Here is a 57,671-nt window from a genome sequence, read left to right on the forward strand (position 1 = left end):
AGGACGGCGGTTAGTCACCGCCTCCTACTCGATTACCTTTAGATATTTCACCTGTCTACTTGACAAGGGGCATATCAGGATGCTCCTGGATTAGGTTTTAATTTATTTTGCTCTCAAAGAGAGCTGCCTATCCTGTTGGCAGACAGGGTAGGCTATTTTTTTCGCTTGTTGTCCCTATTATCCAAATAGGCAAGCAAAGCAATCAGAAACGTACCGCCTAAGAACAATAAGCTCAAGACTTCGTATGTATCCATTCGCTCCACCTCCCTTCTTCTGTATCCCTTAACGGAATCTGAAAATCCAGGAGGTTTTTACCAACCCTGTACACGGTTACTCCAGTAATATTCTAACAGGTAACTCTCCGCAAAGCAATTCCTTTTTACTTCATACGGTTTTATATTCTGTTTTTCTCTTATTCTCTGGCCAATGCAGTTTCCATTCCAGATATTCCTCTTCTGTGATTCTTCCATCGCCCAATTTCTGCTTTTTCCCCATCCATTCCTGCAGATAAGACATTGTTTTTTTATCCCTCATTGTAATTCCAACTATTTCACTTTCTGAATCATTTAGCAGGAACAGATGAAAAAGCCCTCTATTTTCTTCATCCATCCAGAATAAAGTTTCCATTAATTCGTCCATTGTCGCAATTCCAGGACTTAAAAAATTTCGGACATCAACTTCCAATATTTCTGCTATCCGGATAAGCGTTTCCTGCTTCGGTGTACGCTGTCCACTTTCATATTGGGCGATTCTCACATCCGCACTACTTTCCCCATATCCTAATCTGCGTCCCAATTCCTTTTGAGTTATGTTGCGAAACATACGGATTTTTCTTATTCTTGCTCCTAATTTCAATTTCTTCTCCTTTTCAAAATGGGGCTGTGCAGTAACCACAGCCCCAGAACACTATTTATATTATCATTTGCGTTTTCTCTTAACTGTCACTACAGTTCCCAGACATCCTGCTGATACTGCAAGTGCCAGCACAAAAATAGCAATATTTGTATTATCTCCTGTTTTTGGTGAATTGGATACAGAAGTCGCATCAGAACCATGGGAACCAGGAGTGCTGACTCCCTGGTTTTCTGATGTTTCCGGAGTGTCTTTTTCCGGAGCTTTCTTATTTGTCAGATCCAGAGTATATTCAATCACAGGAGTACGGTCATTGACATATTCAAACTGAATCTTATGCTCGGTTTCATCAAGCTGATAGCCATCCAGTGTTTTTGTTTCTTTCAGGATATATGTGATTGCTTTTTTATACTGCCCATTCTTAAAAGTCGCAATCGGATAATTCTTTGATTCTGCATGGCCAGCACTGTCTGTTACCAGAGTTTCCAGAACTTTACCTTTGCTGTCACAAAGGGCAAATTCTACACCTTTCATTGGCTTCTTGGTATCTTTATCCGTTTTATTTAAGATTACCTTGCCCATTGCCTGTTCATCTTCCATTTTGGCTCCCTGAACATCTCCGGTGTCCTTAACCTCAAATGTCACTTTATTTGCCACAATATAGCCTTTCGGTGCTGTTTCCTCCAACAACGTATAAGTGCCGACTGAAAGTTTCTCTACATAATGGGGCTGATCACCAGATGTCCAGCTTTCCATAACTTCCTGGTTTTCATTAAGAATATACAGTTTAGCACCTTTGACCTCGCTGCTTCCATCTGTCATATCAACTTTACTGATCAGAATTTTTGTTGTATCATCCTGCATTTCTACTTTCTGTATATCTGCAGTATTTTCTACTACAAACGTAATGGATTCTGCAGTTGCATAACCATCAGCAGGAATTGTCTCTGTTAATGTATATTTCTTTCCAACTTCCAGTTCCTTAATGATGTGTGGTGTGCTTCCGGAAGTCCACTCATCCACAACGTTTCCCTCTGAATCGGATACTTTCAGTTTTGCACCTGGTAATTCTTCCCCGGTTGTAATATCTGATTTTGTGATTTCAAAAGTAGTTGGCTCATCTTCATAAGTGAACTCAAAGGATACTTCTGCAACCTCTTCTCCCGCATAAGTAAAGTCAAATTTCTTGATTTCTTCTGTTGTCACAAATCCAGCAGGAGCCTGCACTTCTTTTACATAGTAGCTGCCATTGATTGGAAGATCTGCCGTAAATACAATTCTTCCATCCTGATCCGTAGCTTTCTGCTCGATCATGGTATCTGCTTTCAGAATCACTTCGCCTTCTGCATTTAAAATATCATTCTTTGTATAAAGTGCAAATACTCCGCCTTCCAGAACACGGTCTGTATTTTTTTCTTTCTTAACTACAGTTACTTTTGCTTTCTGGCGGTTATTCTGCCAGTCCTCATCATAAGTCACAACTGGAGTATTTTGATCACGATAAGTCAGATCAACCTCTCTGATTTCCCCATCCAGAACATATCCATCTGCAGTTTCTTTTTCTTTTACATAGTATTTTCCTAAAGGAAGATCTTCTGATCTTGCATATCCAAGAGCGTCTGTCGTAATTGTTGCTACCAGTTCATCCTTTTTATAATAATCACTGCTTTCCCCATCTGCAGCCTTGATGTCTTCCGCTGCATAAATTTCAAAAGTAACATCTTTCAAAGAACCTGTAACATAACCAAATGCTGCGTCCATGCCGCCTGCCAGCATATCTTTCCAGGTAACTTCTTTGACAAATTCACCTTTTTTATTGATGATGATTCGTCCAACCGGAACAGCATCCTTCATTTCTACTTTTTGAACATCTGCAGTATCAGAAACTGTAAATTTCACTTCCTCTGCCTGCAGATAACCATATGGTGCAAACTCTTCCCGAAGTGTGTAATTTTCTCCCACATGAAGTCTCTTTATTACATGAGCTTTTCCTTTTACAGAAGTCCATTTTTCTACTTCTTTTCCGTCTGAATCCAAAATCGTCAGTGTTGCTCCGTCAAGTTCCACACCTGTTGTAATATCTGATTTCGTAAATTCAGTTGTTGTCGGCTCATTCTTAAAAACGGTTTCCAGTTTTACTGTTTTTACTTCCTGTCCCTGATATTTCGCAGTCACCTCAATCTGCTCATCAGAAGATACAAAACCATCTGGTGCTGCCAGTTCTTTTATATAATAAGTTCCAAATGGCAGATCCTGCTCAAAAACAGCTTTTCCATCTTCACCTGTTACCGCTTTTGTAAGCAGTTCGTCTGCTTTTACCAGTACCTTATCCCCTGCTTTTATATCCTCTTTTGCGTAAAGACCAAACTCTGCTCCAGAAAGCCCTTTCTCATTTTCAGCATCTTTTTTCACAACTGACACTTCTACTTTCTGGCGGTCATTTATAAACTCTGCACTCTGTGAGATCACTGGTGTATCCTGGTCTGCATAGACGAAAGAAATTTTCTGTTCTTCTTTATTTAATACAAATCCCTCTGGTGCAGTCTTTTCTACCACTTTGTATTCTCCTAAAGGCAGATTATCAAGATCTGCTTTTCCGGATTCATCCGTTGTCAGTTCTGCAACTTTTGCACCCTTTGCATATTCCAGGATTCTTTTTCCTGTATCATCTTTCTGGAAATCAGCTGTATAAATATCCTCTGCAGCATACACTTCATATACTGCACCGGAAAGATTCTGAACTTCATACTTAAAATCATTCTTATAGGTCGAAAGAACCTCTCCTTTTTTCTGTACAGTGAGTTTTCCTTTTACCGGATGATTCTCATATACAACTTCAATGATTGCATCACCTGATACCGGATCAGTCTGATACAGGGTATTGGTGTCCACCTGTATTTCGACATAATTTTTGTTAATGGTATAACCGTCCGGTGCTGTTACCTCTTCGATTCTATAATGACCGATTTTTAAATTCTGCGGCAGGATCAGATATCCATCTGTATCTGTGAAATAAGAGACATGTGTAACGGTTGTCGGGTATGTAGTTACCTGCTCTACATATTTTTGATGATCCATATCATAAATTTTAAACTCTGTTCCCGGAATTAGAACAGATTTTTTAGTCTCATCATCCTGTTTGATAATTTTCAGTTTTGCAGAAAATTCTTTATCCAAAAGAACTCTCCATGTCTGCGGCTCTGTTGGTTTATTCTCTGTAATCCGGACAATAAAATCATCTACAGGTTTGTAATTATGGGGTGTTGTAGTTTCTCTCACCAGATATGTTCCATATGGAATTGCAATGGATTTTACATAGCCTTTCTCATTTGTAAAAATTTCCGTTGCTCCATTTTCACCGATCACAACTGGCTCTGCAGAGGAAAAATCATAATTTCCATCCTCTTTTACCACCAAAGAAGATACCAGATATGCACTAAATCCAGCTCCGGATAATAATGCAGCATCTGTATCTCCATTATTGGCAGCTTTAATAAGTTCAAACGGCTGTTTTTTTACAGTTTCCATCGAAGTACATTCTTTTTCTACAACCGCTGTCAGATCACCTTCATCACTGCATACAAGGTCATATTCATTCTCATCTGTCAGATATCCTACGGAAGGGGTAATTTCCTTGATATAATACTCTCCAAGATAAAGATTCTCTATCCTTGCTTTTCCCTCTTTATCTGTGGTCAGCGTACCGATTTGGCTTCCGGCTTTATAAATAACACCGGTGTTTCCATCTGGATGGGTAATATCGTTTCTTGCATAAAGTCCATACACCGCATTTTCCAGGGAAGCATCTCCCTGCGCCTTATTTTCTTTTGTCTCGGCATCTTTTTTATTTAAATTGATTGCAGCACTGATCCTGTCATTTACAAAAGTATGACTGAAAGAAATATTTGCCTGCTCATCATTGGTATAATTGAACTGGAAAGAATAAATATCTTTCTCATTTCTGACATAGCCCGCCGGAGCCTGTACTTCTTTCACATAATAAGAAAATCCCACTGGAAGATCTGCTGTAAATGCTGCTTTTCCATCAGAACCAGTAATTGCAGTCTCAATCAGAGCATCTTTTTTTACCGCTACTTTTCCATCTACAGTTTTCATATCCTGCGCTGCAAACAGAGCAAAATGCCCTCCGGATAGTGTATTTTCAGTATCTTTGTCTTTCTTTATCACCTGCACCACTGCTTTCTGACGGTCATTTGTAAAGGTAGTCTCTGAGAAAGCCGCTTCTGCAGTCTGCCCTGCATAAGAAATGGTTACTTTTTTTGTTTCTTTTGCATTATAAAAATTTTCCGGAGCCTGTGCTTCTGTTACATTATAGCTTCCAAGCGGAAGATTCTTTACCGTTACAGAACCGTTCTCACCTGTGATCAGATTTTTCGCTACTTCTGCGCCTTTTTTGTAAACTGTTTTTCCACCTGCTGTTACAATATCCTCGGCAGCATATACGTTATAAACGGCTCCTTTCTGACGGCGTTTCTCATACTGGAATGAAGTTCCATTTTCATCAGATACAGCTCCTACAAAAACTTCTCCCTCTTTATAAACGGTCAGATTTCCTTTCTGCTCTTTGTCCGTTACAGTCTGTTTGGTTGTACTGCCAACTACTAATTTCACTCCATACGAAGAAGCCTGGACAACATAACCTTCCGGTGCTGTGATTTCTTTTAAGTAAACAGTATCCTGTGTCTTGGTAAGAGTTACACGTGAAGAACCATTGCTGTCTGTTGGCGGCATCTTAACAATCAGCTTTGTGCAGGCGTTATCACTATATACTCCATACACGGCTCCGGCCAGATTTTTTCCAGTATCGCCATCTTTCTTTGTAATTTCAATAACTGCTTCTTCCGGCCAGTCAACTGTAATCTGCAGGTCAGAGGAATCTGTATAGTAGCCAAAACCAATGTCCTGTGAACTCTCCAATTTTAAGAGCATTGCATGGAAATCCAAAGGGAAATTAGATGTGATCGCATACTTTCCTTTCAGGCTACCCATATTGGCTGTTGTAGCTACAAGATGGAATTTCTCTCCACCCTTTACAGTGACATTTCCAGATGCCGTTTTTCCTGTGGTTTCATTAACAAGGCTTACTCCGTTCTCCAGATGAATGGTAATGGTAAATGCTTCATTTGCCTTCCAGGTAAAACTTTCTGTTTCCTTTCCCGTTGCATTAACGGAAAGTCCTGGAAGAAGTTTCATTGCTGTCGGATCAGGCATTTTAGCAAGAGCTGCTTTAATCTCTTTCAGCATATTTTTCGCTGTTGTAGAAAGCGCACCTCCAAATCCGGATTCGCCATCATACAAATAATCAACCAGATAATGCTGCATGGCTCTTGTCTCAGAACTGCATCCATATTTTTCCATGATGGATTTTATATTGTATCCATTGAATGTATGTCCCCATCCAGGACCGCCATATCCATAGAATAAGGCTTTTCTCAGATATTTATCATCACCGCCCTCATCCAGTTCAACCATATTTTTATATGTTGTCCCACTTGGAGGTGACTGCATGGAGTGCTGCATACAATACGCATTTACTGTATAAGTCTTTCCGTCTGCTTTGTAACGAACATATTTGTAGCTGTCATTTCCACCCTGTCCCATAACTGTATCAAACGGATGAAGCTGGCCATCTGAATAATAGTAATATTTATTTGCTTCAATATTTGTTGCATCATCCCATGGAGTATCGGTTGCAAGTAACATGATACCGTTTTCTGCCTGATCCATGGAAACACTTAGATCAATGTCATCTGCTGGCATTTCAAAACTGAATTTATCCGATTCTTCGTGATAAGTCACCTCTGAATACAATAAATCTTCTGTATTCTCTGTCTGGTTTGCCTGTACTTTTGTTGTTCCTACTGCAATTAAGCTGCCTTGCGGCATATCTCCGGAAAATACAACGGTTTCTCCTGGCTGATACTGTCCATCTTCATGGTTCAGCTCAATATGAAATTCTTCTCCACGAACAATATTTACCTGATAATTTCCATCTGCATCTTCTGTTTTCTCTGTTCCATCTGTAAAAGAGTCGTCTGTCACCTCTGGCATTTCTTCCGGATCTGTATCTGTAATTTCTTCAAATGTGCTGTCTGTATCCGGATTATCATCTATGGCAGGTTCTTCTGTTGAAACTTCCTCAGACGGGTTTTCCGGGATTGGTGTATCTATTGGCTCTTCCTCAACCGGAATTTCTGTCGGAGTTACTTCTTCATAGATTTCATCCTCTGACGGAATTTCTACATTTACCTCATCCTGCACAGGTTCTTCACTCTCTGCAGTGCCTATGGCTGGTTCCTCGCCTTCTGCTTCATTCTCATCTTCCTGGTTGCTTACAGATTCCTGATTCTCAGATTCAGCAACCTGCACCACCGCTTCCTTTACAATCAGCTTACGATTGATCTGATAAATTGGGTGGCCACTTACTGGCTCTACATAATAAACAGCTTTGTATGTATCTTCGTAATCTGTTGTAAAGTCCTGCTTTTCCTCATTTTTTGCCTCATGGAAAGTGATCTTCACCTTTTTTTCATCTGGTATTTCCAGTCCGGTAAAATCTTTCTCCACTTCAAAAATACTGCCTGTTTCCAGTTCCAGATCTTTTGCTTTTACCACCTCATCTGCATCAAGTTCATTTTTTACCTCTTCGTATAACGGTGGCTCTTCTGGCACTGGCACTACATCTGCCGCATAGGACAGTATTGGAGATAGAATTGTAGATAACACTGTAAGCATTGCCAAGAATCCCGACAAAAATCTTCTCATATTTTTTTTATTCTTCATTCTTTTTTCCTTTCTTCCGTTCCGGGAAAATCAACTGAAACTTTGGATTTTCGGTTTCTGAAACCTCCATCTTTATAGTTGCTTCATACTTCCTTTTTGTTTTCTCTGATACCAGATCTTTGAAATGCACCTGCTTCTCACTCAGCAGCTTCCTGACAGTTGCTTCATCAAGTGTTTTTCCCTGACTCTCAAAAAATCGGTTATTTTTCCATAAAGTAAAACTGCAATCACTTCCTGAACAATAATAATTTCTCTTTCCCACATAAACCTTATTGCCGCATCTTGGGCATTTTCCAATTTCTTTCCGACCATCTGAAAATAGTTTCTGGTATTCTTCCACTGGCTGTCCATTATCACTTACCAATTTGGTAACCATTTTTTCAATTTCGAAGAGAAATTCTTCTACATTTTTCTGGCCTCTGGAAATCAGTGTCAGATCATTTTCCCATTCTGCTGTAAGTTTTGGTGATTTGATCATTTCCGGAAGAATCCTGATCAGATTTCTTCCATCTGCTGTAGGTAATATCTGCTTCTTTTTACGCTCAATAAAGCCTTTCTCAATCAGTTTTTCAATAATCGCTGCCCTGGTAGCCGGAGTTCCAAGCCCTTTTCTCTCTGCGTCTTCTATCGTATCCGAGCTTCCAGCGTGTTCCATGGCACTAAGGAGCGTATCCTCCGTATAATGTTTCGGCGGTGCTGTAAAATATTCACTAAATTTTACAACAACACATTCAAATACCTGTCCTATTTTTATATCTGGAAAATCACTTTCCTCCTCTTCTGGCTTTTCTGCATTTTTCCCATATGATTTAAAGAACCGTTCTTCCACTTCTTTCCATCCATATTGGAGAACATTCTTTCCAGATGCAGTAAACAGTTCTCCATGACAGGAAATTTCAGTCTTAATACTCTCATATATGTATTCCTGTTCCGATGCACATAATAACTTTGATGCAATCAGCATGAGAATTTCCTTTTCTCCACCCGGAAGTGCTTTTAAATCCATGTTTGTAATTTCTACCGTTGGTATAATTGCATGATGATCTGATACCTTTTTACTGTTCAAAAGTCTCTTTATATCTGGTTCTGAACCCTTTATTGACATTTCAGGAAACATACTATTTACTGCCCCGACAACCAGAAGAGCATTTTCTTCCATATCATCTGTAAGATATTGGCTATCCGCCCTTGGATACGTCACCAGTTTCTTCTCATAAAGGCTTTGGGTATAGTCCAAGGTTTGCTGTGCCGTAAATCCAAGAAGACGATTTGCTTCCCTCTGTAATGTGGTCAGATCATATAATTTCGGCGGCTGTACCTTTTTCTTCTCTTTCTTTACTGAAAGAATCTGTGCAGTTTCATCCTTCATATCCTCCATCATCTGAACGGCAGCACTTTTCTCTTTTATCCGGTTGCTTACAGCATCCAATCCATCCATCAGAAGATGAACCAGATAATACTTCTCTTTCTGGAAGTTCTCGATGCTCTTTTCCCGTTCCACCAGCATTGCAAGTGTAGGTGTCTGCACCCGACCTACAATCAACCGATGGTGATACAGTACCGTAAACAGTCTGGTGGCATTAATTCCTACCAGCCAGTCTGCTTCACTTCGCGCCACTGCAGAATAATAAAGATCATCATATTCATGTCCATCTTTCAGCTGCTGAAATCCTTCCAGAATTGCTTTTTCCTCCATGGAAGAAATCCACAGTCTTTTAAAGGGAAGTTTACATTCTGCCTGGTTATATACCAGACGGAAAATCAACTCCCCTTCTCTTCCTGCATCTGTTGCACATATAACTTCTGTGATATCTGCTCTGTGAAGCAGTTCCTTTAAAACCCGAAACTGCCCTTTGGTACTTTCTTTAATCTGATATTTCCAATTCTCCGGAATCATGGGAAGTGTTTCATATTTCCATGCTTTCCAGTCATCCCGGTACTGATCTGCACTGGCCAGTTCAATCAAATGCCCAATACACCAGGAAACCAGATATTCTTTTCCTTCCAGGTAGCCATCTTTTACGTTTGTGGCATGAAGCACCTTCGCAATGTTTCTGGCTACGCTGGGTTTTTCCGCAATTACAAGCTGCAATTTTCTATCTCCTTTCTGCACCTGTCGCTGTAATTAAGTGAAACAAAGTTATTCCTCTGATTCTTCGTCTTCTACTTCACCTTCCATTTCATATTCTTCTAATTCTTCATCATCCTCACGAATTGTATCTTCCTCCTCATCGTCGTCCTCGTCCTCTTCATAATCAAAAGAAGTATTTCTTCCTTTCATAAATTTCCAATAATAGTAAGCACCACAAACTCCTGCCAGAACCAGCAGCATTAATAAAATCGTGCCGGAATTATTGCTTTTCTTCTCAGGTTCTTCCTTTTCTTCCGGTATGATCGTAACTTCTGGTTCCGGTATCTCTGTGATCTTCTCTGTTTCAAGTGGCAGTGCGGATTCTGCAATAGCCTGGTTTTGTGGAAGTGTGACCATGTTGGTATCCGTAAAGTTCAAAAGATCATTTTCGCCTACCTCTGTAAGAAGATAAACATTTTCATCCGTTTTATCCTTATCTACAATCAGATAAAAAACCTTATCACTTTTTGTCTTGATCGTATAAAATTCCTTTCCCCCTTTGTCCTGAACTGTTCCTGTTGTCATGCCGGAAGCAGAACTTTCTCCCTGCACCCGTCCGGTATCTGCTTCTGTATCCGTTTCATTTCCTGTGTTTTCTGGCTCTGTTGGTGCAGTAGCAGTCTCGTTCGTTGTCTGATGTTCCGTTACGGTTGCCGTAGCACTGGTGGGCTTACTTGCAGTTCCATCGGCTGGCAAAGAAGCTGCATTCTGCTCCGTTCCGGAAACCTCTGTATTCTCTTTTACTGCATCTGGATTTTCATAATAAGGGTTTCCTACTTTATAGATCTCTGACATATTTCCTGCTTTGTCTTTTGCCTGCAGGGTAAAGTATTCATAGGAAGTATCCGCTTTTTGCAAACGGACATTTAATGTATTATTCGTCAGTTCTGTGAATTCATTTCCATTGACATACAAAGCAGCAATTCCCGATTCCGCATCAACTCCCTGCACGATCAGTATCCCATTCTTCGCAGCCGCAATAATAGTTGGTTTGGTTTTATCAAAACACTCTATGTAACGATTCTGCTCATAAGTATTTCCATTCTGATCAGTAACTCTCACATAAACACTACAATTAGAAGAGATGGATACTTCCATATTTCCGGTTATGTCTGACCATCCTCCATTTTCTGAAAGTCTTGCTTCTACTTTTGCAATAGAAAAAGCACCTGTATTCTTTGTATCTTCCACTTGAATTTTTACAGTTGCCGTATCTGTCTGCCAGCCTTCGGGTTCTGTAAAGGTAATCCCTACTTCCGGTGTTTCCGTCATATCATTTCCTGCATCTTCCTGTGCCTGTTCCACCGGATCTGCAAGAATTTCAGCTTCTGATCCATCTGAAAAATCAACATCTTCCGGGCTGCTTTCTTCTGATGATTCCACTTCTACATTATCTGCCCATACAGTCAGACTTCCGGGCGAACTATAAAAGAAAGCTCCTGCTGGAAGTCCTGCTAACGTAGCTGCGGTTAAAAATACAGCTGCTCTTTTATGAAATTTCTTCATTTTCTGTCTGCTCCTTTTCTCTGGTTTCCAATATCTTTTTTTGTTCCTCCTTGCTGATATCAATCATCAACTGAAGTTCCTCTGCGGAAACTCCATTGCTTCGGATAATTTTCAGATACTCCATATCCTCTGCCTGTTTCTTCTGTTCTTCCAGATCCCTTGCTTTTTTCTGTAGCTTTTCAATCTTAACGTAGGTTCTTGCAAGTTCTTCTTTTATTCGTTCAATGTTCAAATACGCCCCTCCTTATGGCCTGCCAAAAGCATAAAAATGAGACTGCCAGTATGCAGAATTAATGGACGTATACTGAATTGGATTTCCACAATGGATCATCTGTCCATCTCCGGCATAAATTCCTACGTGGGTAACCGGCTCTCCCGCATCATACGTCCCAGTGAAAAAGATAATATCTCCTGGCCTTGCTTCTTCTGGTGATACAGGCATACAAATGTCATAAATTCCCTGTGCAGTAAGTCTTCCCATATTGCAGACACCCGAATTGGTAAACACATAGCTTACAAAACCAGAACAGTCAAAAGAAGTCTCCGGGCTGGAACCGCCCCATACATACGGCATACCAAGATATTTGTCTGCTTCCGCAAATAATCTCCGCACAGTCTCATCATCATAACTGCCGCCTCCACCATACAGCCCGCTATCTCCGGTACTGATATAAAAAACAGGATTATAATATTCCCCATCTTTGACCAGTTCCAAATATAACTGGCTTCCGGTTGCACTTCCTGTACTTCCCGTTGTACCAATTACAGTATCTGTTGTTACTTCCTGACCATTTGCTACCGAAATGCTCTGCAGATAAGCGTATTTAATCTGCACACCTTTTTTATCCTGCGTAACTACATAATTTCCAAAAGTTCCGCTATATCCTACATCTACAACAAAACCATTCATCGCTGACTTCACTTCTGTTCCCTGTCGTACATTAATCGTCACACCTCTGTGAAGTTGTGTCTGCCCGGTTCCATTGTTTACAGAATACCCATAATAGATACTGATATAGGCATACCAGTTTAACTCAACCGGAGTTTTATATGTCTGTAAATTTCCTCTGTTGGAATAGACCTCTTCATAAATTTCCTGCTCATCCTCTTCCATTCTGGACAGAATAACACTTCTAAGCGGTTTTGCCTGAACAGAAACATTCAGTACATCTGCAGTTACTGTACGGGTAACTTCCACAGAGTTCTGATTGCCCTCTGCCAGAAAACATTCCCAGGTCTGATGACCATGTGCCTCAGCTACTGCGTGATTATCATAATAAACATCAAACTGGACACCATACTGGGCAAAGTTTCCAGTATCTTCTACGGTGTACTCAATCCCATTCATCACTACTTTCGTCCCCATTGGAAGAAATGGGTTTGCAGCATCAACCGCAAGCGTATGATTAGCCTGTGGCATTGCCCCTGAAGCAGTAGGTCCTCCACTCCACACGCCACAGCAGATGGGACAATTACAGTATCCACTGGTCACAACATTTCCCAATGACTGCCCTACCTGTATTGTAGATGTTTCCTGCCGGGTTTCACTTTTTTCCTCTACGGTGATTCCGTACTGTAAAGAAAAAATTGTTTCCAGTTCTCCTTTTATCTCATCAAACTTAAAATCCCCATAACTGGCAGTCAGATAACTGATCAATGTATGAGGATCATGGCCGATTTCACCAATGTTATATCTGTATTCATCTTTTCCTGGATACCGGGCTTCCATCTGGTTTATTTTCTGTTGAAGACTGGCTTCCAACTGCGTATAATACAACTCTGCTTTTTCAATTTCGTCCGGATCCGCAATGTAACTGGAAGCGATTACCGTAGAAATTCCATTAGAAAACATAGCCGAACAGGAAGCAAATCCTGTCATTACGGAAAGAAGCAAAATCAATAACAACCCCATTGAGATCAGAGTAGTTACATTTCTTACAAATACTTCCTGTGCCTTTCTTGCAATTTTAGTAGCAAGATTTACTGACCGGATTGAGGTGTCTTTTGTTTCTTTTGCAATCTTCCCAGCCCGGTATGCCATCTGATACTCTCGCTTAATCCTCTGCTTCTGTATTAATTTTCTGATCAGCTTTTTCTGCATCTCTGGATGTTCTTCCAGATATTTCTGATATTGATACCTGGATGCACTCTTCCAGGCTCTTTTCTCTAAACGGTTTTCTTTATGTATCTGACTGCGGTTCTTCCGGATATTTCTACTGCTATGTTCCTGTAATATCCACTCACCTGAACGCACCAGCTTATGTGCTGCATCTACAGCACTGTTTTCCTCTTCGTCTTCGCCTGCTTTCTGATATACTGCATTTTTTAATGCTTTCTTTGGAACAGAAGACAAGGTTTTCTTTTTACCATCCGTTTTCCCTGTTTTTTTGTCGAAATATAAATGGTACTTTACCTTTGCTTTCTGTTCCTCATTTGTTTTCTTGGTATAAACAGAATCTTTCGGAATTTTGTTCTGCCTCTCAGCTTCCTGTTTTCTTGCAGCCTTATCCACTTCCTGATAAGTTTTTATTGTTTTTCGGCTATATTTCTGCTTTCCTTTTTTTCGGTTTGTAGAAACATCATTCTTCTCTGCCTGAAAATGTCCTCCATCTGTTTCAGCCGAAGTTTTCTTTTCTTTCTTCAGACTTCCATCTGTCTCCAGTTTTCCAAACTGCAGTCTCTGCTGTTTCTTTTTCTGTCGCTGATACTGGCTCCTGTGTTTTTCTTTGCGCTCACGTATTTCTACCGCTGAATCCACAGATACACCTGCAGGCTTGTCCCGGTATCTGTACCGTCCCTGTGTTTTTCGTTTTCCCGGAGGACTGTTTGCAGCCTCTTCTTTTTTGGCAGGATTTCCCTCCTGAACTTTTTCGGAAAATTGTTTCTTTTCAGCTTTTTTATGAGAGTTTTTCTTCTTTTCAGAAGTAATAAATGCCTGTTCTACATCCTTCTGTTTATAAGGCAACTCCTGATCGCTGTTTGTAACTTTTCTGGTCTCCTTTGTTGCAAGATTTTCCTCAACCAGACCATTTCTGGTCATACGGCTGACTTTCTTCTCTTTCGCCGTATATTTTTGTTTTCCCAATGTACCTCACCTCTGCTTTTTTGTCCGTTAAGTCTGAATCTCATCCGGTTTAGTACTCATCAAAGCATAGGTTCTGGTATCCTGCGGATATCTGTCTGCAAAAGGTATGATTACATTTCCGTAAAAAAGCAGCCCTTCTCCTGCATTACTGTTATTTACAAAAGAAATCTGATGCTTGGAAATATTCAATTTCTCCGCAAGGATCTTCTGATCCCCGCTGTGCTGATTTAACATCAGGATAAAATCACTGTTTCCCACAATACTTTCTACTGCCAGAGAGCCAAGAAAATCTGTTACATTCTGACTGATTCCTGTAATGATTCCACCCCACTTACGAAATCTCTTCCACATTTCAATAGAATAATTAGCAGTCTGTGGCTGGTTCAGCAAAAGGTGAAATTCATCCACATAATAACGGGTTGATTTCCTACGGCTGCGGTTCTGTGATACTCTTGTCCAAACCATATGCTGGACAATCAACATCCCTGCTTTTCGTAGTGTGGTTCCAAGTTCCCGGATATCAAAGCATACCACTCTGTTCTGCGTATCGACATTACTTCGATGGTTAAATACATTCTGCGATCCTGTTACATACAACTGCAGACTGTTGGCAATGTTCTGTGCTGCTGGTTTATCTGGTGCATAAAAGTTCAGACGTTCATAGAAATCCTGCAGAGTCGGCATATTTTCCGGTTTTGGATCATTGTAAAGATATTTTTTATAAATGTCTTTTACACACAGGTCAATCATGGAAACCTCATCACCATTTAATTCTGCATTTTGAGGTTTCTTCATAATGACCTCGCAGAAAGATGTGATAAACTCTGCTTTATCAGCAATAATGGTATCAATATCCTCCACATCGCCATTAATCCTGTATTTCTCCGGATGATAAATAACCTCCAGGTTCACTTCCATAGGATTGATGTAATCATTACTTTTTGCACTGATTTTAATAACTTCACCATTTAAGGCATTTACCAGCGGAAAATATTCTCCCTCCGGGTCACAGATAATAATGTCATCGTCTGTAATCAGGAAAACATTGAGAATTTCTCTTTTCGTTGCAAAACTCTTACCGGAACCAGGAGTACCCAAAATCAGGCCGTTAGGTGTTTTCAATCGTTTCCGATCCACCATAATGAGATTGTTTGACAGTGCATTTAAGCCATAGTAAAGAGCTTCACCGCCTTGGAAAAGTTCCTGTGTGGTAAACGGAACAAAGATTGCTGTAGAAGTCGTAGTCATAATTCTCTGTATTCCAGTCTGGTTCATTCCCAGTGGTAGTGATGCCACAAGTCCCTGTTCCTGCTGATATTGAAGTCTCCGTATATTGCAATTATATTTCTGGGCGATTCCTGCAGTCTGATACACAATATTGTCCAGTTTTCTCTTATTGTCCGCTGTATTCATCAGCAAAAAAGTAAGTTCAAAAAGTTTCTCATTCCTGGACTGGATTTCATTGAGCAATCCCTCCACATCCTCTCCGTATGTAGAAATGTCCGTTGGAATAATATCCATATCATATCCGCTTCTGACCGCTTTCTTCTGTTCTTCAATTTTCATTTTCTGAATATTTGACAGCGTACTTTTCAGGCTTTTAATAGCTGCCTTGGGATCAATTGGACGCAGGTGCATATTGATGATAAGATTCTCTTCCAGATCCAGCAGATCTGCCAGCAGTTTATCCGTAAGTTCTGGTGATGTAATCTGTAAATATGACACGCATCCAAAAGTCTGTCCCATCCGAAAATAGCTGTCATTGCGAAAATCAAATCCGGTAGGTGCAATAAAGTCTTTTGTCTGCAGACCTGTTTTTGCAACCATCCCATAATGGAAATGGAAAGATTCTTTTGTGTCCATATTCATCACATCATGCAGAATTTTCAGACGTTCTACCCCATTTAAAGGCTCTGCCATGGCTCCCATCACCTTAAAATTATTCAATACACTGGCTTCAATTCTCTCCAGCCTGGATTTTGCATTTCGCAGATTATCCGCCTTAATGGAAAATGTAATATATTTTGTTTTTACAAGCCCATTATTTCCTTTGGAAAGCTGCATTTTCAACATATCCGAATATTCTTTCCGAATATCATTGAAACAGTCATCCTGCTCTGGAATATCAATATTTTTTGCATACTCATCAAAATTCACCTGTTGATTAAGAAATGTAATTTGTACCTCAACAGAGCTGTCAAATGAATTCAGGAACTCACAATAGTTCTCAAAAATAGCCGCTTTATCATCATTCTGCGCTAACTGGTAATTTATATCGTAGAACTGCACCATCTTTGAATAATAGTTATCATCTGTCCTGCAGATACCATCCTTATATATTTCCTTATATGGAATCGTATCCTGCGCTGTAAAAGGTTTCCTCTTCTTCTGATTCTCCGCTTTTATCATCCGAAGTTCTTTCAGACGCTTTTTTTCTTCTTTCGTAAGTCCGGTTTTCTGTTTCTTATTTTTTTCGGTCTGCTTTTTTAAGGAAATGGAACGGATTTCTCGCTTCCCTGGCTTCTTTTGCCTTTTTCTCAAGCCATGCACCCTCTTTCTCTAATTTATCGTACTCTATAATCCGGTCATATAAGTTTTGGGAACGATAGACCCTGATTCCAGGTCTTAAAAATTTCTGCCGGATAATGTGAAGCAATATTTTCTCTGCTGGAAATCCATCCTTTTCATACATTGCAAAAAAGAAAAATGGCAGCATCACTATGATCATAAGCGTTGCTGCCACATCTGTTCCCAGTCCTGCTTTTGTCAGCAAATAGACCGGAACACCACAAATTCCTGCCAGAGAAAAACATATAATTTGTCTTTTAGTTAAATTCAGTGCTAATTTTGTCTTTATTTTTGAAAAATCTTTCGGCACTGGAACATATGCCATATTCTTGTTTCCTCCTAATGTGCATTGAAGATTGATTTTGCCAGGGAACTGGTCTTAAACAGGCTGAAACATAAAATAACTGTATATGCTGCAACTGACCAGATAGCTGTATGAAGATTATCCGCAACTGTAATAGCATTTACCAGAACTGCATAAATCGCAACACATACCATCATAAAAAATCCCTGGAATCCCAACGCTAATAATGCCTTCACATAATTATTTCCAATACTTCCCCATTCCCTGTTCGTAAATGTTGAAAACGGAATAGGTGCCACAGAGACATAAAGATATATTTCTATCATTCGTCCATATAAAATGACGGTAATCAGGACTGATATGATTTTTAGACATAAACTGACCAGCATCGTTTCCAGACCAAGCCCCAGTAATTCTCCGATTCCCATATCTTCAATCTGCGTTTCAAGAAGCGTTTTCAATGCTTCTGTAACATCAATAGATGCGGAACCGGTTATCATACCGCCAGCATTGGATACCACATGATTCGCTACATCAAAAATTGCCATCGCAATATCAAAAGTATGAGTAACCAGATATACCGCTACCCACATCTTAAAAATGTATTTGAAAAACATAAACGTATCCGTATCGTGCATATTGTTTTTTTCCATAATCATGGAAATCAGCTCATAACACAGTACAAATGTAATAATCATCCCCGCAATGGGGACAATGACATTATCCGACAGATTTTTTATCATGGAAAAAATGCCACTGTTCCAATTTTGGGGTGTTTTCCCAACCTCTGTAGCAATCGTTTCTACTTTGGTATTTACATCGGTGAACATGGTATCCAGGTTTGATGTGATCCAGCCTGTTAGCAGATCCTTTATGAACTCTGTTATTTTTTCGGTTATTCCACCCATTTATTTATCCAAACAAAGTTGCAAGCTGTGGAATCAGGTTTATTCCAATCAGTACGATGCCACCGCCCGCCATCAACTGTTTTATTCCTTGTGACTTTGCACCCGGATTGTCCGTTCCATATCCTTCCAGCAGATTGATCACTCCCCAGGCTGCAAGTCCGGCTCCGATCGCACAAACCAATGTTTTTAAGGTCGTAATTGCCGTTGTAAAAAATGCCATAAGTGTACCTTTGGAAAACTTACATTTTCCAGTCCTTTCTTAGATTTTTTCCAGAAAGGGAAGAAAACACTATATAAACCCTGCCTTTTGTGCTACACTAAGCATAGGATTTTCTACTTGGAAAATTCTTCACACGTACAGTCGGTATATTCATTTTCGTCGATGGATACCGACTGTTCCTTTTTTCCAAATTATTCATGATTTCCTCCCATGATCCACTTCCCGACAATTTGTCGAGAAGTTACATCTGATACAGTTCCACTTCATCCTCTGGTTTCAGTATCAGATTAGTACTCAGATATTTTTCAATATCAAAGATATTCTTTTTGTCATAATCGGACAGATATTTGTAGTTTTTATGTTTGCAAATATCGTATTTATTTGAGAAAAATGGTCTGACACCTCTCACCTGCAGAATACATTTTCCTCCGTCCATGACTGCTATTTCATCCTGGCTCATCAACTCCTTTCCTATTTTCTGGTAGTTCATTCCATAAGACCGCTGACTGCCTCTCGTATCCGATGTGTTATAAAGATCTATGGTTTCTTTTCCCAGGATCTCCGCTATTTCCTTTAATGTCGTTTTTTCCTTTCCCCCCAGGAATAAGGTCGTATCACAGTTCCCTTCGATGGTATCGGCATTATCCTTATAAATTGCCTTAAGCTGAGACTTTGACTGCAAAATAATAGAAGCTGAGATTTCCCGGCTTCTAATCGTAGCAATCAATTTTTCAAATTTAGGAATTTGTCCGATGTTCGCAAACTCGTCCAGGAGACACCTCACATGAATTGGAAGTCTGCCTCCATATACATCATCAGCTCTGTCACAGAGCAGATTAAAAAGCTGTGTGTACATAATAGAAACAATAAAATTAAAGGTATCATCGGTATCTGAAATAATAACAAACAATGCAGTTTTCCTGTCACCAACCAGATCCAATTCCAGCTCGTCATAACTCATAAGCTCCCGCAGTTCCGCAATATCAAAGGGTGCGAGTCTTGCACCACAACTGATCAGAATAGATTTTGCTGTCTTACCGGCAGCCAGCTTGTATTTTTTGTACTGCCTTACTGCAAAATGGTTCGGGTCTTTCTGCTCCAGTTCATCAAACATCAGATCTACTGGATTCTTGAAATTCTCATCATCTTCCCTGGCTTCTGACACATTGATCATTTCCAACAGAGTATTAAAATTCTTTTCTTCTTCCCTGCCTTCATACCAGATATAACCAATCAAGGCACAATAATAGAGTTTTTCCGCCTTTACCCAAAAATCCTCACCTGATTGCTGCCCTTCACCTTTGGTATTAGCAATAATGGTTGTTACCAGTTTTAGAATATCTTTTTCACTGCGGATATATACAAATGGATTATAGTGCATGGATTTTTTGAAGTTAATTGTATTCAAAACTTTGATTTTATACGGTTCATATATAACTTTTCCCTCTTTGTCCCGCACGATTTTTCCATTCTCATCCGTCATCGGACTGCCTTTTGCCAGCATACTGCCAACTTCCAGAAGCACAGTTCCCTTCGGATCAGTAATCACATAAGAGCTGTGCATCTGCATAATGTTAGGCTTTACAAAAAATCTGGTTTTTCCAGAACCGGAACCGCCAATTACCAGAATGTTTTTATTCCTGGCGTATTTCGGATTCTTTGGTCTGCTTGACATAGTAAGACTCTCTGTTTCTGTGAGAATAATATTATTTTCAAATTCAGGATCAGCATATGGTCGTATATCTTTTTCTGTTCCCCATCTGGCAGAACCATACTCCACACCCAGCCGATATTTCCTGGCATTTTTCGTGCGGTAAATAATAATAAACTTTACAGCCACGCCTCCTGCGATTCCACACAACAAATCTATATGATTCAAACTTGGCCAGAGATTCTGAAACGCCAGTTCAAAATAAGTAATGGTATTCATCAATTTATCCCAAGAAGTTGCTCCGGTGTTTACCCTATACAGCCAGGCAATCTTATTGAAAAAATAAGCAAACATCAGATAGGGGAAATTAGCTAAAAACAGCTTTTTCTGATCTGCCCTCTTCAATTCACTTGCCTTGTCCGTAATCAGATTTTTCACATCCGCAAGCATTTTTCCTGGGATACTCTCTGAAGAAAAAACAGCTTTTCCAAATATTTTTCTCTTTTTCGGAGAACCTCTGATATGCTGAACTTTTCCTCTTTTCTTCTTATGCTGCTGTTTTTTCTCCGTCATAAACTCTGCCCTCTGTCTTTCTGCTGTTCTCTTGCTCGTTCTCTGTTCTTTCCTTTAGACACAGCATCCTTAAAGTGCATAAGTTTTTTCATAATAGATGGTTTATCCTTTTTGTTCATCTGTACACCCAAATATTTCTTAAATGCCAGATTCATCATTTCTGTATCCTGTCCTTTAAAGAACACATAGTAGGTCGGTGGCTTGGTCGAACTGTCTTTTTTCAAGGCAAAATCTAAACGGTATTTTTTCGCCACACGTTCAAAAGACTTGATATTTCCATCTGTGATCTCAATATTAGATAAACCAGAACCCTGGCTTTTCAATTCTTTGTATGACTGTTTTCCAACCTTATAAGAATTCTTTCCCTTTTGCTTCTGTCCTGACAGATACTTCCGCAGCATATTTTTTAACACGTCGGCAGTCACTCTTGCAGTTTTAACCGACAATGCGATTGTTTTCTGAGTAACTTCTTCCTGCAATTTGCACGCCTCCTTTCGACTCTGATCAGCAAATTACGGTGGTACTAACAGATGGGGGAGATATATTTTCATTGGAATTTGACTCCTTTCCACTTCCCGACAAATTGTCGAGAAGTCATGGGTTTTAATTTTTCACTGTCTGCTTCAATAAATAAATTGTGCTGAACTGCACATATAACTTTTCTTCTTCCCAATCCATCTGATCCATCAGCAGGCATTGGAATAATACATCTACATCCTGCAATTTATAAATCCTGTTGCACGTTTCTGACAAACCTTTTAATTCCGGAATCTCTTGCATCGCATTTCGTCTGTGCATAAGACATTGCAAGTATAATGCTTCAAGATGTTTCTGGCTGAAAATAAGTGCTGTCGTATCCTGTTCATTGACTGTACATTTACGTTTTTCTAACTCTTCTTGGGAAATGTCCAGAAAACACCGGATATTTTCGACATATACATCACCATCAAATGTTGGATGCTTTTTCTTAATCCATCGTTTTGCCGCTACCTCCATATTCTTTCTGTCTCGATCAGATCTGGCACTACGGAAATTCAGCCTTTTGCCCATTTCTGCATAGATATTACTTTTCACCTGCCGCTCTGCCAAAGCTGCGTATTCTTCATTGCGAAAAAAATAATCTAAAAGTTGGTTCATCTTAGCCTGACTATCTACCAAATGATAACATTCCTCGGAAAACCCCAAACCTGCAAATGCAACTGGCGCACTTCCTTTTTTGATTTCTTTTTCAATTACTCTTAAAATGTCTCTCTGTGATTCCATTTCTCGGTTTCCTCTCTCTTCTTCATTTTTCTGATTCTTTTCACAAATCATCAATAAATTTTCATCTGCTCTTTTCGCTGTCAGTGTCAGTGAATAACAAACAAAGATCAGCAACAGTGATACCAATGCACTTCCAACACCAATCATAAAAACTTTTCCCCCACCAATACATGAAGCAATCCGTCCCATTTAAAAAACGGACTGATTTTTTTCAGCATAGCAATCAAGTCCGCTTCATTTTCTATTTCAATATCCAAAAATTCTATTACACTAATTTCAAGTCCATCCGCAATTTTCTTTAATTGTTCTACTTTCGGCTTTCGTATGCCTATTTCATACTTCCGAATTGTATTCACATTAATTCCTGTTCGTTCTGCAAGCAGCTCCTGCGATAGCCCTCTCTGTTTCCGAAAATAACGAATCTTTTCATTTATCTCCATGTCTTTCATCTGTTGAACTTCTCGACAATTTGTCGGGAAGTTGTTCCCTTTCCCAGTTTTCTTTTCCTTCATATCCATACATAGATATTTCCTCATCCAATAGCCTTGCAACCATAAAGCAACAAGACAGCAAAAACAAAAGCACTATTCCTGCCATAATAATAATTATCAAATCAATCACATCTCATCCTCCTATGTAAGCGGTACAGAAAAAGCAGCCTTGACAGACTGCTTTTTCAATCACCATATTCTATTTTTGTTCTCATGTAAAAAGGCTTCCGAAATTGTGCGAATCCCAAACGCTAATCCATCTATGTAAGCGTCTCTCTGTTCTGTTTGTTTAAGATTTAAAGTATATTCCTTGTAATCCTCAAACATTGCCTGCAGATCCGGACTCATTAGACTTATCATTTCCTTTTCTAATGTTTCACACAGTTCCTTTGTCTCTTCATAACTTTTACTTTGTGTCTCACATTGATTCATTGGATAAATGCTATAATACAATTTTTCCAGTTGCTTTTCGCTCATTTTTGATCACCATTTCTTTCAGTCTTTTTATGATCCATATAATTCCAGAAATGCCGTTTTTTAGCAAAATGCCTGCTACAGCTAATAATCTCCAGGCAAGAACCCCTATTCCAATCAAACTTCCTACCATCAGTTTAAGTACCACCAAACCAAGCATTTCCCCTGTCCCCACATTTCTTGGAACGACCAACAAAAACATTTTCTGGATTCCGAAAGGTATTCCCACAAAAAGCAATAATTTTCTCCAGTCTAATATTTCACCATTCATGCACATAGGGTGAACAATTAAGCAGATAATCATAGCTATTGCACCAGGAATTATCAATTTTGTTATAATTTCTTTTCCTCTCATATGCCACCTCCGTACATATCATGATTTACTTTTGCCTGGTAATAATTGCCTATTGTCGTTATTGAATTCATAAGACAGGTAAGCAAATACGCTTTTATGTTCTTTACTTCCCTGGTATTCTCATGCAGACAGTCAAGTACATACTCTATGTGGCTTTCTTCCAGCAACAATAATCTGCTTTTTACGAACTGATATGGGTATTTCACTCCACTGATCGTAATATTCTCCCGTTCTATGCTGATTGTTTCCACAATTAGTGCCACAATTTCATCCAACTGTTGCTGTTCCCCTAGTCTGCATCGTTGTACAAGACAGTCATATTCAATATTTCTTTTTACAAGTGCAGTATTCATCTGGAATAACCCCATCTCTTCCATCAAATCCATTGACTGCTGTTCGGAAGAATCTGAAAGATTGATAAGATCAGTATTACTTCTGTCAGTATTACTAATATCAGTATAATTATAATTAGTATTATTAGGGTCGGTTTTTCCGACTTCTGTACTTCGGTTTTTCCGAACTCTTGACTTCGATTTTTCCGACTTCCAGACTTCGGTTTTTCCGAACTCTTGACTTCGACTTTCCAGAACTCCAGACTTCGGTTTTTCCGAACTCTTGACTTCGGCTTTTCCGACTTCTTGACTTCTGTTATCATTCTCTGCCGAATCTAATACTTTTTCTTTTCTATATACAAAGCTCTTTACATAAATAATTGTTGGTTTTCCCAATCCTCTCTTTACTCTTTCAATCAAACCAATTCCTTTATCAGTATCTAATTCTGCAAGAATTTTCACACCTTTGTCTTTTCCGCAGTTCATATATTCCATCACTTGTTCCAATGTAAATATGATATAAACTTTCCCCTCATTGTCCACCCAATTATTTCTGATAGACAAAGCCATTCTGTCCAGCATCAGCCCATAAAGAACCTTTGCATCGCTGGACAGATTACGGAAATATTCATCTGTGAATAATACTTTGGGAATACGGTAAAAAGCAAACTGTTCCGATTCATAATCGTGAAAATAACCAAACTCTATTTTTGTGCTTTCGGATTTTGCCATTTTGCTTTCCCTCCTTCCCTCGTTATTGGCTTTTCTTCCAGTTATCAAGCAGTTCATAGATAACCTGTTCAATCTGTTCTCTGTTATATTCCTTTGGGAAATACTTTCGTATTTTCTTTTCAGTTAAAGTAACTTTTCCTGTCTCTGTTTTCTTTTCATTCAGAATAAGCTGTACCGCTAATTCTGTCAGTTTACCTTCACCGCTGTATTGCTTCAGTTTTGTTGCCATTGAACCTGTAACAGAGCTTGCCCCAGACACTATGCAGTCTTTCACCCAAATCTGCTCCGTTTCTGATAAATAGGTTAATGAAACACCTACTGTAAAATTAATCTTTCCTTCATCCAACAATTTCAGCAATTCCGGAATAAGACAGGTCAAGCGTATGTAACGCTGAACGGTTCTTCCACTGTCACCTGCAGCCTGTCCAACCAGATCTGCACTGTCAACAGAAACTGCGTTTTCGTCTTTTATGCCTTGATGTTTTACTGCATCCATCTTCATCTTATAAGCATATGCCTTTTCGCTTGGAAGCAAATTTTCTCTCTGTATATTAGAATCCACCATAACGATTACGGCTTCATCATCGGTATAGTTTCGTATGAGTACTGGCATTTTACTTTTTCCAGCCAGTTCGCAACCACGTTTTCTCCTGTGACCAGCAATCAGTTCATATCCTCCCTCTGCGCGAGGACGTACCAATGCAGGATTTAAGATGCCATAATTCTTGATACTTTCTACTGTTTCAGCCATTTTTTCATCATCATTTACATGAAATGGATGATTTTTAAACGGATATAACTCGTTTAGCGGCACTTCAAAAACCTGATTGAAGCTATTTTGTTCTGCTTCATTGATTCCAAGCAATTCATCATAAGAAGTAAGCTGAATTTCTTTCTTAGGTTTACGCATGATTCAGCACCTCCTGGACAAGTGCCTGATAACTGTACGCACCTTTTCCTTTTGCATCGTAAGAAAAAATACTGACACCTTCTGATGCAGTTTCGGCAAGAGCTTCTGTTCTTGGAATCGTTTGATTGAAAATTTTAATCTCTGCTCCATAAGCATCTCGCACTGCCTGCTTGTTTCTCTTTGAGTTGTTATAATGACAACTGTCCATAGTAAACAAAATTCCCTCAATCTGTAAAGCTGGATTGAATCTCTGATGAATTCCTTTCACAACTTTCAGCAATTCCATAAGTCCATCTGCCGCATAATATTGTGGCTGTACCGGAATCAATACACTGTCAGCTGCAGTAAGGGCATTGATTGTCAACATTCCCAATGAGGGCATACAGTCAATTAAAATATAGTCATACTCCTGTTCCAGAAGTTCCAAATACTCCTTTAAAACTTTTTCTCTGTCCTCTACTGTGAACAATGACATATCCATTCCCGAAAGTAGTTTGTTAGATGGAATCACATCTATTCCTTCCGCATGATGTAAAACGGCCTCCTTGGGATCAAACTCTAATCCCATGATAATATTTTCCATCATTGTTTTCAGTGTCACTCTCAAATTCTTTGGAAATCCAAGCCCCATTGTCAAATGCCCCTGTGGATCTGCGTCAACCAGTACAACTTTCTTTCCTTCCTTGGCCAGTCCTACTCCAAGATTGATAGTGGTAGTGGTCTTTGCCACTCCACCTTTCTGATTTGCGATTGCGATTACTCTGCACATAACTTTTCCTCCTAATGTCTGATTCTTTCGACGTCTACATACACACGAAAATATTTGTTTGTTCCCTTATTTGCATAAGGCTCTGATATACTTAAAATTTCAAAGTTACTATTCTTTTCCAATATTTTTCGAAACCATTTCAGTTCATTTGTTGTTCCCTGTAATCTGATTTTCAGCATTTTTGACCTCCAATCATTTTTAGGAGCAATACTCCGGATAACGTATCTTTATTGCCTCCCAAAAGAATTTTGCATACCCACAGCAAAACAGATCTTCTACTGTATAACAGCTGCACTCCGATAACTGCTTTTCCGCATCTTCATAGTCATAGACACTGGGTGTACCGTTGCAGTAGAGATTAAATGCCATGCGTACAACTCTGACACTACCACTTGTCTGCCATCCTTCCTGCAGACATTCTGGCTTCACACTGCCATTTTTAAAATCATAAATTCTGTTAACGTGTTTTCGTGTATCTCTGTCGATTCCAAGACAATATACCAATGCTTTGTGATATACATCTTTCCATCTGCATTTTGGCAGATATTCCAAATAGAACTCCTTATGTTCTTTGTTCATAAAAGTTATTGTGCGAGCATCCTCGCCAGCTGCGCCTATCGCTGTACTTGCCATACTGATCTCCTCCTTATAAAATTGGTTTTTAAGTTTATAATTTGTTTTTTGAAAATTATGGTGATCTGATGAAACCGCTGATAATTTGAGTAACTTCGCTGAAGATTGCAAGCCTTTGCTTTTACTCAGTTTTTCCTTACTCAATACTCAATTTTAGAAGATTCTTGGTGATTTCCAGCGATGCTTGGCGGTATTTAGGACTTTTTTAGAAAAATATAGAAAAAAGCCCCGAAAACCTTATAATCACTGTGAAACGTAGTGTTTATAAGGCTTTCAGGGCCTTTAAATACTTAAATTTAGACTTATTAAAATAATATAATGAAAACTTAAGCTAATGGATTACTTACCCATCTGTTTTGCAACTTCCTCAGCAAAGTTTTCTTCTTTCTTCTCAATTCCGTCTCCGGTCTCGTAACGAACGAAGCCTTTGATTGTGATCTTAGCGCCGTTTTCTTTAGCAACCTGTGCTACGTAGTTTCCAACGGACTGTTTTCCGTCTTCTGCTTTTACGTAAATCTGGTCAAGAAGGCAGATCTCTTTAAGCTCTTTCTTGATACGTCCTGTGATCATTCCCTGAATAACCTTTTCCGGTTTCTGGGATTCCTTAGGATCGTTCTGGATCTGAGCCATAAGGATTTCTTTCTCATGCTCGATATACTCAGCGCTTACTTCGCTGTCGCTTGTGTAAAGAGGTTTCAGAGCTGCAACCTGCATTGCAACGTTCTTAGCCATCTCTTTAACAGCGTCGTTTACAACATCTGTCTCAACGTCAACAAGAACACCGATCTTTCCCCCCATATGTGTGTAGGAAGCAACAAAACCGTTCTCCTCTTTCATCTGAGCGAATCTACGGATATTCATGTTCTCACCGATAACTGCAATCTGAGCTGCAAGAGCTTCTTTTACAGTCTTAGTGGTATCAAGTGCCCATGCCTCTGCAAGGAAAGCATCAATATCAGCTGCTGTAGTTGTCAGAGCCTGAGCTGCAACATCTGCAACATACTGCTGGAATTTCTCGTTCTTAGCAACGAAGTCTGTCTCGGAGTTAACCTCAACAACAACTGCGTTCTTAGCATCGTCAGCAACAAGTGTCTTGCAAAGACCCTCTGCCGCAACACGGTTTGCTTTCTTCTGAGCGGTAGCAAGACCTTTCTCGCGAAGGAACTCTACTGCTTTATCCATATCGCCTTCTGTAGCTGTAAGAGCTTTCTTACAGTCCATCATACCAGCGCCGGTCATCTCTCTTAACTCTTTTACCTGTGCTGCTGTAATAGCCATTTTCATTTCCTCCTGATTGATAGTGTGTTGTAAGGACCTGTCCGTCAGCTGTGGATATGCCTATGCAGGCATAGCTCATTCACAACTGACGTCCAGAATTTTTACAAATTATTCCTCTGTAGCGAACTCTTCAGACTCAGCCTGGATTTCTCCCTCAGCGTCTGTCTGTCCCTGGTTTGCTTCGATAACTGCGTCAGCCATCTTGGAAACGATCAGTTTTACAGCACGGATAGCGTCATCGTTACCCGGGATTACGTAATCCAGTTCTTCTGGGTCACAGTTAGTATCGCAGATTCCGATAAGCGGAATTCCCAGTGTATGAGCTTCCTGAATGCAGATCTTTTCCTTCTTAGGATCTACTACGAAGATAGCATCTGGAAGTCTCTTCATTTCTTTGATACCGCCAAGGTTCTTCTGAAGTTTATCTAATTCTTTTCTTAAAGCGATAACTTCTTTCTTAGGCAGAACATCGAATGTTCCATCAGACTCCATGGTCTCGATTTCTTTCAGTTTCGCAATACGGCTCTGGATAGTCTTGAAGTTGGTAAGCATACCGCCTAACCATCTCTCATTTACATAGAACTGTCCGCAACGCTCAGCCTCTGTCTTGATAGCGTCCTGAGCCTGTTTCTTAGTACCAACGAAAAGGATATTTCCGCCGTTAGCTACGATATCAGCGATTGCATTATAAGCATCGTCAACCATTCCTACAGACTGCTGTAAGTCGATAATGTAGATACCATTTCTCTCTGTGTAGATGTATGGAGCCATTTTAGGGTTCCATCTTCTTGTCTGATGTCCGAAATGAACACCTGCCTCTAAAAGCTGTTTCATTGAAATAACGCTCATGTCTTTTTCTCCTTTTGGTTAAATTCTTCCGCATGGATCCTTTTCCTCTCGGACCCAGCCTCACACCGCAGGGCACCATCCTGGGAATCTCCATGCGTGTTTGATGGTTTACAACTTTTGCATTATAACATGACAAAACCCTCCGTGTAAAGAGGGTTTTTGCAAATTTTTCCGCTATTTTTAGGCTTTTCAACGTTTTAACAAATTCATTCCCCCGTTCTCCCAACAGGGTTCTTTCATTTCTGCAAAAGCATTTCAGATAAGCTATTTCCCCAGTCTGAGCGCCGCCAGTTCACCAGGTGTCAGCTCTCGTGCCTGGCCTTTTGGCAGATCATCTGGCAAAGTCAGCGAGCCCATAGAAATCCGTTTCAAGTAGATTACTTTCTTTCCAACCGCTTCCATCATTCTCTTCACCTGATGAAAACGTCCTTCCTGAATAGTCAGAAGGATTTCCGAGCGCCAGGAACTCTTTTCCACGTCTGCTTTATATTCCTCATTATTTGCTTTGGCCGTCATTGTTTCAGAGTCACCTTTAACATTTTTTCCTTCGCAATCTTTACCACTGGCAACTCCCTGCTCTGGGTTTTCTTCCCAACTCTTAAGAATCTCCAGCTTTCCCGGCAATGTCAGCTCCTGATCTCCAATATCCACACCTACCCGGATCTTCTCTATATCCTCCGGCACTACTTTGCCTTCCGTCACAGCGAAATAAGTTTTATCCACATGTTTCTTCGGAGAAAGCAGCTGGTGGGCCAGCTGGCCGTCATCTGTAATAAGAAGCAAGCCTTCTGTATCCTTATCCAGACGTCCTACAGGAAAAAGATTCCGCCTGCCATCCTTTGGCACCAGTTCCAGAACCGTCTTTTCCCTGATGTCCTCCGTGGCGCTTACATACCCGGCAGGCTTGTGCAAAAGATAATACACAAATTCTGCCCGAGCGCCCAGGCGCTCTCCGCCAAATTCCACCACGTCCCTCTCCGGGTCTACCTTCAGCTCTGGCTTTTTCGCCGTCTCACCATTTACCTGAACCATTCCCTTCTGGATCAGCTTCTTCACTTCTGTCCTCGTGCCAGCTCCGGAATCTGCCAGAAATTTATCCAGTCTCACTGCTTTTCCCATTTATACTACCTTACCTTCTACTTTATTCCTCGTCCAAAACCTCAAAGGACAATGCCCGCTGAGAATCTTCCTTCATAAATTCCGGAACATCCTTCGCCATGATAGACCAGGCCACCTCTGTTTCCATGCCGTCGATCACAACCTTCAGGCTGGCCCAGCCGTCCAGTTCCTGTTTTTCCCAGAACGGTACCATCTGATAACATCTCAAGGCTTTTTTCAGCTCACTCAGCTGCTCCGGCTTATTGTAAATAATCGGGGAAGAAACTTCATTCTGATTCTCATTCATATAATATTGAACTTCCACAGAACTTAAGTTCACATCATCCATAGAAATAGGATACCCTGTTTCCTTCAAAATTTCAACTGTCCTTTTGAACTGTGGGAATACATAGAAGCATGGAGAAAAAGAATAATCTCCTGTTTTGCCCACTACCATGTCGTCCGTACCTTCCACAGATGGTACATCAGAATAGCCAATGGTCAGGCTTGCGCAAGGTTCCCCTGTCAGCACCTCTGGATCAGCCTCCTCCACATCCTGCCGGAAAGCATCCACCAGCAGCTGTTTCTTCGCCTTATTATCCTGGAAAAGGAAAATTGACTGTCCGGTTATAAAATCACATCTTACCTCATCCACATATTTGTCATCCAGATTCAGAATGGAATAACGCTCAGCCTTCAGGGGTCCCTCAGCCATGCCCTCTTTCCACAAATTCTTTATGTCATCCAGGCTTACCATATAGTAACGATAGATGGCACTTCCTGATTTCAGGTCATACCGTACCTTAAGTCCTAATGTATTTCTAGAAGGATCCCACAGATTGCTGAACCACAATGCTGTGCTGTTTCCTATAATTTCTTTACATGTCTCCTTGCTCTCTTTTGCAATTTCTTTTATACTGTCAAAAAGATTCTGGTCAATTCCCAGATCATTTCCCGTCGAATCCCCATTCAAATAATATCCGGAATCCAGCATGGCAACAGTACCATCTTCATTTACTTTCACATTATAAGTAGTTTCCTTTTCGGTATCCACAGATCCGATTGCGATATTTTCAATCTTGTCATAGGAAGGAACATATTCGTCATATCCTGTCAGGTCAAAAAAGAACACACACGCCACAAGTGCTACACATGCCCCATTTATCACAAGCTGGATCTTATGGGAAAAGAATCTCCGGAAATCCCTGTAATAAATAATTTCCATAATACCGCCAGCAAGAAGGGTTCCAAGAATCAATCCAAAAATCCACCAGATCGTTCTGGAACTGTCACTTGACAGCATATAGAAAATAAATCCAATTCCAAGGCCTCCAGGTACCACGATCAGAAATTTTACTACAGTACCGATCCATGGAAAAACAAAAGCCATCCCTGTTCTCTCTGATCTTCTATGTACAAAGGCGTAATATCCAAGACCTCCCAATGCCGCAGTTACCAGAATCACTGCAATCAGTATTCCGCCGTAATTTCCCTCTGCATATTTTTTCACGAAGGTATAAGAAATGGTAAATGGTGAAGCCATCTCTTTCAGCCATTTTACGAAACCATAAGAACTCTCACTGCGTGTATAATAAAATGCCATTTCATATAAATCCAACAGCACAGAAAGCACTGGTCCATAAGCTACAGCAGCCACCAGAAGCAGCGCTCCCATAAGCAGATGCCCTGTAATGCAGATCACCAGCACAACAGAAAAATACATCAGTAAATACAACATCAGATGAAATACCATCATAAGGAACGCCAGTTTCATAAGATGAAGACTGAAAAATCCTCTCATCGCCCCGATACAGATGGCAAAAAATTCCATCACCAGATACGGCACCAAAAAATATAAAAGTGACTGCAAAGTCTTGTACCAGAACATCCTGTTTCGTTTCACAGGAAGACTGTGGTAGAAGTCAATTTTCCGCAGTGAATACAGGTACCAGAACTGGCTGATCCCATTAAACAGTGCCGCAAGCGCTGCAACCGCAAGTCCGGTAATCATGAATCCATTCTGCCACAGATTTACATAAAGGGCATTTATTTCTCTGGCCGTGTATTCCATTCCGAACCAGTTTCCCAGCATGATCAGCTCTGCCACCGGAAAGGCCAGAAGAAATCCAATGGTCACAAAAGCCGGTATCCACACCAGCCCTTTTGATGTTACCTTCATATATCTGCTAGAATAAATTTTTGATTTCATAGCCTGCCACCTCCGTCTCGCTGATAAAAATTTCCTCCAGGGTCAGAGGAAGCACCTCCATGAAAAGAGGATTTTTCGCCTGGATTTTCTCCATGATCTCACTTCTGGTTCCCCGGGCCGTTATCATAAGAAGAGAACCCTGATGCTGCACCTTCAAAACCTGAAGTTCCTTTTCCAGTTCTTTTTCCTGCTGTCTTCCACTAAGCACACACTGGATCTTGTGAATGTGAAATTTCATGTCTTCCAGATCTTTGGAAAGAAGAATCCCCCCTTTATGCAAAAGTCCGACATGATCGCAAATATCTTCCAGTTCGCGCAGATTGTGAGACGCGATCACAGGCGTAAATTCCCGGTTCATGATCTCCGCTGCAAACAGGCTCTTTACTGCCTGACGCATTACCGGATCAAGTCCATCAAAGGTCTCATCGCAAAACAGATATTTCGTTGCCGCGCACACACCGATGATTACCAGAACCTGTTTTTTCATACCTTTGGAAAAAGTTGCAATTCTGCGATTTTCTTCCAGATGAAATTGTTCCATCAGTTCATGAAAAAGCCTGGTTCGAAACTGAGGATAAAAATTTCGGTAAAAGCGCACCAGATCCATTGCTGTATAATTTGTCGGAAAATAACTATCATCTGAGATATAAAAAAACAGTTTCTTTGCTTCTTCATTTTCATACACTGGCATACCGTCAATCTGGATTTCCCCTTCATCTGGCTTTATAATTCCAGCCATCATCCGAAGCAGGGTGCTTTTCCCGGCGCCGTTACTGCCCACAAGACCAAACACTTCCCGCACCCCAACATCCAGAGTTGCTTTATTGACCGCTTTGACAGTGCCAAACGCCTTACTGCATTCTTTGACTTCTATCATGGCTTCTCCTCCTTGTAACACTCCCTAATAATGTAGATCAGCTCTTCCGCTTCCATTCCCATAGCCTTTCCCTTCCGGATCAGGGTTTTCAGTTCTTTTATATAGGAAGCTTTGCTAAGTTTACGCACTTCTTCACTGTCTGCGATAAAGTTTCCTGTTCCTTTAACCGGGTAGATCAGTCCCTCCTGTTCCAGCTGCATGTAAGCACGCTGGATGGTGTTTGGGTTGATCGATAATTCCATGGCCAGCTGCCGCACAGAGGGCATTCTGGAGCCTGGCTCCAGTACTCCCATCAGGATCAGATTCCGAAATTTCTCCTCCACCTGCTCGTACAGTGGCCTTCTGTCCTGATAATCCAAAACGATCATAGACATGCTTCCTCCTTTCTAAGTGTATTAATACATTTAATACACTTAAGATAGCATATGTGTACTTTAAATTCAAGACGGGAAATTCTTAAATGTTTATAAAGTGGAATGCGCCAACAAAAAACCTTCTCACAATCTCCCCTGTTTTTCCAGGATTTTGTAAGAAGGTCTTCTATTTTTCTTAATATATTTCTGATTATGCTTTATATCAGCCTCGTACATCCTCGTTTCTGATAATTCTTATAGCATCTCCAGATACCATAAGTTCCTGCAAAAACAAGAAACAGATTCAGTGCAATTACGGATGTGGCTCCTGTATGATCCAGCATGTACAGCATCACATCACTGACCAGCAGGCTCCAGATATTTGCCCCCATATGAAGAAATACACTGGCAAACAGATTTCCTCTCCATTCCAGGATCAATGCGAAAAGCAATCCCATAATAGTTGCATACACTCCCTGGAGCAGATTCATATGGTAAATTCCAAATGTCAGTCCTGAAAACAGTGCAGCTGTGATCACGCGCATATTATCTCTCATACGAAGAAATACCAGCCAGCGGAAAATAACCTCTTCTGCAAAAGGTGCTGCAATCCCCATCCAGAAAATCAGACTCCAGATACTTTTCCCCTCGGAAATCAAGGACTGAGTTTCCTGATAAGCTTCCGGATTCAAATATTGCTGAAAAAGCCCTACCAGAATGTTTCCATATTGACCAAGAAATGCGCCAATTATAAGAAACCCCAGAATTTCAGGAACAGGAAGGTGACGATCAGCTGCAGGATATAATATCCCGGTTTCTTTTCTTCTTGAAAAATCGCCCCGATACAACAATATGCAGGGAACTGCAGCCAAAATCCCTGTCAGACCAGTCAGCATAAGCACATGCTGGTAATATGCACTCATATCTGCGCCAGTCCGCTGCACCAGAAAATACAGTCCCAGATAGGAGACAAGCTGGGAAAGCACAAAATGGATTCCCACCGGATACAGACACTTCCATGCCAAAACCGGCATTTTCTGTTTTCTTCTGGGGCTCAGGCGAAAAAATCCAGTATTTCCTCTGCCGAATTCACAATTTTAAAAGGATGGGCATTTTTCAGTTCTTCTTCGGTTCCGTACCCATAGGAAACTGCAATGCATTCCAATCCGGCGCGTCTTGCCCCAAATACATCATGCTCTTTATCCCCCACCATGATCACCTGGTCACGGTGTTCAGAAAATCCCAGCCGCTTCAGAGTTTCCTCGATCACCTCTGTCTTATTGGTTCGTCTACCCTCAGGCTCACTTCCAACCATCTCGTCAAAATAAGAATCAATATGGAAATATTCCGCAACGATCTTCACGAAATTCTCTGGTTTGGAAGACGCAATGGCAAGCTTGTATCCTCTTTGTTTCAGTCCGGATAACATTTCCGGAATGCCAGGATACAGTTCATTCTCATAAATCCCCACTGGTGCGTATCGTTCTCTGTAAATCTCAACTGCCTTTCTTGCTGTTTCTTCGTCAATTCCCGCATATTCCTGAAACTGCTCCAAAAGGGGCGGTCCCACAAAAATGCGCAGCTTCTGAAGATCTGGTTCTGGTTTTCCTACCTTCTCCAGAGCATATTGTACGGATTTGGTGATTCCCTCCCCGGAATCGGTGAGAGTTCCGTCCAGATCAAATAAAATAGCTTTGTACATCTGTGTTTTGCCTCCTGTACCGTCATGTAATTTTTGTCGTTGATTTTTCAAGTCTTTCGCTATATGGGTGTTAATTATAACATCATTTCTTTATAACGTCCAGATGGCAAAATCTTAGTTGAGGGTTACCATTCACTCCGTGTTACTGTTCACTCCGTTCACAGTAACGCGCTTCGCGATGCACAGAAATCATGCATTCGCATGATTTCGCGCCGCAATTCTCGGGTTTTCTGTGAACTTTGTTCACAAAAAACGCCTCGCGGAACGTTACCAATGAACAGTAACCACTCCGTGACCAGTAACAGTTGATGCACACTTTCAAAACTCCCATATAGGCATATGCACAATTCTTCTCCCATCTATTACAGCAATCACTTTCACAGTATTTTCCTTCGCTGTAATCGGCTGGTCAAATATAAGGGTATCCCCCTCCTGGTGCCAGAAAATCTCATCACCATTTAAGTTCAAAGACAGAATTGTAACATCCTGCTCACCGGTAGTTCTTATAACTTGTATTTCAGGATATTCATTTACAGGGACTGTTTCTTCGTGTACAAAACGTATTGTGCTATTTTTATTATCATTTATGTTATTGTTTTTATTTGTGTTTTCATTTTTTTCTCTATTTTCATCATTTTTGTTATAGAATCCAAGTCCATGAGATATCTTTGTCATTCCTACTGCTGTAAAAACCGTGCCGGCTCCTGTGAGCTTCAAATGCTCACTGGTATTTTCTTTTTTAGGACTTTCCGTAATTTTTGCTTTGGACCTATCTGCTTTTTTCCGATCAGTATTCTTTGTTTCTCTGGCAGTAATCCTGCTTTCACTTATATTTTCATCTGCTGCGGTATCTTCTGACTTTTCTTCTTTGCTTTTTGAGCTATCCTTCTTTACACGGGGAGTGTTTTTTGTAGTATTGCTTTTAGACTCAGTTCCATTGGCACTGTTGTCTGCATTTATATTCGTTTTCTCATTCTCTGCGTTTTTGTTTGCCGATGAGGCTGCCGTGACACTGTTTTCTTTCTTGTTTTCTTTTGGTCTTCTCTCAGAACCCGCAGCTTGAGGTTTTTCCCAGCCCTCTTTATCACCTGTGTTGTCACCGTTCTCAGTTTTCGACAAGCCAGCTCCCGCGTTGCTATTACTGTTATTGTTATTATTGTTATTATTGTTGTTACTGTTATTATTGTTGTTACTGTTATTATTCCCGCTGTTGTTATCGTTACTGCCGCCGCTATTGTGACTGTTATTATTACCGTCATTTTCTATGTCATTACTGCTATTACCGCTATTCGCGCTGTCATTATTGCTGTTGTTATTACTTTCATTACCATTACTGCCCCCATTTTCTTTCTGCTCTGGCTCCGTAGTTTCCTGATTTCCTTCAGCCTCCTCCCAATTATCAAATATACCTTCATCAGCACCAATATCGATATCAAATCCTCCAAATTCTCCACCATAAGTGTAAAGTATACCAACTTTGGTAATAAGTAAAATCACTGTCACCATCAGATAAATTCCAGGTTTCCGAAAGTTATTCCAGATGCTGTGTGAATATATACCTTTTCGATTTGAATTTTTCGCAATTTTTCTCCTTATGCTTCTCCATCTTTTCATTTTCCCTCACCTGTTTCACTTTCCATCTGTTTTTCCCAGATTTCAACGCTCTTACAATCCGTCCCATCTGCCTTACTGCTTCTGTATAAAACATAAAGTCTCCTGCTGGAATTCTTCTGACCTCTTCGCAAAAGGAACAGTCCATATTTCCCATACCCTTCTGCAAATTCCGGCGCATACAACAGCAGCTGCTCATAATACACGGCTGCCCGTTCCCACTCTTTCTGAAGTTCCGCATTTACCGCCAATAATAAAAGCAATTTTCTCTGCTCTTCATCTTTCGTATATTCTTTTTGCAGTTTTTGCAAAGCACTTTCTGCATGCTCGCATTTTTTAAGAAGAAATTTATCTGCTTCTTTGTCTGTACTTTTTTTATCCGCTTCTGCTGCAAATTTCTTTGACAACGAAGAAGACTCATTTTCCTCTATCTCGTAATATCCTTTCGTTACTTCTGCCAATGCACTTTCGAAAGCTGCCTGCTGCTCTGATCCTGCAAGAAATACACCTGCAGCCAGCAAAATCCCCGTAGTTCCAATCACCACCGCTGCATTTTTTCTGGCAAGCCCTTTTCTTTTTCCTATACCAGAAAGCATTTTTCTTGCCTGTGCCGCATTTTCAAATCGTCTTTTCCCCTGAGGCCGGGTACATTTATAGAGAAACAAAGCAAATCCCGGAGCTTTCCACAAAACGGATAACCAGTTTTTTCCTGCCAGCGCCTGTAATGTTTTTCCCAAAGCATAAAGATCACTGGAGCTGTTTACTTTTCCCTCATATTGTTCTGGAGCGGCAAAGCCTTCTGTTCCCATACAGATCCGCTGATTTTCTCCAAATCCAAACACCGCGCTCCCAAAATCCACCAGATACAATTTGCCCGAATCTGAAAGCATAAGATTATCCGGTTTCAAGTCCCCATAATATACCGGCGGTTTTTGCCCATGAAGATATTCCAGAACTGCAAGCACAGTGTCTCCGTAGGAAAGAAGCTCATCCACTGCAAAAACATGTCCCTCCTTTAACATCTGTCCAAGGGACTTTCCACGAATATATTCCATGATCAGATAACAGTGATCTCCATTTTCCACATAATCTACCATCCGTGGAATGGATGGATGTTCCAGAAGCCGCAGCAGTCTGGCTTCACGCTTTTTCTCAAGGGGAAGTTCTTTTACTGCCCAGTAATTTCCAAGCTCCATATCCCTGGCAAGGTACAAATGCCCCTCCCCACCTGCGCCTACCTGCTCCAGGATACAGTAACGCATTTTCAAGATCATACCTGTAAGATTGATGATAATCACCTCTTTTTCATAAAAACATGTAACTATTTTCAATAACAAAAATGAGACAAAACACGCTTCAAGGTCTGACGCAAGCACAGGCTTTAGAGCGTGTTTGAAAAAGGCTTTCTGCAAGATGTGCGTCACAATTTGTGGGAGATTTCGCCCGGATGAGGGCGCCGTAGTGGGCTACGGCAACTGAATTCAGGTGAAATCTCCCGCAAAGTGGGGCGTGCAGATTGCGGGAATGATTTTTCAAACAGGCTCTAGCTCGTTGTCTGCATAAATTAAGTGAATACTGTCGGCGATCTCCGGCAAATGATAAATATAAATAAGATAAAAAATTAGTGATTATGAAATGTCCGCTATTCCGAAGCGCGATTGAAAAAGCTTCGAATCAGACATTTAAGAATGTAATTAGAATTATAACATTTAAAGTCCACTGTGAAAAGCACTTTATAAAAATTTTATAAGTGCTTTTCACAATCTCAAATTAAATCTGAATCGTCTTTCCCAGTTCTGCGGACGTTCTGTGTGAAATGGAAATAACGGTACGATCCTTTGCCACACGTTTCAATGCAGCCAGAACAGCTTTCTCTGTCTCCGCATCCAGGTTTGCAGTGATCTCATCCAGAAGAAGCAGTTTGGGCTCTGCCACTGCTGCCCTGGCGATGGATAGCAGCTGCCACTGTCCCTGGGAAAAAATCTCCGGGGTGCAATAAGTATCGTAACCATTTTCCAGACTCTCAATCGCCTCTTTTAAACCTGTAAGCTCTGCAACAGCCTTTACCTGACGCTCAGAGATCCGGTCATCATATAATGTAATCTGGTCGCGTACGGTTCCCGGCACCATGTGAAAAGTCTGCTCTACGTATCCAAAGAGTTTCCGTCGTTCTCCAGCCCTCACAGCCGTTGCCGGAATGCCGTGGAGCAGTACCTGTCCCTGATCCGGCTCATAAAGTCCAAGAAGCAGCTTCAATATCGTACTCTTTCCTGCACCAGTTCGTCCGAGTAGAGTCACCTGATCGGTATCCATCACCTTGAAATTCAGATGTTCCAGCACCACATGCTCATCATAGCCGAAGGTTACATTCCGGAATTCTACAAACGGAAAACTATTACTGCCAGAAGCTCCCAGTCTGTGCCTTTCTTCCATATCAGCCATCGCTTCCTTTCGGCTAATCTTTTCATTTCTGTTTTCTTCTATTTTTGTTGCCGGATTATTCCAGGTTTTCTCGGTATCTCCATTCTCCTGTGCGCCATTTTCTTTCTCCTCCAGCCCAAAGAATTCATTAATCCTATGGATTCCAGCTACCGCGGACTGGATGGTCTGAATCTCCATTCCAAGACTTTCCACCGGCGAAAAAATCTGTGAAATATAGTTGATCACAGCCACTGCAGTTCCCGCAGACATTCCAAAAAACGTGAGCACCATCTTATTTCCAGATGCTGAAAGCAGCATCACAGCTGCAACCACGACTGCATTTAAAATCAAGATCACCGGTGAATATACTGCATCATAAAAATTGGTTCTCTCCATTGCCTGGTAACTTTCACCGATGTAAGTGTCGTAACGCTCTTCCATATATTTTTCCCTGCCAAGGCAATGGATGGTACGGATATTATGAAGGGTTTCCGGCACATGTCCAGAGGCTCTTCCCACAGCCTTACGGTTTTCGATCTGGGCTGCCAGCATGTTTTTCTGCACATGTCTGGTAAACCAGAAAAGAAATGGCAGTATTACAAGAAGCACCACAGCGAGACCCTTATTTTCAAACCAGATCACCACCAGAATACTGATAATCTTGCAGGCGTCAGCAAACATACTGATGATCCCTGAGGTAAAAAGATTTTCCACAGTATCTACATCACCAACAAAGCGTGAAGCCAGAGTTCCAGGTTCCAGCCCTGTCAGTTTGTCAGAAGTAAGGCATATGAATTTTTCCATAAGGCTGCTTCTAAGTGCATGTGTGATTTTCTGCCCAAATACGGTAAGCAGACCTTCCCTGGCAGATTCCATGAATCCGGTAAGTGCAAGCATTGCAAAATAAAGGAAAATCACCCAGAATGTCACGGCTTTTCCCGCTGTGACTGTATCTACGATTTTTGCCAGGATCAGCGGCGGGATAAGAGCCGTTACCACTGCGCCTGCTACAGCAAAGACAATACCCATAGACAGCCATTTCTGCTGCAGAACTGTTTTCCAGATCACACCTTTTACCTGTCTTTTTTTCGCTTTTGCAATTTTCCCTTTTCCCTTGTTTTCTACCGGAAAAACATTTGCATCTGACCTTCTGCTCTTTTCCAAAATCATATTTTCTTCTGATTTCACGTTGTTCTTATTTCTGTCTGTCTTCACTCTCTGCACCTCCTTCCTCAGTAAATAATTTCTTATACTCCGGTACCTTCACAAGTAATTCTTCATGCGTACCCACCACTGTTTTTCCATCTTCCATCCAGATGATCTGATTCATCTGCGGAAACAGATACAGACGGTGGGAAATCAGCAGCACAATATTCTCTTTCGCCTGTGCTTTCAAATTGGCAAAAATCTGTCTCTCGGTGCTCTTATCCAAAGCCGAAAAAGGATCATCCAGAACCAGAACTGGCTTTTTGTGGCAAAGAGTTCTTGCAAGAGCCAGACGTTTTCCCTGTCCGCCCGAAAGACGTACGCCACCATTTCCTACCAGAGTCTGTAAACCATCATCCATCTCATTTACTTCTTCTGCCATGCAAACCATTTTCAGGAAATCCTCTGTCTTTTTCTGTTCACCCATAAGCACATTGTTTTCCACGCTGTCGTTAAACAGCTCCGGATCATGACCAAGATAGCCTATGATATTCGTCTGCCAGGATTGGGGCATATTCTGAAGCTCTTTGCCATCCACAAGAATCTGACCTTCATATGGATACTCGCACAAAAATACTTTTCCCAAAGTAGACTTTCCGCAGGCCACTGGTCCGGTAATTCCGATCATCTGCCCTTTTTCAGCCTTGAAGGAAATATCCTTCAGAATCTGTTTCCCATCCGGATAAGCAAAATTCAGATGACGGACCTGCAATTGTTTTACGTTCCTGTAACGAATTTCTGACTGGGCTATCTCTAGCTGAGATAGTTCCTTCTGCGACAATGTTTCTTCTGCATGTTTAGCAGACACATTTTCGATCTTTTCCACTTTCCCATTTTCCAGAATTCCAGACACATTTTTCTCACTCTTTGGAATTTCTTCCTGCTTTGTCAAAAGCGGCTTAATACGCTTCCAGGAAATCTGCGCCTTGTGCACTGCATTAAACAGCTTCGCTGCACTGGATGACTTCACGGACAGCTTCACAAAACATGCCAGGAAAGTAGTAAAAGATGCAATCGTCCATGTGCTCCAGCCTGTTCCCAGAACATTTTTCTGTCCAAAATACAGGATAAACAGTACCCCGGTCATGGAAATGATCCGGTACAAAGGCGGCATGATGGAATTCCAGATATTCGCTTTTACTGCTGACTTTTCATAAGCGGTAAGATTTTCTTCATATGCCTTGCGGCGATCCTCTTCACATCCAAAAACACGGTATGTAACAGCATTTTCCGCCCGATCCAGAGTCGCTGTACTTAAATGTCCAGACTGCTCTTTGTATGCAGTTCCGGTTATCTGGATCATTTTTTTCATTTTTTCCGCCGTCATATAAGAAACCGGCGGGAAAATCATGCAAAGCAAGGCAAGCCTGAAATCATACCACAAAAGCATTCCTGCATAAGCAGCCAGGGCAACTCCTGTATCAAAAATCTCCGTAGTGAATTTACGCATTCCCTCTACGCAGTCATCCACATCCAGTATTGCCTTGGTCATAATGCTTCCCTCCCCCTCTTCCCGAAGGCTTGCACGACTTTTCCGCACCAGACTAGCATACAGGATTTCTTTCATTCTGCGATTTACATTGTTGGCAAAACGCCGCACATAAAACCTCTTGATATATCTGGCAGTCTGGACAATTGCAATGGCGGTCACATAGCCCAGCACCAGAACCAGCATATCTGAAAACTGGTCAGCCCCTTTCAGGATATCCACCAGGCAGCCGGTCATTTTCCCCTCAAACCAGGGACCTGCCAGAAGGCCGATATTATAGATCAAACCGGATATAGTCACTGCCAGAAGCACTTTCCATTCTTTCTGAAAATAGGAAAACACCCTGTCCGGCAGAAAATTTGTATGATGTTTCGCTTTCATCTGACATTTCCTTTCTGCCTTAAAGCATAACGATACAAAAATGAGACAAAACACACTATGTAAGCTTTACCTCTTATCACAGCAGCCGTCAGCGTCTCATGCAGGCATGAACCTGGTCACGTCGCTTGCGTAAAGAAAAAGGGAGCTGCTCACTTCCAGTTTTTCCAGAAAGTGCCACAGCTCCATACCACAGACCATGCCCTCATAATCTGCTTATTCTTTTATTACATCTTATCCGGTGCCTCGAATCCAAGAAGATCAATACTTGTCTCAAGCACTCTCTTGGTCAGCTGCAGAAGACGGATATAGGATTCCTTCTGCGCCTGATTCTCTTCACTGAGGATCTTGGTCTCATGATAAAAGCTGTTGAATGCATTGGAAACCTCATAAATATATGCACAGATTTTATGCGGAGCTTTTTCCTCAAATGCACTCTCGATCATGCTTCCAAATCCACTGAGCTGAAGCATCAGGTTCTTCTCGCTGCCGTTAGATGCCGGAAGTATCTCACCTGCTTCAAGGTTTCCGCCTGCTTCCACATAACGGTTCAGGATGGATTTGATACGAACGATTGTATAAAGGATGTACGGACCTGTATTTCCCTCGAAAGAGGTGAAGCGGTCTACATCAAAAATATAATCCTTGGTAGCCTGATTGGAAAGATCGCCATATTTAATTGCTGCCAGACCTACAATCTTAGCAGTATCTCTTGCATCTTTATCACGGACACTTCTGTTCTCTACGATCTTTGTGAACATTTCCTCATCAATATCGGCAATCAGGTTCTCAAGGCGCATAACACCGCCCTCTCTTGTTTTGAACGGTTTGCCATCTTTTCCATTCATAGTACCGAAGCCAAGGAAGGAAAGCCTTGTGTCTTCTTTCACAAGACCGGTCTTTCTTGCGCAGCGGAAGACCTGGATAAAATGAAGCTCCTGACGTTTGTCAACAACGTAAAGGATCTCATCTGGCTGGAACAGCTTCATACGCTCTACAATTGTGGCAAGGTCTGTAGTAGTATAAAGAGATGCTCCATCTGATTTCAGAAGCATACATGGCGGGATTTCCTTGGTATCGGTCTCCTCTTTAACGTCTACAACAAGCGCTCCCTGATCCTCATATGCAAAGCCTTTTTCCTTCATCATCTCTACCATGTCCGGAATGTAAGGCTGCGCATCAGACTCTTTTTTCCACAGATCAAAGGATACGTTCAGATTCGCATAGTTTCTCTTAAGGTCTGTAACAGAAACACTCATAATGTGGTTCCAGAGAGCCATGTACCCCGGCTTACCCTGCTGAAGAAGATGAGTTGCCTCCAGTGCTTCCTGACGGTATGCCTCATCCTCCTTGGATTTGCCGCTTGCACATGGATAAATCTCCTCAAGCTCACTGATAGTAAAAGGTGCCTCTGCAGGATATTCACCTGTATAGCTGTCATCAAAATATACAAGCTCCGGCTGTCTGTGCTTCAGCTCTGTAATGATCAGTCCCATCTGAAGTCCCCAGTCACCAAGATGAACATCACCGATCACCTTATGGCCTACGAAACGACCGATTCTCTTAATACTTTCACCAATAATTGCAGAACGGAGATGACCTACATGAAGAGGTTTGGCAACATTCGGTCCGCCGTAATCGATTACGATGGTCTTCGGCTCTTTGGCTGTGTCTGCACCAAGCTTCTCATCCTTCTCCATCTCTTTCAGATAATCTGCAAGAAACTCTTCGCTGACTTTCAGGTTGATAAATCCGGGCTTTACCATTTCTTTCATGGAAAATACTTTGGAATCTGCCAGATTGCCCACTACGTCATCTGCGATCATAAATGGTGCTTTCTTATAAGCCTTAGCTCCCGCCATGGCACCATTGCACTGGTATTCGCAAAGGTCAGGACGGTTGGAAACGCCTACTTTACCGTAGGATGAATCGTATCCTGCTTTTTCAAATGCTGCAGAAAGCTCTTCTGCCATGTAGTCTGTAAGTTTTTTCATAAATCCTCCTAAATTTTCTTCTCAGAGAGAATACTTCTGTTTTCTTCTGAATTCGTTCCGAAAATATATATTCTATTTCGGAATCTTTTCTAAAAAAATCAATTCTTTTCAATTACTATCTATAGGTGACATCCAAAACTAATGTTTAAAAACTATAGCCATTTCTTAGCTTCTATGCAGTTACTTTCTTAGAACATGCGATTGCAAGAGAACCATATCCAATATGGCATGCCACACTAAGTGACAGCGGATCCATATGGATTTCCATACCAGGAAAGGTTTCCTGCATCTCCTGCTTCCACTCTTCTGCCTCTTCCGGATTACCTGTGTAAGCAGCCTGAAGACACATTTCTCCATTCTGGACAAACGGTGCAAAGCGTCCCTCAAAATCTGCCTTCATAGCCTTCAGCATAGTACGTCTGGCCTGCTTCTTGCCTCTTACCTTGGCAAAAGCATCCAGCTTCTCACCCTGGATCTGCAGCACCGGCTTCAGATTCAAAACGGTACCGATTGCAGCTGCAGCAGGTGTGATCCTGCCGCCCTTTTTCAGATATTTCAGGGTTTCCAAGGTAATATAAATACTGGAATTAAATTTCTCTTCTTCCAGGATCTTCTTAATTTCAGCTCCGCTCTTACCTGCATCCCGAAGAGCAATCGCGTCCTCCACAGATTGACGCTGGGTTACGGAAATTCTCTGATTATCTACCACGTGCACTCTGCCCTCATACTCCTGGGCAAGTCCCATTGCAGTAGCACAGGTAGCGCTGAGACCACTTGACATCGGGATCTGTACAATCTCATCATACTCTTTCAGAAGATTGTCCCATAATCCCATAGTCTCTCCCGGGCTTGGCTGGGAAGTGGAAATAGAAGCATCCGACTTCAGCCACTGATAAAATTCATCCTGGCTCAGGGTAATTCCCTCCAGGTACATTTTCTCATTAATAAAAAAAGGCATAGGAATAACAGACACTCCAAGTCTGCGTCCTTCCTCCTGTGTAATGCCGCTGTTACTGTCCGTTACAATGGCAATCTTACTCATTCAATCTCTCCTTATCTCATAAAAACTCATGTTCCTGTTCACTTCGTTCACAGCAGCACGCTTCGCGAACCTTACCAATGAACAGTAACAAACTCGCCGCCGTCCTGCCTTTTTTTTCTGGCAGCTGGTTCTTTTTTCCCAGTAAACAGCGACTGTAAATCTTCTTTCCCTATTCAGGGTCTTAAAGTCTATTATAATACCTGCGCTCCAGTCTGGCAAACACTTTAAAGAAAAGTCTCGAAAAAAATGTACCAAAATATTTCTTCATCTGTAAAATTCTTTTGGCAAAAAAGAAAAAAAGACAGCCTACACCGCCCCTATAAGCAGCACTGCTGCCCCACATTTTATAATACAGCCAATTCCGCCCATCAGCCGCTCCGCCTGCGCCATAGTTTTCGGGAACATGATGTACCAGCGGAAAGCTTCCATTGTTTTCCGGAGCTTCGCAGGCCAGAAAGAGAAATCTGACCATTTGTCCGGCAGCCAGCTCTGGGGAATATGGGATAAAAGCCTTACGCAAAAAAAGAGGCCGATTCCCCACAGTAAAATTCTAATAACAAAGCAACTGCATTTTCTAAAATCAATTTTCTTTTCTCTATTTCTTTGAATTCCATTTTCCCAGATTTCGTGCTCCATCTCATACAGCCACCTGGAAACAGTTATTATAAGCATTACAAGAAAAGCCACTGGAAACCAGGGCAAAATCACTTCCAGCCAGCTGTCATCCACTAATATTCCGGATAGTCCGTTTCCCACGAGAAAATCAGATGCAGCACCCTCCAGATTCTGACCTTTTTTCCCTCTGATCAGAACCTGAGTACAAACCTGATTTTTTTGTAACGGACGGATAAGCATCGTATGCTGATTCCAGGATACCACACCCCGCACTTCGTAAATCTGCTCTCCCACAGTCAACTGACTTCCCGCACAATTTTCACTGCCGAAAAGCTCCAGGGCTGTGTCTTTATCGATCACGCATCCGGTTTCATCATTCTCTTCTAATAAAGCAGCCTGTCGGTCATACAAAGCAGCCATTCCCACAATGCCTGTCACCCGGGCATTTGTCTGTCTGAAATCCTCTGGATTCGTAACCACCTGAACTCCTCCATTCCACACAAAACAGAAATCTGTAATCTCATCACTACTTTGATAATTTTCCCAGATCTGCTTCGCCAGGTTTACTGCAGGATAATCTCCATACAGTTCAACCACCGCTGTATCTGTTTTTCCCACCTTCACATAATCTTTCATTCCAGAATAAAATAAAGCTGCGGCCAGCAATACTGCCATAACAACCTTCAGATATTTGGAACAGTAATTCTTCTTTTCACTTTCCATGCTAATTTTCAGAAATCCTCACCCTGCTTCCATCCTTCAGTTCCCTGTCTGCCTGGACGATCACAGCCTGATCCGTAGAAAGGCTTCCCTCAACCAATGCAGCAGTTGTCTGGTTTTTATCCTGCACAGTAACTTCCACTTTTCTTGCAACCATTACCGTTCCAAGCACTGTATTTTCTGTGTCTGTAACATACACATAGACCTTCCCATTCTCCTGGTACAGCGCTGAAAGCGGAACGCAGCAGGAATAAGGCCCAGCATCTTTTGATATGGAAAAATCTCCGCTCTGACCGATGGACAGACTGTCCGCCGGCATTATGATGGACAGGTCACGAATATCATTATCCTCCTTATTTTCTGTTATATCTTCCACTGTTGCGCCAGAAATATCATTATTGTTATTATCTGTGATTTTCACGTCTGCACCGGCAGATACATATTTTATATCTTCTTTTGAGATGGTACCAGTCATTCGAAGAGCACCATCGGCTGAATATAAAACTACTGCTGCAGTCTGTCCTGTAAGGTCTCCGGTTTGCACGGACAGGCTTTTGATCACACCGTCAGAAGGAGACGAAATCACTCCCTCTGTGCTTTGAAGCACTGTAACCTTTTCCATATCTGCTCTGGCATTTTCCAGTTCTCTTTGTAAGTTCTCCAAGGTACTGTCTGAAGCCTCCGGCGTACTGGCATCGGCCACTGCTTTTCCGGCACTTGCCAAAGTCTGATTTTTTCCCGCGATCACTTCATTTAATGCTTCCTGTCTGGCTCGCAGATCATCCTGAAGGGCAGTTTCTGTGGTGGAATCGTCCTCCTGTGTTGCAATGGTCTCACCATCATTAAACCCTTCCTCTCCATCTGTGAAGCCACTTAAATCATCCCCAGAAGTCTTTGCTTCCTTTTCCCTGTAAAATTCATCAAGTCTCTGTTGGGCTATCTGAACTTCCGCCCTTGCATTATCCACGGAAACATTTCCGCTTTGCACAGCCAGATCATAAGAATTTCCAGCCCATGCCTGCTCCGCTGCACGCTTCTGGCTGTTCACCTTTTTCTGGCTTTCCAGATCCTTTACCTGCCCTTCCAGAGTTTTTACTTTATCGTCCAGATTCTTCAAAGCCGCCTGAATGCTGTTCTGGGATAGCTTCAATAAAATATCCCCCTTTTTCACAGTCTGCCCTGCATGTACCATCACCTGCTCCACCTGCAGATTTTCCAGTACAAACACCGCCACTTCCTGACTACCCTCCACTTTTCCAGAGCCTTTCACCTCATGAGTGATCATCTGATTTGCCGGGTTCTTAGTCTGGATCTGTATCACATTTACAGAATCCGAAACTCTTGACAATATGGTAAAAATCAGCATCATTACAAAAAACAGGCAAGTTGCCTGAATTAATTTTTTCTTCATGTCAAACTCCCATTCTGTTCCTGAACATATTTGTAAAACACTCTGCATTCTAACTATTTCTTTTAAATTCCATTGACAATATATTTTATCAAACTGTCGTTTTTTTATCGTCACTTTCCAGTTGTTTCTCTTTTTATTCTTTTACCGCCGTAGAGACAATTCCCTGCTCCAGATAGTCCTGTCCGGACAAAAATACCAGAACTGCCGGGGCCAGAGCCACCACAGAGGCCGCAAATGCAAACCCTGCCTGTTTCAACTCAATATTTGGCAGGTACAAAGACAACGGCCACAATTCTTTTGTTTTCAAAAATACCATCGGCTGTTCGATCAGATTCCAGTATTCCAGAAAGCCCAGAACAATGGCAGAAATGACGCCAGGTGAGCCCAAGGGGATGGCAACTATAAAAAACAGTCTAAGCTCACCTGCACCGTCAAGTCTTGCCGCTTCTAGAAACGCCAGAGGAATCCCTTTGAAAAAGCGGTACATAATAAATATGGGGAATGTAGAAAAAACCGCCGGGAAAACAATCCCCAAAAGCGAGTCAAGAAGCCCAATTTTATCCAACACCAGATAACTGCCAAGAAGCATAACCTGAAACGGCATCATCATCAGTGCAATATACAAAGTAAACAATATATTTTTCCCTGGAAAATCAAATTTGGCAAATCCCCATGCAGCAGGCATTCCAACCAGAAGCCCGCCAGCGAGGGCACCAGCTGTGATCTTCACCGAGTTCCAGAACATTACGAAAAATTCCGGTGAATCCAGCAGTACTTCCACGTAATGTTTCAGAGTCGGATATTCCGGAAACAGCTTCCAGGAAGCATATCCTTTCGCCCCCTCCTGCAGCACTGGAAACAGCAGATCTGTAAGCTCATTTTTTCCCATAATAGAACCAACTACCAGAAATAAAACAGGAAATATAAAGACCAAAGCTAAAAGTACAAGAAAAAAACAAGTTATCTTTTTCACTTCTTAATCCTCTCTTTCCCATGCTTTTTGCAGTAAAAGTACCAGAACCATGATCGCAATTCCAGTAACCACTGCCGCAGCCGCCATCTTATCCATGGCCAGGTCTCTGTACCAGTTATTGAACAGATGCTGTAGAAGATACATGTTCTCCTGTGGATAATCTCCTGCGACCAGATAAGCCTCCCGGAATACTTTAAAGCCGTTCAGCAGCGACAGAACTACAATGGTAAAAAGAGAGGGTAAAAGATTGGGACAGGTAATCCTGGTAAAGCATTTCCAGGCACCGGCTCCATCCACCTTTGCTGCCTCATAAAGAGATTCCGGAATTGTGGAAAGGCCTGCCAGCCACAGTACAATGTCATACCCTAAATTTCGCCAAATATAACTGATCACCAGCACCCAGAAGGTAGCCTTTGTATTCAACCAGTCTATACTTTTCAACGACAACATTTCCAGAAAATGGTTCAAAAGCCCCTGTCCATTAAAGAGTACTTTCCATAAAATTGCCACAGAAGCAACTGGAATGGCCATTGGAAGCAGAAATGCGGTTTTCATCAGCTGCTTCTGATTTTTCCCAAGTCCATTTAGCAGGACAGCAGCTGCCAGTGACAAAACCACCAGTAACGGAATACAGATTCCGAAAAACCGCAAGGTATTTTTCCCGGCAAGAAGAAATGCCTGATTGGAAAATATCATCTGATAATTCATAAATCCAGTAAACACTCCATTTACAGCTCCAAAAAAAGATCTGCGGATCACATCCACATAAGGAAGCAGCCAGAATACACAGACTCCTGCAAAGCTAGGGAGAATAAATAAAATCCCTTTCAGGGCATGTTTTCTTTTCAAAAAATTTCCTCTTTTCTACCTTTCATTCAGCATTATAAAAATAGCAGAGAAATCTCTATTCTTTCTCTAAAGCGTGTTTGAAAAAGGCTTTCTGCAAGATGTGCGCCACAATTTGTGGGAGATTTTGTCCGGTTTTCAAACAGGCTTTAAAATTAATTAGAGAAATTTTAGAGATTTGCGTATATAATGGATAACAGATTATAAGAAGAGGAGTTTCCTATGAGAATATTAATAATAGAAGATGACAAAGATCTGGCACAGCTTACAAAGCTTGCACTTGAAAAAGAAAATTTCACGGTAGATATGTGTCTGGATGGTGCGGAAGGTCTTTACTATATGCGGGAAAATATGTATGATCTGGTACTTCTGGACCGCATGCTTCCTTCCATGGATGGAACTCAGGTTTTGAAAGAAGCCAGACAGTCCAACATCTCAACCCCTGTTATTTTCCTTACGGCACTTGGCGAACTACAGGACAAGGTCAACGGACTGAACTGTGGAGCAGATGATTACATGGTAAAGCCCTTCGCCTTTGAAGAACTTCTTGCAAGAATCCACAGCATTATGCGCCGTCCCGGAAAATGGGGTGACTTAAATCTTCTGAAGCTGGGAGATATTGCTTTTGATCCTGAATGCGGGCGCCTTACCAAGGGTGCAAAAGAATGCACTCTTTCCGGCCGCGAAAGTGCCCTTCTGGAAGTATTTCTCCGAAATCCCGGTCAGGTTCTTCCCAGAAACCTTCTTCTCTCCCGCGTATGGGGCATGGAATCCGACGTAGAAGAGGGAAATCTTGACAACTACATACATTTTCTCCGTCGCCGCCTGAAATCCGTGGAAAGCACACTGGCTCTCAAAACCATACGCGGAATAGGTTATCAGTTGGAAGTCTGTCAGTAAACACGCTCTAGTTTTATTTCGGTAATCTTATCACAAATGTACTGCCGCCACCCGGAGTATCCAGAATACGGATACTCCCTTTATGTAACGTCACAATTTCCCTGGCAATGCAAAGTCCAAGTCCAAAATGCTGTTTCTCCTTTCTGGCCGGATCAGCCCTGTAAAATCTTCGGAATACAGCCTCCTTATTCTCATCCGGAATTCCCGGACCATTATCCTGTACATAAAGCTGAAAATATTTTTCATTTTCTTTTACTCCCATTTCCATCCTGCCACCGGCCGGCACATAGCTTGCCCCGTTATCCAAAAGGATTCCCAGCACCTGACTGATTCTGGCACTGTCACACTTACAGATAGAAAGAGGCTCCTCTGGCAGAACTACTTTCAGGGAAATCTTTTTTCCATGCAGAATAGGCTGGTATTTCTCATATGTATCCAGAAGCAAGGTGTCAAGCTCACAATCTGTCTTCATAATACTCCAGGATTTATTGTCCGCATTTGCAAGAGAAAGCATATCCCCGATAAGCCGGGACATCCTGTCTCCCTCACTTTTTATGGTTTTCAAAAATCTGCCGGCGTTTTCCCAGTCAGATTCCATTGCCTGTACACTTGACAATATCACAGCCAGCGGAGATCTCAGTTCATGGGATGCCGAAGCAATAAACTGGGTTTGTTTCCTTTGATTCTCTTCCAGAGGGCGAAGCATTTTTCCTGTAAAAAACCAGGAAAATGTAACCAAAGCCAGAACTGCAAGCAGCACCATGACTCCAAACCAGACTCTTTGATGAAAGATCTGTGTTTTCAACCCATCAAGAGGATATACCAGCACCAGGCTTAACACGCCGTTTCCCTTAGGAATCAAGGCTGTACATGCATAAAAATCTGAAGTTTCAAAATAAACCGTTTTGGAAAGAGAGAGGCTTCCCATATAGTCCACATCAAGCCCCTGCTCTTCCCTGGAAATTCTGGCAGCCTCTGTCAGCATATTTCCTACAGAGCTCAGATTTTCTTCCTTTTTATCCTGATTCCAGCTTTCTGTATCCAGCTTATCAAAATACAGCTTTTTTCCGTTATTCAGAATGCGAAATTCCACTTTGTATTCCTGCTTTGCTTCCAGTATCCACTTGTGAGAAAGCACAGTCTGATTTTCCAGATAAGCCACACAGGAATTTCCATTATTTAAAAATCTCTCATAAGTATTATGGGTAAGCCCTCTCTCGGAGATCACAAGACAGGAAACTGCCATCAGGATCAGTATTCCGCTTGTGATCAGTGATTCAAATATGGTCATTTGCCTGTGAAGCTTTTTAAACATCTCTTACTCCTTCTATTCTGCCAGATACAGATTCACCTGCTGCATGACTGCATTCGCAGCCTCATCAAGACTGATTTCCCCATTCAGGTAACGCACTCCGTTTTCACAAACAGCACTGGTAATGATTGTATTATCCAAAACCGGAGTTGTAAGCATTTTTCCAAGCTGTTTTAATTCATTCACCTTATCAGCTGACGGAACTTTTATACTGTATACCAATTCCTGACCGTTCTCGCTGTTACTGCTGCCGCCAGTAACTAACACGTTTCCAGCCTCTCCCTGATTCCAGTAGTCCTCTCCATTGTAAACAGCTTCCACTACAGGGAAACCATCTTCTCTGGAAAGCATCTGTCCTTCCTCTGAAAATAAATATTCCACAAATTTCTCAGCAGCAGCTTTCTGGGAAGCTCTGGAGCTGATTCCGATTCGGTTGACCGGAATGAAACAATTTGCCATCTGCCCATTCCAAAGTGCATAGGACAAGGAAGTATCTATCTCTGCCATAGAATTTACAAATGCAAAATCCAAAGGCGAAAAAATATCACCTAAAGCAAATTCACAGTTTCGGGAAAGCAGCACGGCAGTTTCTCCCGAAATACTGCCAGCTCTTTCATATACTGGCTGTCCACTGTCATCAAAAGCCTGTGGATAGGCAGCCTTTAATTCATCCATAGCATCCTTTCCAGCCTGATAAATCCTTTCGGACTGTTCCAGAAATCCCTTGATCTTTTCTTCATCCAGAGTTCCATTCGCTTTCATCCATGCTGCGGAATTGTTATCTGCCAGTTTTTCCAGAAGTGCCTGTGGATACATGGAATAAAGTAAGGGCAGCTTATAGATGTTTTCCGAAGTCAGTCCATATTCATCCTTGTGCTTCGTGAGCACATCAGCAAGAGAAACCAGATCTGTCACCGCCTGCACATCCTCCTTGTTTCCCTCTATCATAGGAATTCCAAATTTCACCGGCATCTCATAGATACTTCCATCCTCTTTTGTATAAGCACTTTCTATGTTGTCCAGCAATCCTGCATCTTTCAGAATTCCACTTAAATCCTCCAGCATTCCCTGTTCTGCATAGGTTTCAGAAGAAATTCCGTCCAGAATCAGAATATCCGGTCCTTTTCCTGCCATAATCTCCGTATTCAGTGTTTTTAACGCATCTGTACGTGTTACACCATCGTTTCCAGACATTCCGGTTTCCAGTGTGAGATAAATATCCGGATATTTCTTCTGAAACATAACAACTGCCTGTCGAATACCGGAATTCTCTTCCAGGGAATATATGGTGAGCTCTGTATCCGGTACGGTTGGAGTATCTGCAGAATACTTATAAGAAAGCAGCCTTCCACCATTTAAGCCAGAGTTGTAATCAACTTCACCAATGTAAAATACGCCTTCCGAATCCATTGCCATACAGTTAAATGCCTTATTCGAAGAGCTTATGGAATTCAGGCTTCCATCAATTACCTGCTCAATTACATTGCCGCCAAATGCATAGCGGTATAAACCAGTCTGATCCACATAGAATATGGTATCTTTCTCATCCCCCTCCAAAAACAGTAAGGCAGTACCGGAGGAATTTCCAAATTCCAGATTTGCAGGAGTCTTTTTCAGCTGCGCAGTCAGTGCATCGCCTCCACTTGCCGGCTTACCGGAAGCCACATCGTAATAATGCACATCTCCATCTGCAATCACGATCAGATACTCTGAAGTTACGCACATATAATCTGTGGATTTTCCTTTCTCATACTCATGAACCACAGCCCCGTCAACAGGATTGATTTCCATGATTCCATTTCCTGAAATCTGTAAAAACAGGTTGCCATTTTCCCCAATATCTATACTCCAGGCCATGGTTTCATCCAAATCTTCTCCGATTTCAACCTTCTTTCCTTCACCGTCAGCGGGGCAATAATAATATTCCATACTTCCCATGCTGTTCTCATCTTCAGATTCTATATATACGCCAATCAGAATACTTCCGTCTCTCCCAAGCGCTGCTTTATAAATGGATCCCCCTTCCACACCGAAAAAACCGGCAACCTTCTTCCCTTCTTCCCAAGTCTTTCCCTTGTCAGAGGACTGGTAGAGCATCAATTCGTAATCACTGTTTCTTGCAAGCATTTTCAGGCTTCCCTCTTTCATAACCTGCAAATCCACAATCTCCATACATCCTTCCGGCACAGACAGTTCATTCTCCAGATACCGTCCCATTGCTTTGGATTCCACGGAATCTGCCTTGTCCTTCCCTCTGTCAGTACTGCCGCAGCCCATCAGGCTTCCCGCACCCGCAATGCATAGACTTACTGCTGTAGAAACAGACAGAACTTGTTTCCATTTTTTATATTTTTGCATATTAAATTTCTCCTTCCAGTGGTATGCAATAATCCTACCAAAGGAATCTCTATGTAATCTCTAAACAAGTATATCATGTTTCCCCTTATATTTTGCAAAATTTTAACCGGCGGAACATAACATTCTCTATAGCCTGTCCTAAAAGCAATCTCACAATCTGCACGCTCCACTTTACACAAATAACTCAAAAACATACTTTGACGCATGAATTGACTCATAAAAAAAGAACAGCTCCAAACACAAATCATCTGATCCATGCTTTCAGCTGTTCATTTTTATAACAATATTAACATTTATTGCAAATATAAACCATTACTCACTTCTAAGTGCATCAATCGGATTCAGGTTAGCCGCCTTAACAGAAGGAAGCAGACCAAAGATGATACCGATCAGCATAGAGAATACTACAGAGCCAATAATCGCCGGAACACTGATGGCTGTAGGTGAGCCTGCCACCTTGGATACAACTTTTGAAAGTCCGATTCCAAGAACAACTCCGATAATACCTCCCACACTGGTAAGTACTGCTGCCTCCGTCAGGAACTGTCCCAGAATCACCTTCTTTCTGGCACCAATCGCCTTCTTCAGACCAATCTCCTTGGTACGCTCGGTTACAGATACCAGCATGATATTCATAACACCAATACCTCCAACCAGAAGAGAAATACTTGCGATCCAGATCAGCTGGGAGTTGGTGCTCTCACTTAAATCCTGAAGATCCTTTACCCGCTGCATAACATCATCTGCTTTATACTTGAAACCGCTGCTTCCACTGCCAGTGCTGCTGATGGATTTATTCAGAATCTTCGCTACTGCAGAACCAGTCTCACTCATGTTGTCCGTGCTGTCTACTTTGACGATCGCATTCTCAGGCTCATCAAATTTGTAAGAAATCGGCCAGCATTTATTTGGAATCATTACGGTTCCAATCACATTTTCATAATAGCTGTCAAAATCACTCGGTGTATCCATGTTTGGCAAGCTGTCAGCCGACTGGCGTACAACTCCTACAATTGTATAGGGTTCAGAACCGATCTCAATGATTTTCCCCACTGGATTAGCTCCCGGAAACATGGTATCAGCAGCATAGCTGTCCACCAGTGCCACCTTGCGGAAATTATCATAATCAGCCTGTACAAATCCCCTTCCGGAACGTACCTGATAACCGCAGGTATTCAGATAATTGGTATCAATGCCATAGACCTTACCGCCGGAAAAACTGCTGTTCTCATAGTAAACACTGCTGTTGTAGTCTGTTCTGCTATAGAAAAATGTTGCATTCTCCACATGATCTGTTTTTAACACTTCATCCTTCAGGCTCTGACTGAGGAGCGGTGTAGAGCCGGAAGAACCGCCATCATAATAATCCACACTGTAGGCACTGTCACCCTGTGACAAGGTTACATTTACCGTGTTATTTCCAGAGCCGATCAGGTTATCCTTAATCTGCTCACTCGTTCCCTTAATCGTGGAAACAATGGCAATAATAGATGCAATACCGATAATAATACCCAGCATTGTAAGGAAAGATCTCATCTTGTGTGACCAGATTCCCTGGAATGCCAGACGTATATTTTCAAACATGAAATCCCTCCTTAACCAAGACCGCCATATGATGTGGAATCATATCCCATAAACGTATCCAGCGATCCTTCCTTTGTCTTCATACCCTCTTTGATGGATTTCGAATAAGGGAATGCAATCTTGTCATCCATGGACAAGCCGCCGCTTACCAATACATAAGCACCACCGTTTACATTCTCTTTTACCTTAACGATCTGTTTCTTCAGCACGCCATTGTCATCCTTGTACACATAGCTTACGCCGTCTTCCGTACGGACAAAAGCCTTGGAAAGAACAATGCCATCCGTGCTCTGCGCCTGCTGCTCCAGCTGGATATCCACCCAGTCTCCAACACTTACCTGCACGGTGTCATCTGTGATCTTGGCAGTAAAATTATAAGAAGAAACATTTGGATTGCTGTCTCCATAGTAATAATAGGAGCTGTCTCCATCAACTGCATAATCGGAAACCTGGATCACCTCAGCCTCAAAATTCATATATCCATTCTCACCATAAGAATTGCAGTTCAAAATTGTGCCTTCCTTCACCTGGTCAAGCATAAGCTCCCCTACAGTTCCCTGTACGTAATAGCCGTCTTTGCTCTTAACGATCATAAAGGAATCAGATTCTGAATTGGTACCTGTAGCTGCATCTCCCACAGTGGTTACAATACCATCCAACTTACTGGTGATCAGCTTTCTGTCTGCCTTCTTCTGAAGCTTGCTGATGCTGATCTCACTCTCCTGCACATCCAGTTCCAGACTGGCGATCCGGTTCTTCTGGATCTTAATGGCCTCTGAACGGGACAGGGAAGAGCTTCCGCCACCACCGCCTCCATCACCAGGAATATCCGGCTCGTCATCTCCCTTATCATACTGCATAGCCCCGTCAAGGGTAAAATCCATTTCAGCAAAACGGTCAACCGGATTGCTGAGCATATTTCCATCGACCAGATAGTATCCGGTACAGGATTCTTTTCTGTTGGTATAATCAGCAATGGTATCATTCTGATGGAATTCCAGCAGATACCAGTATCCGCCCGGATGAAGAAGAATAGTTCCGTCAGCATTATAGCCAGCCATCTTGTTCAGAAAGGCTCCGGTTACATTTACCTTGCCTTTTGCACTGGAACAAAGATACAGATAAGGATCTTCCTCGGTTCCTGTTCCCTGATAAGGTTCTGTATCGTAATCCAGAGTCAGGTAAAAAGGTTCCTCTCCATCTACAAATCCGTCATTTCCAACGGTAGCATGATTCTGTGAGGAACCAGAATTGCTTCCATCGAAAAATCCTCCCTGATTCGTGTCTGAAATATCACTGCTAAAACCATCACTGGAAGGTTCGTCATAAAATCCGGAAGCAGTACCCGGATCGCCGGTGCTATACTCTGAATCGTCTTCAGAATCATCTCCGGAATCAGCTTCTGTATCAGCAGAAAGATCTCCTGTGTCACCGCTTGTCATTTCATCTGCAGAACCAATATCTTCGCTTCCCACTTCCTGGGTATCTGCAGAAGTAATTTCTTCATTTCCAACTGCCTGAGCGTCTGCAAATCCATCTGTCACAGCAGCCAGAAGCATTGGCTGCAAAACAGCTGCCAGATAATGATCAGAAGCGGTTACTGCAGAAGACAGTTCATCATCTCCCGTAGGATCGGAGCTGTCATCTTCTGTAGAATCCTCTCCTGAATCAATCAGATTGTCTGCGGAGGAAGAATCGGAATCAAGAATCGGTCCGCCATTTTGCAGGCTGGTAAGTCTTTTCTTTGCAGCAGCAAGATCCTGCTGCTGTTTCTGAAGCTTCAGCTTGGCAATGTTCAGTTCCATTTCCACAAGCGTCATGTCAAAAGAAATCAGCTTGTCTCCAGGCTTTACCTCATCCCCTTTGCTCACGTAAATTTCCTGG

At 41.7% G+C, this 57,671-nt stretch carries 47 protein-coding genes and 2 pseudogenes (1 of these 49 running past the window's edge); 3 read left to right on the forward strand and 46 right to left on the reverse strand.

Features of this window, described 5'->3' with window-relative positions; translation table 11 throughout:
- Window positions 1-152: 152 nt before the first annotated feature.
- From AB5Z12_RS08560 to AB5Z12_RS08725, 34 genes and pseudogenes are all read right to left on the reverse strand, one after another.
- Window positions 153-254 carry a putative holin-like toxin gene (locus AB5Z12_RS08560; RefSeq protein WP_015524590.1) on the reverse strand — a complete coding sequence of 34 codons (102 nt, stop codon included), beginning with the start codon at window positions 252-254 and terminating at the stop codon, window positions 153-155.
- A gap of 130 nt (window positions 255-384) precedes the next feature.
- Window positions 385-855, reverse strand: coding sequence for a helix-turn-helix domain-containing protein (locus AB5Z12_RS08565; protein WP_114002924.1), 471 nt, complete (start codon window positions 853-855; stop codon window positions 385-387).
- A gap of 63 nt (window positions 856-918) precedes the next feature.
- On the reverse strand, window positions 919-7,656 hold the full coding sequence (locus AB5Z12_RS08570) for a SpaA isopeptide-forming pilin-related protein (RefSeq protein WP_368357468.1): 6,738 nt from the start codon (window positions 7,654-7,656) through the stop codon (window positions 919-921).
- On the reverse strand, window positions 7,646-9,748 hold the full coding sequence (locus AB5Z12_RS08575; protein ID WP_368357469.1) for a DNA topoisomerase 3: 2,103 nt from the start codon (window positions 9,746-9,748) through the stop codon (window positions 7,646-7,648). Before AB5Z12_RS08575 ends, AB5Z12_RS08570 begins: the two co-directional genes overlap by 11 nt.
- Before the next feature lie 48 nt (window positions 9,749-9,796).
- Window positions 9,797-11,293 (reverse strand): CD1107 family mobile element protein, encoded by a 1,497-nt coding sequence (locus AB5Z12_RS08580; RefSeq protein ID WP_174088425.1) that lies wholly within the window; start codon window positions 11,291-11,293, stop codon window positions 9,797-9,799.
- Window positions 11,277-11,525 (reverse strand): DUF4315 family protein, encoded by a 249-nt coding sequence (locus AB5Z12_RS08585; RefSeq protein WP_021652602.1) that lies wholly within the window; start codon window positions 11,523-11,525, stop codon window positions 11,277-11,279. Before AB5Z12_RS08585 ends, AB5Z12_RS08580 begins: the two co-directional genes overlap by 17 nt.
- A gap of 12 nt (window positions 11,526-11,537) precedes the next feature.
- Window positions 11,538-14,378 carry a CD1108 family mobile element protein gene (locus AB5Z12_RS08590; protein WP_368357470.1) on the reverse strand — a complete coding sequence of 947 codons (2,841 nt, stop codon included), beginning with the start codon at window positions 14,376-14,378 and terminating at the stop codon, window positions 11,538-11,540.
- 27 nt (window positions 14,379-14,405) lie between these two features.
- Complete coding sequence (locus tag AB5Z12_RS08595) at window positions 14,406-16,919, reverse strand: VirB4-like conjugal transfer ATPase, CD1110 family (protein ID WP_368357471.1); 2,514 nt, start codon at window positions 16,917-16,919, stop codon at window positions 14,406-14,408.
- Window positions 16,843-17,271, reverse strand: a complete 429-nt coding sequence (locus AB5Z12_RS08600; RefSeq protein ID WP_005426563.1) for a PrgI family protein — start codon at window positions 17,269-17,271, stop codon at window positions 16,843-16,845. The genes AB5Z12_RS08595 and AB5Z12_RS08600 overlap by 77 nt, the downstream gene beginning before the upstream one ends.
- Window positions 17,272-17,285: 14 nt before the next feature.
- Complete coding sequence (locus AB5Z12_RS08605; RefSeq protein ID WP_005426566.1) at window positions 17,286-18,158, reverse strand: VirB6/TrbL-like conjugal transfer protein, CD1112 family; 873 nt, start codon at window positions 18,156-18,158, stop codon at window positions 17,286-17,288.
- 4 nt (window positions 18,159-18,162) lie between these two features.
- Window positions 18,163-18,378 (reverse strand): Maff2 family mobile element protein, encoded by a 216-nt coding sequence (locus AB5Z12_RS08610; protein ID WP_015524585.1) that lies wholly within the window; start codon window positions 18,376-18,378, stop codon window positions 18,163-18,165.
- 241 nt (window positions 18,379-18,619) lie between these two features.
- Complete coding sequence (locus AB5Z12_RS08615) at window positions 18,620-20,479, reverse strand: VirD4-like conjugal transfer protein, CD1115 family (protein ID WP_235812411.1); 1,860 nt, start codon at window positions 20,477-20,479, stop codon at window positions 18,620-18,622.
- A 119-nt stretch (window positions 20,480-20,598) separates the two neighbouring features.
- The gene (locus AB5Z12_RS08620; RefSeq protein ID WP_059085509.1) at window positions 20,599-21,081 is read right to left on the reverse strand and encodes a PcfB family protein; all 483 of its coding nucleotides are present in this window, start codon (window positions 21,079-21,081) and stop codon (window positions 20,599-20,601) included.
- A gap of 124 nt (window positions 21,082-21,205) precedes the next feature.
- Window positions 21,206-22,054 (reverse strand): hypothetical protein, encoded by an 849-nt coding sequence (locus tag AB5Z12_RS08625; protein ID WP_368357526.1) that lies wholly within the window; start codon window positions 22,052-22,054, stop codon window positions 21,206-21,208.
- The gene (locus AB5Z12_RS08630; protein WP_242650178.1) at window positions 22,009-22,305 is read right to left on the reverse strand and encodes a helix-turn-helix domain-containing protein; all 297 of its coding nucleotides are present in this window, start codon (window positions 22,303-22,305) and stop codon (window positions 22,009-22,011) included. The genes AB5Z12_RS08625 and AB5Z12_RS08630 overlap by 46 nt, the downstream gene beginning before the upstream one ends.
- Window positions 22,292-22,486 (reverse strand): hypothetical protein, encoded by a 195-nt coding sequence (locus AB5Z12_RS08635; protein ID WP_005426607.1) that lies wholly within the window; start codon window positions 22,484-22,486, stop codon window positions 22,292-22,294. The genes AB5Z12_RS08630 and AB5Z12_RS08635 overlap by 14 nt, the downstream gene beginning before the upstream one ends.
- 59 nt (window positions 22,487-22,545) lie before the next feature.
- Window positions 22,546-22,833, reverse strand: coding sequence for a DUF6809 family protein (locus AB5Z12_RS08640; protein ID WP_015541255.1), 288 nt, complete (start codon window positions 22,831-22,833; stop codon window positions 22,546-22,548).
- A complete protein-coding gene (locus AB5Z12_RS08645) occupies window positions 22,799-23,185 on the reverse strand; it encodes a DUF6050 family protein (protein WP_005426609.1) in 387 nt (128 codons plus the stop codon). Before AB5Z12_RS08645 ends, AB5Z12_RS08640 begins: the two co-directional genes overlap by 35 nt.
- Entirely contained in the window at window positions 23,182-24,249 is a 1,068-nt protein-coding gene (locus AB5Z12_RS08650) for a DUF6017 domain-containing protein (RefSeq protein ID WP_118608521.1), read from the reverse strand. Before AB5Z12_RS08650 ends, AB5Z12_RS08645 begins: the two co-directional genes overlap by 4 nt.
- Before the next feature lie 22 nt (window positions 24,250-24,271).
- Window positions 24,272-25,159: a ParB/RepB/Spo0J family partition protein gene (locus tag AB5Z12_RS08655; protein WP_118608520.1), complete on the reverse strand. Its 888-nt coding sequence runs from the start codon at window positions 25,157-25,159 to the stop codon at window positions 24,272-24,274.
- The gene (locus tag AB5Z12_RS08660) at window positions 25,152-25,928 is read right to left on the reverse strand and encodes a ParA family protein (RefSeq protein WP_173746006.1); all 777 of its coding nucleotides are present in this window, start codon (window positions 25,926-25,928) and stop codon (window positions 25,152-25,154) included. Before AB5Z12_RS08660 ends, AB5Z12_RS08655 begins: the two co-directional genes overlap by 8 nt.
- A gap of 11 nt (window positions 25,929-25,939) precedes the next feature.
- The gene (locus tag AB5Z12_RS08665) at window positions 25,940-26,107 is read right to left on the reverse strand and encodes a DUF3970 family protein (RefSeq protein ID WP_118608518.1); all 168 of its coding nucleotides are present in this window, start codon (window positions 26,105-26,107) and stop codon (window positions 25,940-25,942) included.
- 19 nt (window positions 26,108-26,126) lie between these two features.
- Window positions 26,127-26,561, reverse strand: a complete 435-nt coding sequence (locus AB5Z12_RS08670) for a DUF6075 family protein (protein ID WP_118608517.1) — start codon at window positions 26,559-26,561, stop codon at window positions 26,127-26,129.
- A gap of 339 nt (window positions 26,562-26,900) precedes the next feature.
- Complete coding sequence (gene tsf, locus AB5Z12_RS08675; protein WP_148461897.1) at window positions 26,901-27,839, reverse strand: translation elongation factor Ts; 939 nt, start codon at window positions 27,837-27,839, stop codon at window positions 26,901-26,903.
- Window positions 27,840-27,947: 108 nt separating this feature from the next.
- Window positions 27,948-28,688, reverse strand: a complete 741-nt coding sequence (rpsB, locus tag AB5Z12_RS08680; protein WP_118579468.1) for a 30S ribosomal protein S2 — start codon at window positions 28,686-28,688, stop codon at window positions 27,948-27,950.
- A gap of 264 nt (window positions 28,689-28,952) precedes the next feature.
- A complete protein-coding gene (locus tag AB5Z12_RS08685; protein ID WP_148461898.1) occupies window positions 28,953-29,807 on the reverse strand; it encodes a pseudouridine synthase in 855 nt (284 codons plus the stop codon).
- Between the two features lie 22 nt (window positions 29,808-29,829).
- A complete protein-coding gene (locus AB5Z12_RS08690; RefSeq protein WP_148461899.1) occupies window positions 29,830-31,995 on the reverse strand; it encodes a DUF6449 domain-containing protein in 2,166 nt (721 codons plus the stop codon).
- Entirely contained in the window at window positions 31,973-32,872 is a 900-nt protein-coding gene (locus AB5Z12_RS08695; RefSeq protein WP_148461900.1) for an ABC transporter ATP-binding protein, read from the reverse strand. Before AB5Z12_RS08695 ends, AB5Z12_RS08690 begins: the two co-directional genes overlap by 23 nt.
- Entirely contained in the window at window positions 32,869-33,240 is a 372-nt protein-coding gene (locus tag AB5Z12_RS08700) for a GntR family transcriptional regulator (protein ID WP_148461901.1), read from the reverse strand. The genes AB5Z12_RS08695 and AB5Z12_RS08700 overlap by 4 nt, the downstream gene beginning before the upstream one ends.
- A gap of 203 nt (window positions 33,241-33,443) precedes the next feature.
- A complete protein-coding gene (locus tag AB5Z12_RS08705; RefSeq protein WP_195590289.1) occupies window positions 33,444-34,250 on the reverse strand; it encodes a CPBP family intramembrane glutamic endopeptidase in 807 nt (268 codons plus the stop codon).
- A 29-nt stretch (window positions 34,251-34,279) separates the two neighbouring features.
- Window positions 34,280-34,927 (reverse strand): HAD-IA family hydrolase, encoded by a 648-nt coding sequence (locus AB5Z12_RS08710; protein ID WP_148461902.1) that lies wholly within the window; start codon window positions 34,925-34,927, stop codon window positions 34,280-34,282.
- A 318-nt stretch (window positions 34,928-35,245) separates the two neighbouring features.
- Complete coding sequence (locus AB5Z12_RS08715; protein WP_173770082.1) at window positions 35,246-36,541, reverse strand: hypothetical protein; 1,296 nt, start codon at window positions 36,539-36,541, stop codon at window positions 35,246-35,248.
- The gene (locus AB5Z12_RS08720) at window positions 36,538-37,812 is read right to left on the reverse strand and encodes a protein kinase (RefSeq protein ID WP_368368612.1); all 1,275 of its coding nucleotides are present in this window, start codon (window positions 37,810-37,812) and stop codon (window positions 36,538-36,540) included. The genes AB5Z12_RS08715 and AB5Z12_RS08720 overlap by 4 nt, the downstream gene beginning before the upstream one ends.
- A gap of 82 nt (window positions 37,813-37,894) precedes the next feature.
- A pseudogene (locus AB5Z12_RS08725) lies at window positions 37,895-38,014 on the reverse strand (DUF6783 domain-containing protein); the annotation flags it as partial.
- On the opposite strand from AB5Z12_RS08725, the pseudogene AB5Z12_RS08730 reads away from it, so the two are divergent.
- A pseudogene (locus AB5Z12_RS08730) lies at window positions 37,964-38,101 on the forward strand (DUF6783 domain-containing protein). The pseudogenes AB5Z12_RS08725 and AB5Z12_RS08730 sit on opposite strands and share 51 nt — an antisense overlap.
- A gap of 207 nt (window positions 38,102-38,308) precedes the next feature.
- Here the strand turns inward: AB5Z12_RS08730 and AB5Z12_RS08735 are convergent.
- From AB5Z12_RS08735 to AB5Z12_RS08770, 8 genes are all read right to left on the reverse strand, one after another.
- Complete coding sequence (locus AB5Z12_RS08735; protein ID WP_330602488.1) at window positions 38,309-40,174, reverse strand: ABC transporter ATP-binding protein; 1,866 nt, start codon at window positions 40,172-40,174, stop codon at window positions 38,309-38,311.
- The gene (locus AB5Z12_RS08740) at window positions 40,155-42,035 is read right to left on the reverse strand and encodes an ABC transporter ATP-binding protein (protein ID WP_148461905.1); all 1,881 of its coding nucleotides are present in this window, start codon (window positions 42,033-42,035) and stop codon (window positions 40,155-40,157) included. Before AB5Z12_RS08740 ends, AB5Z12_RS08735 begins: the two co-directional genes overlap by 20 nt.
- Window positions 42,036-42,259: 224 nt before the next feature.
- A complete protein-coding gene (argS, locus tag AB5Z12_RS08745) occupies window positions 42,260-44,026 on the reverse strand; it encodes an arginine--tRNA ligase (protein WP_118579438.1) in 1,767 nt (588 codons plus the stop codon).
- Window positions 44,027-44,198: 172 nt separating this feature from the next.
- Window positions 44,199-45,068 carry a DegV family protein gene (locus AB5Z12_RS08750; RefSeq protein WP_173770081.1) on the reverse strand — a complete coding sequence of 290 codons (870 nt, stop codon included), beginning with the start codon at window positions 45,066-45,068 and terminating at the stop codon, window positions 44,199-44,201.
- 306 nt (window positions 45,069-45,374) lie between these two features.
- The gene (locus AB5Z12_RS08755; RefSeq protein ID WP_195590291.1) at window positions 45,375-46,406 is read right to left on the reverse strand and encodes an ABC transporter permease; all 1,032 of its coding nucleotides are present in this window, start codon (window positions 46,404-46,406) and stop codon (window positions 45,375-45,377) included.
- A gap of 1 nt (window position 46,407) precedes the next feature.
- Entirely contained in the window at window positions 46,408-47,814 is a 1,407-nt protein-coding gene (locus AB5Z12_RS08760) for an HlyD family secretion protein (RefSeq protein ID WP_195590293.1), read from the reverse strand.
- A 133-nt stretch (window positions 47,815-47,947) separates the two neighbouring features.
- On the reverse strand, window positions 47,948-48,703 hold the full coding sequence (locus AB5Z12_RS08765; protein ID WP_195590310.1) for a carbohydrate ABC transporter permease: 756 nt from the start codon (window positions 48,701-48,703) through the stop codon (window positions 47,948-47,950).
- A gap of 87 nt (window positions 48,704-48,790) precedes the next feature.
- On the reverse strand, window positions 48,791-49,636 hold the full coding sequence (locus AB5Z12_RS08770) for a carbohydrate ABC transporter permease (protein WP_173770078.1): 846 nt from the start codon (window positions 49,634-49,636) through the stop codon (window positions 48,791-48,793).
- A gap of 77 nt (window positions 49,637-49,713) precedes the next feature.
- Here AB5Z12_RS08770 and AB5Z12_RS08775 point away from each other — a divergent pair, with 77 nt between their 5' ends.
- Window positions 49,714-49,830, forward strand: coding sequence for a DUF6783 domain-containing protein (locus AB5Z12_RS08775; protein ID WP_368357298.1), 117 nt, complete (start codon window positions 49,714-49,716; stop codon window positions 49,828-49,830).
- Window positions 49,831-49,855: 25 nt separating this feature from the next.
- Complete coding sequence (locus tag AB5Z12_RS08780) at window positions 49,856-50,533, forward strand: response regulator transcription factor (RefSeq protein WP_195590295.1); 678 nt, start codon at window positions 49,856-49,858, stop codon at window positions 50,531-50,533.
- A 13-nt stretch (window positions 50,534-50,546) separates the two neighbouring features.
- Here the strand turns inward: AB5Z12_RS08780 and AB5Z12_RS08785 are convergent, their stop codons facing one another.
- The 4 genes from AB5Z12_RS08785 to AB5Z12_RS08800 all read right to left on the reverse strand — a co-directional run.
- On the reverse strand, window positions 50,547-51,824 hold the full coding sequence (locus tag AB5Z12_RS08785) for a sensor histidine kinase (protein ID WP_368368613.1): 1,278 nt from the start codon (window positions 51,822-51,824) through the stop codon (window positions 50,547-50,549).
- Window positions 51,825-51,860: 36 nt separating this feature from the next.
- Entirely contained in the window at window positions 51,861-54,203 is a 2,343-nt protein-coding gene (locus AB5Z12_RS08790; protein ID WP_368357296.1) for an extracellular solute-binding protein, read from the reverse strand.
- Between the two features lie 312 nt (window positions 54,204-54,515).
- Window positions 54,516-55,787 (reverse strand): ABC transporter permease, encoded by a 1,272-nt coding sequence (locus AB5Z12_RS08795; protein ID WP_173735047.1) that lies wholly within the window; start codon window positions 55,785-55,787, stop codon window positions 54,516-54,518.
- An 11-nt stretch (window positions 55,788-55,798) separates the two neighbouring features.
- On the reverse strand, window positions 55,799-57,671 hold the 3' portion of the coding sequence (locus AB5Z12_RS08800) for a hypothetical protein (RefSeq protein ID WP_368357295.1). 224 nt of this gene lie beyond the right edge of the window; only the last 1,873 of its 2,097 coding nucleotides appear in the window; its start codon lies beyond the right edge, outside the window; it ends in the stop codon at window positions 55,799-55,801.

Origin of the sequence: Ruminococcus sp. RTP21358st1_G6_RTP21358_211008 (assembly GCF_040908885.1) — a bacterium.
Taxonomy (GTDB): domain Bacteria; phylum Bacillota; class Clostridia; order Lachnospirales; family Lachnospiraceae; genus Blautia_A; species Blautia_A faecis.

Excerpts from the sequence above, each read along its gene's own strand:
- tsf (WP_148461897.1), bottom strand. The coding sequence starts at position 27,839 with ATGGCTATTACAGCAGCACAGGTAAAAGAGTTAAGAGAGATGACCGGC.
- AB5Z12_RS08720 (WP_368368612.1), bottom strand. The coding sequence starts at position 37,812 with ATGATCTTGAAAATGCGTTACTGTATCCTGGAGCAGGTAGGCGCAGGT.
- AB5Z12_RS08715 (WP_173770082.1), bottom strand. The coding sequence starts at position 36,541 with ATGAAAAGATGGAGAAGCATAAGGAGAAAAATTGCGAAAAATTCAAAT.
- AB5Z12_RS08650 (WP_118608521.1), bottom strand. The coding sequence starts at position 24,249 with ATGGCAAAATCCGAAAGCACAAAAATAGAGTTTGGTTATTTTCACGAT.
- AB5Z12_RS08690 (WP_148461899.1), bottom strand. The coding sequence starts at position 31,995 with ATGAAATCAAAAATTTATTCTAGCAGATATATGAAGGTAACATCAAAA.
- AB5Z12_RS08755 (WP_195590291.1), bottom strand. The coding sequence starts at position 46,406 with ATGGAAAGTGAAAAGAAGAATTACTGTTCCAAATATCTGAAGGTTGTT.
- AB5Z12_RS08785 (WP_368368613.1), bottom strand. The coding sequence starts at position 51,824 with ATGACCATATTTGAATCACTGATCACAAGCGGAATACTGATCCTGATG.
- AB5Z12_RS08615 (WP_235812411.1), bottom strand. The coding sequence starts at position 20,479 with ATGCTTGCGGATGTGAAAAATCTGATTACGGACAAGGCAAGTGAATTG.
- AB5Z12_RS08660 (WP_173746006.1), bottom strand. The coding sequence starts at position 25,928 with ATGTGCAGAGTAATCGCAATCGCAAATCAGAAAGGTGGAGTGGCAAAG.
- AB5Z12_RS08760 (WP_195590293.1), bottom strand. The coding sequence starts at position 47,814 with ATGAAGAAAAAATTAATTCAGGCAACTTGCCTGTTTTTTGTAATGATG.
- argS (WP_118579438.1), bottom strand. The coding sequence starts at position 44,026 with ATGAAAAAACTTACAGACTACATGGCAGAAGAGCTTTCTGCAGCATTT.
- AB5Z12_RS08670 (WP_118608517.1), bottom strand. The coding sequence starts at position 26,561 with ATGGCAAGTACAGCGATAGGCGCAGCTGGCGAGGATGCTCGCACAATA.
- AB5Z12_RS08605 (WP_005426566.1), bottom strand. The coding sequence starts at position 18,158 with ATGGGTGGAATAACCGAAAAAATAACAGAGTTCATAAAGGATCTGCTA.
- AB5Z12_RS08570 (WP_368357468.1), bottom strand. The coding sequence starts at position 7,656 with ATGAAGAATAAAAAAAATATGAGAAGATTTTTGTCGGGATTCTTGGCA.
- AB5Z12_RS08765 (WP_195590310.1), bottom strand. The coding sequence starts at position 48,703 with ATGGGAAAAAATGAGCTTACAGATCTGCTGTTTCCAGTGCTGCAGGAG.
- AB5Z12_RS08625 (WP_368357526.1), bottom strand. The coding sequence starts at position 22,054 with ATGGGACGGATTGCTTCATGTATTGGTGGGGGAAAAGTTTTTATGATT.
- AB5Z12_RS08795 (WP_173735047.1), bottom strand. The coding sequence starts at position 55,787 with ATGTTTGAAAATATACGTCTGGCATTCCAGGGAATCTGGTCACACAAG.
- AB5Z12_RS08580 (WP_174088425.1), bottom strand. The coding sequence starts at position 11,293 with ATGAAGAAATTTCATAAAAGAGCAGCTGTATTTTTAACCGCAGCTACG.
- AB5Z12_RS08560 (WP_015524590.1), bottom strand. The coding sequence starts at position 254 with ATGGATACATACGAAGTCTTGAGCTTATTGTTCTTAGGCGGTACGTTT.
- AB5Z12_RS08665 (WP_118608518.1), bottom strand. The coding sequence starts at position 26,107 with ATGCTGAAAATCAGATTACAGGGAACAACAAATGAACTGAAATGGTTT.
- AB5Z12_RS08750 (WP_173770081.1), bottom strand. The coding sequence starts at position 45,068 with ATGAGTAAGATTGCCATTGTAACGGACAGTAACAGCGGCATTACACAG.
- AB5Z12_RS08780 (WP_195590295.1), top strand. The coding sequence starts at position 49,856 with ATGAGAATATTAATAATAGAAGATGACAAAGATCTGGCACAGCTTACA.
- rpsB (WP_118579468.1), bottom strand. The coding sequence starts at position 28,688 with ATGAGCGTTATTTCAATGAAACAGCTTTTAGAGGCAGGTGTTCATTTC.
- AB5Z12_RS08640 (WP_015541255.1), bottom strand. The coding sequence starts at position 22,833 with ATGAGCGAAAAGCAACTGGAAAAATTGTATTATAGCATTTATCCAATG.
- AB5Z12_RS08710 (WP_148461902.1), bottom strand. The coding sequence starts at position 34,927 with ATGTACAAAGCTATTTTATTTGATCTGGACGGAACTCTCACCGATTCC.
- AB5Z12_RS08700 (WP_148461901.1), bottom strand. The coding sequence starts at position 33,240 with ATGATCGTTTTGGATTATCAGGACAGAAGGCCACTGTACGAGCAGGTG.
- AB5Z12_RS08655 (WP_118608520.1), bottom strand. The coding sequence starts at position 25,159 with ATGCGTAAACCTAAGAAAGAAATTCAGCTTACTTCTTATGATGAATTG.
- AB5Z12_RS08740 (WP_148461905.1), bottom strand. The coding sequence starts at position 42,035 with ATGAAAGCGAAACATCATACAAATTTTCTGCCGGACAGGGTGTTTTCC.
- AB5Z12_RS08790 (WP_368357296.1), bottom strand. The coding sequence starts at position 54,203 with ATGCAAAAATATAAAAAATGGAAACAAGTTCTGTCTGTTTCTACAGCA.
- AB5Z12_RS08645 (WP_005426609.1), bottom strand. The coding sequence starts at position 23,185 with ATGAGAGGAAAAGAAATTATAACAAAATTGATAATTCCTGGTGCAATA.
- AB5Z12_RS08695 (WP_148461900.1), bottom strand. The coding sequence starts at position 32,872 with ATGATAGAAGTCAAAGAATGCAGTAAGGCGTTTGGCACTGTCAAAGCG.
- AB5Z12_RS08685 (WP_148461898.1), bottom strand. The coding sequence starts at position 29,807 with ATGGGAAAAGCAGTGAGACTGGATAAATTTCTGGCAGATTCCGGAGCT.
- AB5Z12_RS08630 (WP_242650178.1), bottom strand. The coding sequence starts at position 22,305 with ATGGAGATAAATGAAAAGATTCGTTATTTTCGGAAACAGAGAGGGCTA.
- AB5Z12_RS08600 (WP_005426563.1), bottom strand. The coding sequence starts at position 17,271 with ATGGCATATGTTCCAGTGCCGAAAGATTTTTCAAAAATAAAGACAAAA.
- AB5Z12_RS08610 (WP_015524585.1), bottom strand. The coding sequence starts at position 18,378 with ATGGCATTTTTTACAACGGCAATTACGACCTTAAAAACATTGGTTTGT.